This is a genomic window from uncultured Microbacterium sp., from assembly GCF_963521645.1.
GTDB lineage: Bacteria > Actinomycetota > Actinomycetes > Actinomycetales > Microbacteriaceae > Microbacterium.
Window position 1 is genome coordinate 1 of sequence record NZ_CAUQVQ010000001.1, and the last position, 55,431, is coordinate 55,431.

The following is a 55,431-nucleotide window of genomic DNA, read 5'->3' on the forward strand; positions in this document are numbered from 1 at the left end:
CCCCGCCCGAGACGATGACCGCTCCCCCCGTCGCCAGATCGCCGGCGAGATCCGCGGCGACGGACTCGCCGTAGGCACTCGCGGCACGCGCCCCGACGATGGCGACGCGTGGATCGCGGACGAGCAGCGAGGGATCGCCGCGCACCCAGAGGACCACCGGGGCGTGAGCGCCGAGATCGTTCAGTGCTCGGGGCCATTCGGGGTCTCCGGGAACCACGAGGCGCGCCGACACGTCGCGCGCATCGGTGGCCGCGCGCCTCACCCGGTGCGGATCCGCACGCGGGGTCCAGCGTGCGATGCCCTCCGCGACAGGAGCGCTCAAGGTGCCGGGAGCCACGAGCGCCCCGTCGTCTCCGAAGGCGACGCGCAGAGCCTCGACCGCGCCCAGCTGTTGGATCAGCGTGCCGGCCACGCCGTCGCCGGGCTCGGCCAGCACAGACCAGGCGATCCGGGCGAGCGTCTCATCCGTAGCTCCGCCGCCGTGCACATCGTCGACGGCAGCGCGGAGCGCGGGGTCTGAGATAACGTCACGGATCACGAGACGATCCCTCTCTTGAGGACGAGTGCGCCACCGATCTCGTCGCGGCCCGGCCGGTCGACTCCCGCCAGGTCGGCCAGGGTCCAGGCGACTCGGAGCACACGATCGTATCCGCGGAGCGTGAGCACGCCGCGCTCCAGAGCACGGTCGAGTGGAGAGCGTGCGGCGGAATCGATGCGGAGGTCGATCTGCCGGAGACGGGACCCGGGTATCTCCGCGTTCCGCCGCCACGGCGTGCCCCGCCACCTGGCGACCGCACGGTCGCGCGCGCGGCAGACCCGATCCCGGGCGACGGCGGAGGAGATCGATCCCTGTGCGTTGGTCATCGCCTGGACCGTGCCCACTCGCGCCAGCTGCAACTCGATGTCGACCCGGTCGCGGAGCGGACCCGACAGCCGCGTCGAGTAGCGACGGATCGCCAGAGACGGGCAGACGCACTCGGATCCTCGTACGCCGTAGTTGCCGCAGGGACACGGATTCATCGCCAGGACGAGCTGGAAACGCGCAGGATAGCTGGCTGTGAAACCCGCACGGCTGACTTCGATGGACCCCGCCTCGAGCGGCTGACGCAGCGAATCGAGCGCGACGCGGGAGAACTCGGCGGCTTCGTCGAGGAACAGCACGCCGCGGTGCGCTCGGACGATCGCGCCGGGCCGCGCCGCGCGGGACCCGCCCCCGACGAGTGCGGCGACCGACGCGCTGTGGTGCGGGGCCTGGATCGGCGGGACGAAGTCGAGGCTGCGCACGGACTCGCCGGTGAGCGAGCGGATCGATGCGACCTCGAGCGCCTCATCGTCGGTGAGCCTCGGGAGGATTCCGGGGAGCCTTCTCGCCAACATCGTCTTCCCCGCGCCCGGAGGGCCGCTGAGAAGCATGTGGTGGCCGCCGGCCGCCGCCACGATCAACGCCTCGACTGCCGCATCCTGACCGACGACATCCGAGAGATCGAGAGGATCCGACTCGTCTGTGAGCGCGACGGGCAGATCGACCGGGTCGCGATCCGTCACTTCGATGTCGGCGCCATGCCACGCAGCCACGTGGCCGAGGGTGTTCGCGGCGCGGACATCGATCCCCGGCACGAGCCTCGCCTCGGCCTCGTTCGCATACGGCACGATCACGGCGTCGAAGCCCGCGCGGGCGGCGGCGAAGACCGCGGGAAGCACCCCGGGCACGGGCCTGAGGCGCCCGTCGAGACCGAGCTCGCCCAGATGCACGGTGCGAGCGATCGAGCGCGTCTGAAGCGCGCCGCCCGATGCCAACGCCGCGACTGCGATGCTCAGATCGAATGCAGAGCCCTGCTTCGGCAGACTCGCCGGTGAGAGGTTCACCGTCAGACGGCGGCGTGGGAGCGGAAGCCCGACGTTCGCGCACGCGTTGTGGACGCGTTGAACGGCCTCTCCCAGCGACTTGTCGGGCAGACCGATGATCTTGAACTCCGGAGTCTGATTCGAGAGGTCTGCCTCGACCTCGACCATGTGCCCCACGACGCCCGTGAGCGCCACTGCCCAGGTCCGCGCCGTCGTCACGAGAGATCCCTCAGGTGCTCGAGCGCGCCCGTGGCCGGGTCGGCGCCCACGATGCCGATCGCCTCGAGAGCGATGTCGAGGCCGAGTGCCTCGTCCGGATGCGCCGCGGCCCACGCGTGCGCGAGCCGCCAGAGCCGCCGGCGCTTCCGATGATCCACTGCTTCGAACGGGTGACCGAACGCATCCGTTCGGCGCGTCTTCACCTCGACGATGGCCAGTCGCGTGCCGATCCGAGCGACGACGTCGACCTCGCCCTGGTCGCAACGCCAGTTCCTGTCGAGGACGCGATAGCCGATCGCGTTCAGATATCGGACCGCACGTTCTTCACCGGCTCTGCCGAGGTCGTCTTTCGCTGCCATGCGGACAGACTGCCCGCACGGCGGTCCGGGTGCGTGGCCCTCAGCCCGCCGACAGCGGACGTCGTGGATATCCGCCGCATCGCCTCAGCGTGTGCAGAGCGGGTCACTCGCCGTCGAGCGAGAGCTCCTGAGGAATCTCGAACTCGCGCCGCTGGAGCTCCTCCACGTTCACATCCTTGAACGTCAGCACGCGCACGGCCTTCACGAATCGGTCGGCACGATAGATGTCCCAGACCCACACGTCGGTCATCGAGATCTCGAAGTAGAAGTCGTGCTCGGTGTCACGCCGGACCACATTGACCTCGTTGGCGAGGTAGAACCGCCTCTCGGTCTCGACGACGTACTGGAACTGTGCGACGACATCCCGGTACTCGCGGAACAGTGCGAGCTCGAGCTCGCGGTCGTAGTCGTCGAAGGCTTCCTCATCCATGATCACTCCATCCTAGAGTCGGCGACCCGACCGAGCCGCATGCGATCTCAGAACAGCGTCGGTGCGTCCGTGATCGCCCAGGAGGAACGGTGATGCGGCGAGAGCCCGAGCTCACGGATCGCCAGGCGATGCTCGGCGCTCGCGTACCCCTTGTTCCGGTGCCACTGGTACTCAGGGTGGTCGACGTGGATTCCGACCATGTGCGTATCCCTCGCCACCTTGGCGATGACCGACGCCGCGGACACGGAGGCGCAATCTCGGTCGGCCTTGATCACCGGGCGTACCTGAAGAGGGCTCGGGTGCACCGCTGAGACGTAGTCGTGGTTGCCGTCGAGAAGCACGATCGTGTTCGTAAGCACGACCCCCTGGTCGGCGATGCTCTGCACCGCCCGAGACGCGGCGAGCCCGAGAGCGCGCATGATCCCCAGCTCATCGACTTCGGACGAACTGGCCCAGCCGACGCCGGAGGCGCGCACCCAGGCTGCGGCTCGGAGCGCCACGTCAGGCCGACGCTGCTCGGGGACGAGCTTGGAATCACGGAGTCCATCCGGCACGCGCCGACGGGCGCCCGAGGCATCCATCATGGCCGCCCCCACCGCGACCGGACCTGCGAGTGCGCCTCGGCCGACCTCGTCGAGGGAGACCACGTACTCGTACTCCTTGAGCATTCTCCGCTCGAGGGACAGCGTCGGCGCAACGGGTGTCATTCCGCGTCCGGTACCCCGTTGAAGCTGTCATGATGCCCGTCGATCGTTCCGAGACGATCGAGCGGCCAGGTGGTGAGGAACGCCCTGCCGACCACGTTGTCGAGCGGAACGAAACCTCCGCTCGGCAGCTCCTGGTGTGCGCGCGAGTCTCGCGAACGATCCCGATTGTCCCCGAGCAGCCACAGTGAGCCGTCGGGAACCGTGACGTCGAACGCCTCGTTCGATGCAGCCGTGTCACCGTCCGGAAGATTGAGGTACTCCAGCTCGTCGATCGGAGCATCGTTGATCGTGATCTGTCCCAGCGCGTTGCAGCAGACCACGTGATCGCCCGGCAGTCCGATGACGCGCTTGACGAGGTGGTCCTGCGAGTCCGTCGCCGAGATACCGATCACGTTGAGGACCCAGTCCACCGCCTCCACCAGCGGCGGTTGAGCAGGAGTCTGCGGCACCCCGTCCAGCCAGCCGCCGGGATCCTTGAAGACGACGACGTCTCCTCGTTCGTACGAGGTCCAGCGAGGTGTCAGCTCATCGACGAGGATCCGATCCTTGACCATGAGGGTGCGTTCCATGGACGCGGAGGGGATGTAGAACGAGCGCACGACGAACGTCTTCACCAGGAACGACACGACCGCCGCGATCACGATGATCACGAGCACGTCGCGCAGGAAGATCAGGAGACCACGGGGCCGTCTCGTCCGAGGCCTGGACGCAGCCGCTGAGTCACTCGTCATCTGGAATCCTTCACAGTCTCGTACCGCTCTGAGACGGCAGTACCAAGGTTCGCACACCTCGCTGAAAACACAGCACCCCGGGACATCGTGTCCCGGGGTGCTGTGGAGAACGCGAACGTCAGTTGTCGCGCTTCTCCTTGATCTTCGCCTTCTTGCCGCGCAGCTGGCGGAGGTAGTACAGCTTGGCGCGACGCACGTCACCGCGCGTGACGACCTCGATGTGGTCGATCACCGGGGAGTGCACCGGGAAGGTACGCTCGACGCCGACCTGGAAGCTGATCTTGCGAACGGTGAACGTCTCGCGCACGCCGTCGCCCTGGCGGCCGATGACGACGCCCTTGAAGACCTGGATACGCGAGCGGGTGCCCTCGGTGATGTTGACGTGCACGTTGACCGTGTCACCGGGGTGGAAGACGGGGATGTCCGAGCGCAGCGATGCTGCGTCGACGGCGTCGAGGATCTGCATGATCATCTCTCTCTGCACTCGCCTCAGGACGGTTGCATGATGTTGGAAGGAACAAGAACGGGTTCGTGTCGAACGGCGCCGAAGCGTCCGCGGGCTCCCCTGAGGCAGAGCCGGTCACGGCACAATCATCCATTCTGCCACGGGAGCACTCCGTGACCAAAACGCGCCGGCCGTCAGTCGCGGGAGTCGGTCTCCCGCACGACGATGACCTCGGGTGCGCTGTCGGGACGAGCGGACGAGCCGACCGTCCCCACTCCCTCTGTCATCGACCAGGACACCGTCTGACGGAAGCCGGCGCCGTTCGCCTTGGCCTCGGTCCACAGCTGCCAGAACTGGAGCCAGAACATCCCGATCCCGACGACCACCGCGGCCGCGAGGAGCCAGCCGAATGCGCCGTCGATGAAGAATCCCACCGCGATGGTCAGACCGTGCCAGAGCGTGAAACCCGCGACGTCCCACCAGGACACCGCGCGTTCGGCACGCACCGATGGTCGCGACCGCGTGAGCAGGGTCAGCACCAGCTGTCCGATGAACACCGAGGGCACGGCGATGAACAGCACCCAGAGGATCGCCCACCCGCCCTGGAACACGCCCCACCCGATGAACAGCCACAGCGGCAGCAGGAAGGCCGCCGGAATCAGCCAGCGGAAGAATGCCTGACGAAGCCACATGTCAAAATCGTACGACCATCCACCGGCTCCTGTCCCGCTGTTCGCTGTGAGCGCGTGGACCCGCGCTATCGGCATATCGGGGAGAATGGATGAGACGAGAGGACACCCGATGATCGAACTGCGCACCCCTGCCGAGATCGACGAGATGCGCGCCGCAGGTCGATTCGTGGCCGAGACGCTGGCCACCCTGCGGGATGAGACGAAGGTCGGAACGAACCTGCTGTCCATCGACCGCCGTGCACACGACATGATTCGAAAGGCGGGTGCCGAATCCTGCTACATCGACTACCACCCGTCGTTCGGCGCGAGCCCCTTCGGCAAGGTCATCTGCACGTCGATCAACGACGCAGTGCTGCATGGTCTCCCCCACGACTACGAGCTGCGGGACGGCGACCTCGTGTCGCTCGATTTCGCCGTGTCGGTCGACGGCTGGGTCGCCGACTCCGCCGTGTCCTTCGTGGTCGGCACGCCCCGCGAGGAAGATCTGCGCATCATCGACACGACCGAGCGCGCTCTCGAGGCCGCGATCGGAGCAGCCGTCGTCGGCAACAGGATCGGCGACATCTCTGCCGCGATCGCAGCCGTGTCGCACGGCGAGGGCTACTCGATAAACACGGATTTCGGCGGGCACGGCGTCGGTCGCATCATGCACGGAGACCCTCACGTGCCGAACGACGGTCGGCCGGGCAGAGGCTTCCCGCTGCGCGAAGGACTCGTCTTCGCGCTCGAGCCGTGGTTGCTCGAGACGACGGACGAGCTCATCACCGATCCGGACGGCTGGACCCTCCGCAGTGTCGACGGCTCGCGGGGCGCTCACTCCGAGCACACGGTCGCGGTGACAGCCGACGGGCCGATCATCCTGACGGACAGGTCCTTCCTCGGGGTCCGCTGACCTCGGGCGTCCTCATCGTCGGCATGGACGGTGAGGACGCGACCTCTTCTCTCAGGACTCGTCCCCGGACAGGAGGTCGGGACGACGGCTGCGCGTGCGCTCGATCTGCTGCTCACGACGCCACGTCGCGATCGCCCCGTGATTGCCGCTGAGCAGCACGTCGGGGACGCCGCGCTCGCGCCACACCGACGGTTTCGTGTACGACGGGTATTCGAGCAGGCCGTCCTCGTGCGATTCCTCGACGAGGCTCTCGGGGTTTCCGACCACGCCCGGGATGAGTCGCCCGATGGCCTCGATCATCGCCATGGTCGCGACCTCACCGCCGTTGAGCACGTAATCGCCGAGGCTGATGAGTCGCACCTCGCCGACGGATGACGCATACTCGAAGACCCGCTCGTCGATGCCCTCATATCGGCCGCATCCGAAGATGAGATGCTCGCGCGTGCTCAGCTCCCGAGCCGTCGCCTGAGTGAAGACCTCACCGGCAGGCGAAGGGAAGATGATCGTCGAGGGCGGCGCCGGAGGCCGCGATGCGAGCTCGTCGAGAGCGAGGCCCCACGGTTCCGGCTTCATGACCATGCCCGCGCCGCCGCCGTAGGGCGTGTCATCGACGGTCCGGTGCCGGTCGAAGGTCCATTCCCGGAGGTCGCGGACGGACAGATCCAGGATGCCGGCGCTCTGCGCCTTTCCGAGCAGGGAGAGCGCGAGCCCGTCGAAGTACGACGGGAAGATGGAGAGGACGTCGATGCGCACGGTGGCCTGACGGACGGTCACTCGGAGTCGTCGGAGCCCGACGACTCGGCGTCGGCATCCTCCGGCGTGTCGGGAAGCTCTTCGAAGAGTCCCGGAGGCGGCGTCACGACGACGCGCCCGGCAGACACGTCCACAGTCGGCACGATCGCCTTGACGAACGGCACGAGGATCTCTCTGTCGCCCGAGCGGACGATGAGGAGATCCTGCGCGGGGAAGTGCTCGACGCGCGCGACCTTGCCGACGACGAGGCCATCACGCACGACGTCGAGACCGACGAGCTGATGATCGAACCATGCGTCGTCCTCGACCTCGTCGGAATCCTGGTCGATCCAGAGGATCGCGCGAACGAGCGTCTCCGCGGCGTCGCGGTCGTCGACGTCCTGAAGGAAGACGACGGGGTTGCCGTTCATCACGCGGTACTCGCGCACGACCACGGTCTTGCCATGCCACGGAGATGCCTCGGGCACCTGCAACGTGAACTCGGCTCCCGGTGTGAACCGACGTTCCGGGTTGTCGGTGTACAGCTCCAGCTTGAGGGCGCCCTTGAGGCCGTGGGCCTTGACGAGGCGCCCCACACGCAACTGGTTCTTGCCCTGATTGCGATCCTTGGACACCACGTCAGTCATCCGCGACATCGACGCGGACGCGACGCCCGTCCGCGAGAGCGGAGATGAGCGTACGCAGAGCTTTCGCGGTGCGGCCGCCGCGCCCGATCACGCGTCCACGATCATCGGGGTGCACGCGCACCTCGAGGAGATCGCCTCGCGGCGAGGTGGACGAGTCGACACGCACATCATCCGGGTGATCGACGATCCCCTTGACGATGTGTTCGAGCGCGGCGGCGAGCACGACGGATTACTCTGCGTCGGCGGCGGGAGCCTCAGCGGCCTCCGCGTCGGCAGCGGCGGGAGCCTCCTCAGCGGGAGTCTCCACCTTCTTCTCCGCCTTGGGCTTGACGACCGACTTCTTGGCGGCGTCGATCTCGAACGGAGCCTTGGGCTCTGCGACCTTGAGGGTCGACTTCGCGTCCTTGTCGCCCTTGAACTTGCCCCAGTCGCCCGTGATCTTGAGGAGGGCGGTGACCTGCTCGGTCGGCTGTGCGCCGACGGAGAGCCAGTACTGAGCACGCTCGGAGTCGACCTCGATGAACGAGGGCTCCTCGGTGGGGTGGTACTTGCCGATCTCCTCGATCACTCGACCATCGCGCTTGGTGCGCGAGTCGGCGACGACGATGCGGTAGTACGGCGCGCGGATCTTGCCCAGGCGCTTGAGACGAATCTTGACAGCCACGATTCTCCTGAATTGTGTGGAAGGAAACGAACCGGTCGCCTGGAGAGTGGGGTGCACACCCGGCGGAAGCTCAAATGAGGAGGAAGAGTGCTGGATAGAGGGTCGAGCACGTCGTCCGACCTTCTATTCTGCCAGATGCGCACGCCTGGCGCGAAACCGAGAGACACGGCGGTTGCGAGCCGGTGCGGGCTGCGTGTCAGACTGTGCTCGTGAAGCTCGATTTCGCGCCGTCCGCGCGGTCCACCGTCGGCCTGGAGTGGGAGATCATGCTCGCGGATCCCGCGAGTGGCGATCTCGTCGGTCGCGCGCCCGAGCTGCTGGCGGCCCTGGAGGCCGAGAGCGCAGACGAACGGCACACCGTGACGGGCGAGCTGCTGACCAACACGATCGAGGTCACGAGCGGCATCGGCGATTCGGTGGCGCACGCAGTCGACGACATCGCCAACGCCATCTCGGCGGTGCGGCTGGCCACCGACCCCGCGGGCATCGAGCTGCTCTCCGCGGGCAGCCACCCCTTCGCCCAGTGGTACGACCAGCAGGTCACCGACAAGACCCGGTACCACACGCTCATCGAGCGCACGCAGTGGTGGGGTCGCAACATGATGATCTGGGGCATCCATGTGCACATCGGCGTGGAGGACCAGCGGAAGGTCATCCCGATCATCAACGCGCTGGCCGCCTATCTCCCCCATCTGCAGGCACTGGCTGCGTCCAGCCCCTTCTGGGCGGGCGAGCGCACGGGATACGCCTCGAACCGAGCACTCGTGTTCCAGCAGCTGCCGACCGCTGGGCTGCCCTGGCCGCTCACCGACTGGTCGCAGTACGAGGCCTACCTCGACGACATGGTGCGGACCGGGGTCATGGCCGACGCCACCGAGGTCCGCTGGGACATCCGACCCGCCCCCAGATGGGGGACGATCGAGGTGCGCGCGTGCGACGGCCTGTCGACGCTGCCGGAGCTCGCAGCGATGGCAGCGCTGGTGCAGGTGCTGGTGGAGCACCTCTCGCGCCAGCTCGACGAGGGTCGCGATCTCGCGACCATGCCCGCCTGGTTCCACCGCGAGAACAAGTGGCGCGCGGCCCGGTACGGCCTCGATGCCCGCGTGATCGTGGACGCCGCGGGAACCCAGCGCCACGTGCGCGACCACCTGGCCGAGATCATCGAAGAGCTCGCCCCGGTCGCGGTCGAACTCGGATGCGTCCGCGAATTCGGGAGCATCGGATCGATCCTGAGCGACGGCGCCAGCTACGAGCGGCAGCTGACGATCGCCAACGCCACGGGAGGAGACCTGGGAGCAGTCGTGCAGCACCTGATACGCGAGTTCCGCTCCGGTCCCGAGGCGTCGACCGACGGACCGTGAGGTCAGTCGTCGACCAGCATCCGCGCCAGCCCCTCGTCGAGCACGACGTCTGTGACGAGGTCTGCGGCGATCGCTGCTCGGAGACTCACGAGCTTGGGAGCCCCTGACACGACGCACACACGGCGAGGCACGCGGCGCAGCCTGTCGAGACCCGGACCGGTCGCTCGCGCGTTCACCCGGATGTCGCGCCACGAGCCGTCGGCACGGAAGAACACGGTCGCGACATCGCCGATCGCGTGGTCCTCGCGCAGGCTCCGGTAGTCGTCCCTGCTCAGGTATCCCCCGACGTACACCCGGCTCGGGACCTCGGCCGCCGGAGATCCGAGACTGAAGATCGCGATGTCCATCTTCGACTGGAGGTCGAGGACTCGCCGCGTGCTCCTCTCGCGCCACATCGCCTCGCGGGTCGCGGGGTCGTCGAAGAACGCGGGAACCGGGAACTGCTGCACCTGCGCTCCGAACGCACTCCCGAACCGCTGAAGTATGTCGCTCGAATACTCGACACCGCTCGTCTGCGTGTTGCCGGCGCCGTTCAGCTGGACGAACGTCGTGTTGTGAGTCTCCTTCTGGGTGAGTCCCTGACTCACCGCGCTGATCGTCGATCCCCACGCGACACCGACGATCATGTTGGAGTCGACGAACTGCGACAGCAACCTTCCCGCTGTCAGCGCCACCCTTTCGAGCCGCTCGACCTCGCTCACGATCTCCGGAATCGGCACGACGTGCGCCACGACCCTGTGGCGGTCGCGGATGCGCTGCTCCAGCATGCCCAGTCTCTCGAGCGGGGAGTTGATCCGGATGTCGACGAGGCCGCTCTCCCGCGCGTAGCTGAGAAGCCTGGACACCGATGACCGCGAGGTGTGCAGTTCCTTCGCGATCACCTCCATGGTCTTGTCCTGCATGTAGTAGAGCTGAGCGGCGGTGAGCGCGGCGATCAGCTTTGCATCCCGGGATTCTGCGGCTGGCTGTGCCATGTCTGCCTCCTGGACATAGATCCTTGCACATATGTGCAGCTGGCTTGCGCACAGCGGGCGCGCGGGTCGAAGCTGGGAGGACGCAGAGAGAAGGGTCGAAGATGATCGAGTCGACACACTCATCACCCGAACGCGCGGAGGTCCGCGCCGTACGTGAATCCGGACGCACGAGCGTCGTCATCATCGGAGCGGGGATCAACGGGATCTCCACGTTCCGTGACCTGGCGCTCCAGGGCGTGGATGTACTCCTCGTCGAGCGCGGCGATTTCGCATCCGGAGCATCAGCGGCGTCGAGCCACATGATCCACGGCGGCATCCGCTACCTCGAGAACGGCGAGTTCCGCCTGGTCCGAGAGTCGGTCGAGGAGCGCAACGGGCTCCTCAAGATCGCGCCGCACTACGTGAAGCCGCTGCAGACGACGATTCCGATCTACTCCACGTTCTCCGGCATCCTCTCCGCCCCCCTGCGCTTCCTCACGCACAAGAGCGGCAAGCCGCAGGAGCGCGGCGCGTTCCTCATCAAGGTCGGCCTGACGATCTACGACACGTTCTCCCGCGATGGCGGCACGGTCCCCCGTCACCGTTTCCTCGGGCGAAAGCGCTCACTCGCGGAGCTCCCCTCGCTCGACCCGAACATCAAGTACACCGCGACGTACTACGACGCATCGATGCACGACCCGGAGCGTCTCGCGCTGGACGTGCTGCAGGACGGACGAGCGGCACACCCCGGCGCCGTAGCCCTCAACTACGTCGAGGCGATCGCCCGCGACGGAGAGAAGGTCGTGCTCCGCGACCGCGAGAGCGGCACCGAGTTCACGGTCGCCGCGGACGTCGTGGTGAACGCATCCGGTCCCTGGACCGACCTCACGAACGACGCACTCGGCACGGACACGAAGTTCATGGGTGGAACCAAGGGTTCGCACATCGTGCTGGACCACCCCGAACTCCTCGAGGCCACCCGCGGTCGGGAGATCTTCTTCGAGCACTCCGACGGTCGCATCGTCCTGATCTACCCGCTGAAGGGTCGCGTGCTCGTCGGAACGACGGACATCGATGCCGATCCGCGCGAGGTCCCTGTGTGCACGGACGAGGAGATCGACTACTTCTTCGACCTCATCCACCACGTGTTCCCGACCATCGACGTGACGCGCGAGCAGATCGTCTTCAACTTCTCGGGAATCCGCCCGCTGCCGCGCCACGAGGACACCGCTCCCGGGTTCGTGTCGCGCGACTACCGCATCGAGGTCGATGACAAGGGCGCAGCCCCCCTCGTCAGCCTCGTCGGCGGCAAGTGGACCACGTTCCGCGCGCTCGGCGAGTCGCTCTCGAATGTCGTACTGGGTCTCCTCGGCCGCACCCGCACCGTCTCGACGGTCGGACGCGCGATCGGCGGCGGCCGGGAGTTCCCGCGCACCGAGAAGGCCCGTCGGATCTGGATCCAGGAGAACCTTCCGGGAGCCGGCGATCGGGCGGAGCGCCTGCTGGCGCGCTACGGCACGCGCGCGGCTCAGGTCTGGCAGTACGTGGAGCAGGGCGACGACTCGCCGCTCGCCGGCGGCGACCTCTCGACGAGGGAGCTGGCCTGGATGGTGGAGAACGAGATGATCGCTCGCCTGCAGGACGTCGTGCTGCGCCGCACCAGCATCGCCTTCATCGGGCATGCGGATGCCGATGTGCTCGACGAGGTTGCAGACGCGCTCGCTCCGCTGCTCGACTGGGATCGCTCGCGCCGCGATACTGAAGTCGATCAGACGCGTGAGCTGCTGAACGAAAGGCATGGACTCCACATCTCGTCCCGCGCACGCGGCTGACGAGATATCCGAACACCGCCCTCCACGCGGTGTAACTCCCAACAAGTGCCAGGGCTATGGGGCCCTGGCACTCAAGAAAGGTCAATGAAGACATGACTGAAGTGAATCTCGGTCTCTACTTCCTCTCGGAGTTCGTCGGCACAGCGATGCTGATCCTCCTCGGATGTGGAGTGGTCGCGAACGTCGCGCTCGCGAAGAACAAGGGCTTCGGCGGCGGCTTCCTGATGGTCAACTGGGGATGGGGCCTCGCGGTCTTCGTGGGTGTGCTCGCCTCGGCATACTCGGGCGCGATCCTGAACCCTGCCGTGGGAATCGGTCTCCTCGTCGCCGACAAAATCGACTTCTCACAGTTCGCGGTCGCCACCGGCGCTGAGCTGCTCGGTGCGATCGTCGGTGCGATCCTCACCTGGCTCGCCTACAAGCAGCACTTCGACGAGGAGCCCGACCCGGCCAACAAGCTGGGCGTCTTCTCGACCGGTCCTGCGATCCGCTCGTACGGCTGGAACCTCGTGACCGAGGTCATCGGCACCTTCGTCCTCGTGTTCGCCGTCTTCGCCTTCGCGGACTACGGCGACATCGAGATCGGCGTCCCCGGAGGCCTCGGACCCCTCAGCGCCCTGCCTGTCGCGCTCGTCGTCGTCGCGATCGGTGCCTCCCTCGGTGGACCGACCGGCTACGCGATCAACCCTGCGCGTGACCTCGGCCCCCGCATCGCCCACGCCATCCTGCCGATCAAGGGCAAGGGTTCGAGCGACTGGTCGTACTCGTGGGTGCCGGTCGTCGGTCCCCTCGTCGGTGGTGTCCTCGCCGCCGTGGCCGCGCCCGCCCTCCTCGGCCTCGCTTGACCCCCGCCCCTACTTCAAAGGAGAACACAATGGCCGACTACATCATCGCCATCGATCAGGGAACCACCTCCAGCCGCGCGATCATCTTCGACAAGAAGGGGAACATCGTCGCGACCGGTCAGAAGGAGCACGAGCAGATCCTCCCCAAGGCGGGCTGGGTCGAACACGACCCCGCCGAGATCTGGCGCAACGTGCAGGAGGTCATCGGCCTCGCACTCAGCCGCGCCGACCTCACGCGCCACGACATCGCCGCGGTCGGCATCACGAACCAGCGTGAGACGGCCGTCGTCTGGGACAAGACGACCGGAAAGGCCGTCTACAACGCGATCGTCTGGCAGGACACGCGCACGCAGGAGATCGTCGACCGCCTCGCAGCCGACGGCGGTGTCGAGCGGTTCAAGCCGATCGTCGGCCTCCCCCTCGCCACCTACTTCTCAGGGACGAAGATCGCCTGGATCCTCGAGAACGTCGAGGGTGCCCGCGAGAAGGCCGAGGCGGGCGACCTCGTCTTCGGCACGACCGACAGCTGGGTGCTGTGGAACCTCACGGGCGGGGTCGACGGCGGTGTCCACGTGACGGACGTCACCAACGCCTCCCGCACGATGTTCATGGATCTCGAGACGCTCGAGTGGCGTGACGACATCCTCGAGGCGTTCGGCGTGCCGCGCTCGATGATGCCCGAGATCCGCTCCTCCTCCGAGGTGTACGGCGCGGCAGAGGACTCGTCGCTGCTGCGCGAGACGCCGATCGCCGGCATCCTGGGCGATCAGCAGGCGGCGACTTTCGGTCAGGCGGCCTTCAACACGGGCGAGAGCAAGAACACCTACGGCACCGGCTGCTTCCTGATCTTCAACACGGGCGAGGAGATCGTCCACTCGAAGAACGGACTGCTGACCACGGTCGGGTACAAGCTGGGCGACGGACCGACGCACTATGCGCTCGAGGGCTCGATCGCGGTCACGGGATCTCTGATCCAGTGGCTGCGCGACCAGCTCGGCATCATCGGCTCGGCTCCCGAGGTGGAGAAGCTCGCCGAGCAGGTCGAGGACAACGGCGGCGTGTACATCGTCCCCGCGTTCTCCGGTCTGTTCGCGCCGTACTGGCGCCCGGACGCCCGCGGAGCGATCGTCGGTCTCACCCGCTACGCGAACAAGAACCACATCGCTCGCGCTGCGCTCGAGGCCGTGGCCTTCCAGACCCGAGACGTGCTCGACGCGGTCAACGCCGATGCCGGTGTCGACCTCACCGAGCTGAAGGTCGATGGGGGCATGGTCGCGAACGACGCGCTCATGCAGTTCCAGGCCGACGTGCTCGGCGTGCCGGTGGTGCGCCCCGTGGTCGCCGAGACCACCGCGCTCGGTGCCGCGTACGCCGCCGGTCTGGCCGTCGGATTCTGGAACGGTCTGGACGACCTCTCCGCCAACTGGCAGGAGGACCGTCGCTGGGAGCCGTCGATGGAGGACGCCGAGCGCGACCGCCAGCTGCGGCTGTGGCGCAAGGCCGTCACCAAGTCCATGGACTGGGTCGACGAAGACGTGAAGTGATCTCAGAGTTCTGAGGAAGCGGGCCCGGAGGATTCCTCCGGGCCCGCTTCGCCGTTCGGGCGTGCGGTGGAGTCCGGAAGGATCCTCAGGAAGGCCATGGCCACCGCCCGCGGTGCCTTGGCATCCCAGGCCGCGTGCTCGACCCGTACGGGGCCGCGTGTGATCTCGGCAGTGCTCAGGTGCGAGCGAGCCGCTCCGACCACACCGGGCGCCGAGAGCGTGACCGCGAGCCCGGCGGCGACGAGTCCCAGCAGCAGTTCGACCGAATCCGCTTCGAAGGCGACATCGCGCCGGATGCCGGAGGCGGCGAACGCGGCGTCGCTCTGAGCGCGCCCTGACGTGCCGGCGGGGAAATCCGCGAACACTTCATCGGCGAGGTCTTCGAGCACGAGGGCGGCACGCTCCGCGAGGCGATGGGTCGATGGCAGGACGGCCACGAGCGGCTCGCGTGCGAGCTCGCGGGAGGCGACGCCGTCGGGAACGATCCCCTCACGCAGTCCGAGCAGCGCGACGTCGAGCTCGCCGCGGCGGACTGCGGCGACCAGAGCGTCGCTGTTGCCGACGGTGAGCTCCACGCGGGCCTCCGCGTGCTCTCGTCGGAACAGGGATATCGCGCGCGGGACCGACACCGCCGTGACGGTGGGAATCACGCCGAGACGCAGCGTGCCGACCACACGTCCCGCTGCCTCGGCCGCCGATTCGCGCGCGAGGTCTGCGGCGGCGACGGCTGTCTTGGCGTGGTGCAGGAACGCCTCCCCCGCGTCGGTCGTGCGTACGCTCCGACTCGACCGCACGAACAGTCGTTGTCCGAGTTCGCGCTCCAGCGCGGCGATCTGATGGCTCAGGGCGGACTGGGTCACGAAGCAGTTCTCGGCCGCGCGAGTGAAGCTCGAGGTCGACGCCACTTCGACCACGTACCGCATCTGCTGGAGGTCCATTCATCCATGATCCCTCTTCATGTAAAGCGTGACAAGCATGCGTTGGACTCATGACTGATGAGCCCTCAGGCTGAAATCATGAACCGCCTGACGCTGCTCCTGCTCACATCGCTTGCCCCCCTCTCATGGGGCACGACGTACCTCGTCACGACGGAGCTTCTTCCTGCCGACCACCCGCTGTTGGCCGGACTGCTGCGGTCCCTTCCCGCAGGGCTGCTCGCTCTCGCACTGAGCCGAACGCTCCCGCCGCGCGGTTGGCGGCTCAAGACACTCATGCTCGGCGTCCTCAACATCGGCGCATTCTTCCCCTTGCTCTTCCTCGCCGCGGAACGCCTTCCCGGCGGCGTGGCGGCGGCCGTCGCAGGCGTGCAGCCTCTGATCATCCTGGGTCTGGGTGCGCTCGTCCTCCGGGACACCATCCGTCCGCTGACGGCCGCGGCGGCCGCGGTCGGGGCCGTCGGAGTCGCATTCGTGGTCCTCGGTCCGGCGGCACGGCTCGACGCGATCGGAGTCGCCGCAGCGGTCGGCGGAGTCACGGCGACGGCGCTCGGCATGACACTCACCAAACGCTGGGGACGGCCGGTCGCGGCAGGGCCGATCGCCTATGCGGGGTGGCAGCTCACTGCGGGAGGACTGTTCCTTCTTCCGCTCACCCTCACGGTCGAAGGCCTCCCCCCGACACTGGACGGCGGTGCGGTGCTCGGTTACCTCTGGTTGGGCACGGTCGGCGGGCTCATCGCCTACACGCTCTGGTTCCGTGGCATACACGCGCTCCCCGTGATCGCTCCGGGGCTGCTCGCGCTGCTCTCCCCTGTCGTGGCGACGCTGCTGGGAACCCTGTTCGCAGCAGAGACGTTCACACCGATGCAGGGTCTCGGTCTCGCTCTCGTGCTGAGCGCACTGATCGGCGGACAGCTCGCGGCACTCCGCACGCCCCTCGTCAGGCCCGCGTACACCACGGGGTCTGTGCGCGCGGCGACGCGGCAGTGAGCGTGCTCAGCCCTTGCCGAAGAGCTTCTGGATCTCGGCGAGATCGGCCTCACTCGGGGCCTTCGCCCCACCGAGGCCGAAACCCGAACCGGTGGGTGTCGATGCCGAAGCGAGTCCGGCGTTCTCTGCCGCGCGCTTCGCCGGGTTCCCGGATCGCGACCCGCCGGAGGACTTGCCCTTCTTCCCTCGCTTCGACGACGCTCCCGGCTTGCCCATACCGGGCATGGATCCCATTCCGGGGATGTTCGGGGTGCCGCCGCGGGCGACGGTCTTCATCATCTTGGCGGCCTGATCGAAGCGCTGCACCAGCTGATTGACGTCGGTCACGGTCATTCCCGAACCGCGTGCGATGCGAAGGCGACGCGAACCGTTGAGGATCTTCGGATTGCGCCGCTCGCCCGGAGTCATCGACCGGATGATGGCCTCTGTGCGGTCGATCTCGCGCTCGTCGAAGTCCTCGAGCTGCTGCTTCATCTGCCCCATGCCGGGGAGCATCCCCAGCATCTTCTTCATCGACCCCATCTTCTTCATCTGCTGAAGCTGGTCGAGGAAGTCCTCGAGCGTGAACTGCTCGGTCGCGAGCTTCTCGGCCATCTTGACGGCCTCTTCCTCGTCGAAGGCCTGCTGGGCCTGCTCGATGAGGGTGAGGATGTCGCCGAGGTCGAGGATGCGGCTCGCCATGCGGTCGGGATGGAAGGGCTCGAGGTCTTCGAGACGCTCTCCGGTCGAGGCGAAGATGATGGGACGACCGGTCACGGAGGCGACGGACAGCGCGGCCCCACCACGGGCGTCGCCGTCGAGCTTCGAGAGCACGACACCGGTGAAGTCGACACCCTCCTGGAAGGCACGCGCGGTGTTGACCGCATCCTGACCGATCATGGCGTCGATGACGAAGAGGACCTCGTCGGGGTCGGTCGCCTTGCGGATGTCGGACGCCTGCTTCATGAGCTCGGCGTCCACACCCAGCCGACCTGCGGTGTCGATGATGACGACGTCGTGCTGCTGACGCCGCGCATAGTCGACACCGTCACGGGAGACCTTGACCGGGTCCCCGACGCCGTTGCCCGGCTCGGGCGCGTAGACCGTCGCGCCGGCCTGCTCGGCCACGACCTGGAGCTGGTTCACCGCGTTGGGGCGCTGGAGGTCGGCAGCGACGAGGAGAGGAGTGTGCCCCTCGCCCTCGAGCTGCTTCGCGAGCTTGCCCGCGAAGGTGGTCTTCCCCGAGCCCTGGAGGCCGGCGAGCATGATGACCGTGGGAGCCGTCTTGGCGAACTGCAGTCGACGCTGCTCGCCGCCGAGGATCTGGACGAGCTCCTCGTTGACGATCTGCACGACCTGCTGCGCCGGGTTCAGCGCCTTGTTGACCTCGTCGCCGAGGGCGCGCTCACGCACCTTCGCCGTGAACTCCTTGACAACGGAGAGCGCGACGTCGGCGTCGAGCAGGGCGCGACGGATCTCGCGCACCGTGCCGTCGACGTCGGCCGCAGTGAGCTTTCCCTTCGTGCGCAGATTGCGGAAGGTCTCAGTGAGTCGATCGGAGAGCGTGCCAAAGGTTGCCATGGTGAATCCGAGTTTACGCGAATCCGGCCCGGTTCTCCGCGAGCACGGAGGGCGTCAGTCGTGCGATGCACCCCAGGGCAGCCGATCGACGGCGCTGACGGCGTCGCGGAACCGGTCTCCCACCGACCCACGCCCCGCTCCGCCCTCGGCCCACGCGCGCACAGCGGCGAGCACGGCGGCCGCCCAGGTCGCCGCGACGATGTCCGCGGTCAGAGCCGCGACGCCCGATCGGCGGGCCAGATCCGCCAGCGCCGCCGCCAACCGAGCCTGACGGAGTGCGGCATCCTGCTCCAACTCGTCGTCGAGCCCCATGGCCGAGGAATTGGTCATCGCGAGCGCCAGACTGTCGGGCGCGAAGTCCTCGACGAGCGCGGACAGGATGCGTCTGACCACGACGCCGTCGCGGTCCTCGGGCACGGTCACGAGATCCTCGACCGCTCGGGCGATGCGGTCGTCGAGACCGGACCACAGCACGTCGCTCTTGGAGGAGAAGTAGTTGAAGAAGCTCGAGCGGCTCACTCCGGCGCGCTGCGTGATGTCCGCGACGGAGGTGGCGTCGTACCCGCGCTCGAGGAAGAGCTCGCAGGCCGCCTCCGCGAGCGTTTCGCGGGAGGACGCCTTGGGACGCCCCGCCCGACTCGTGCTGCTCATGCTCACACGCTACCGCGCGTCGCTCCCGCGCGCCCCACGGCGATGCGAGGAGTATTCTTAGACACAATCCATCAATTGAACGAGAGCGACCTCGCATGCTCGACATCATCACCCCCGGACTCGCGCCGTCGTACGTCCCGTACGCACAGGCCTGGGACCTGCAACGTCACATCCACACGGACGTGGTGGACGGCACGCGTCCCGACACGCTCATACTGCTCGAGCACGAAGCCGTCTACACCGCCGGCAAACGCACGGAGCCGCAGGAGAGACCGCAGGACGGCACTCCGGTGATCGACGTCGACCGAGGCGGCAAGATCACCTGGCACGGACCGGGACAGCTCGTGGGCTACCCGATCGTGCGCCTGCCCGAGCCGATGGACGTCGTCGCGCATGTGCGCAGACTCGAGCGGATCCTCATCGATGTCCTCCGTCCGCTGGGGGTCGACGGCTATCAGGTCGACGGCCGCAGCGGCGTTTGGGTCCGCCGCCCCCTCTCCGAAGACAAGGTCGCTGCGATCGGGGTGCGCGTGCAGCGCGGCGTGACCATGCACGGTTTCGCGATCAACTGCGACAACACCCTCGCGGGGTTCCGCGGCATCATCCCCTGCGGAATCACCGACGCCGGCGTGACGACCGTGAGCGAGGTCGTCGGAGCCGACGTCTCCCCCGCCGACATCGTCGACGCGATGTCCGCCGCCTTCCTCGCCGAATACTCGTCCGCCGACCACGCAGGAGTCCCCGCATGACCGCCGCACCCGAAGGACGCAAGCTCCTCCGCCTCGAGATCCGCAACGCCGAGACCCCGATCGAGCGCAAGCCCGAGTGGGTCAAGACCAAGGCGAAGATGGGGCCCGAGTACACCGCTCTCCATTCGCTCGTGAAGAGCGAGGATCTGCACACGGTGTGCCAGGAAGCCGGGTGCCCCAACATCTTCGAGTGCTGGGAGGACAGGGAGGCGACGTTCCTGATCGGCGGATCGCAATGCACGCGGCGCTGCGACTTCTGCCAGATCGACACCGGCAAGCCGGATGCCTACGACACCGACGAGCCCCGGCGCGTCGCCGAGAGCGTGGCTCGGATGAATCTGCGGTACGCCACGGTGACGAGCGTCGCACGCGACGACCTCCCCGACACGGGGGCATGGCTGAACGCCGAGACCGTGCGGAAGATCCACGAGCTCAATCCGAACACGGGCGTGGAGCTGCTCGCGAACGAGCACAACGCCGATCCCGCGTTCCTGGGCCAGATCTTCGATGCACGCCCTGAGGTGTTCGCGCACAACGTCGAGACGGTGCCTCGCATCTTCAAGCGCATCCGGCCCGCCTTCCGCTACGAGCGCTCACTCGACGTGATCACGCAGGGCCGGAACGCCGGTCTGATCACCAAGTCCAACCTGATCCTGGGAATGGGCGAGGAGCCGGAGGAGGTCGTGCAGGCACTGAACGACCTCCATGACGCCGGGTGCGACATCATCACGATCACCCAGTACCTGCGTCCTTCTCCGCGCCACCTTCCGGTGTCGCGGTGGGTGAAGCCTGCGGAGTTCGTGGAGTTCAAAGCGGAAGCCGAGCGCATCGGGTTCCTCGGTGTGCTCGCCGGCCCCCTGGTGCGCTCGTCGTACCGCGCCGGTCGCCTGTGGGCCCAGTCCATGGTGTCCAAGGGACGGACCATCCCGCCGCACCTCGCGCACATCGCGGAGAGTGCGGATCTCGGGTTCGCTCAGGCGGTGTGAGCGCCCGGCAGGAGAGAGCGAACCCGCGTCAGTCGGCACTCATGACCGACTGCACAGTGCCGTCGGATCCGAGGTTCACGAGCAGCACGTCGTCTGTCGTACCTTCGTCGAGCGCATACTCCAGCACGGCGAAGGGCTCCGAGCCGCCGTGCTCGTCCGCCAGGATCGTCATGCTCATGAGCCTGAGCGAGCGGATGATGTCGACTGCGGCGTCTCCGCTGACGTCGACCAGGACGTCAGCGAGCTCATCGCCGTAGACCTCCTGCTGCTGCAGGATGTATTCGGTCACCTCGCTCGTGCGGTCGTCGACTTCCGAGAGCATCCCCCGTCTGGCCGTCCCGTCCACGTTCTCCAGACCGGCGATCAGCGAGGCGGCGATGTCGAGCGCGTCCGTGGACACGTCGTCCTGGTCCGGGGCGGTGAGATCCACGGTGACACTCTGGTCACCGAGCTCGACGGTCTCAGACCAGAAGATCGAGCCGTCGGGCCCCGAGGACAGGAGTCCGAAGTAGTCGTGTTCGATCGCCATAACGCTATGAAACCAGCCTCGTGCTCGTGACGGTAGTCCTGTGTCAGCCGACCATCGACCGGACGAAGACATGGGGGGTGAATCCGGTGAGATCGTCGATGCCCTCGCCCTGCCCCAGGAGCTTCACGGGGATTCCGGTGCGTTCTTGGACCGCGAGCACGAATCCGCCCTTGGCCGATCCGTCCAGCTTCGTGAGCACGAGACCGGTGACTCCGGCGTGCTGCAGGAACGCCTCCGCCTGCATCACGCCGTTCTGACCGGTCGTGGCGTCGAGCACGAGCAGCACCTCGCTGATCGGAGCCTGCTTCTCGATGACTCGGCGGATCTTGGAGAGCTCGTCCATGAGCCCGCCTTTCGTGTGCAGGCGTCCCGCGGTGTCGATGATCGCGATCTCGATCCCCTCGCGCTGCGCGTATTCGACGGTCTGATACGCCACGGACGCCGGATCCTGGCCCTCCTGCTGGGGGCGGACGATCGCCGCTCCCCCACGCTGCGCCCACGTGGCGAGCTGGTCGACTGCCGCCGCGCGGAACGTGTCGGCAGCTCCGACGACCACGCTGCGCTGGTATCCGCGGAGGAACTTGGTGAACTTGCCGATCGTCGTGGTCTTGCCCACGCCGTTGACGCCGACGACCAGCACCACCGCCGGACGCTCGGTGAGCTTGAGAGTGGTGTCGAACCTGGCGAAATGCTCCTCGAGCGTCTCGCGGAGCATCCGCTGCAGGTCCTGAGGATCTGTCGTGCGATAGCGCTCGACCTTGTCCCTCAGCTCGTCGACGACTCGCTCGCTGATCTCGGGGCCGAAGTCTGCCGTGATGAGCGCGGTCTCGAGGTCCTCCCACGTCGTCTCGTCGATCGTGGGCTTGACGAACATCCCGCGCAGCGCACGGGTGAGGGACCAGGACTTCTCCGCCATGCCTCCAGCCTACGGGTCGCTTCCTGAGATCCCTTGCGGACACGGGTGCAGCGGGCGTCAGCTGGCGGCAGCTTCTCTGGTTCCGACCCGCTGTCCCACGACCGCGGAGACACCGTCCTGGCGCATCGACACGCCGTACAGCGCGTCTGCGATCTCCATCGTGCGCTTCTGATGCGTGATGACCAAGAGCTGCGAGCTCTCGCGGAGCTGCTCGAAGACCGTGAGCAGACGCCCGAGATTGGCGTCGTCGAGTGCCGCCTCGACCTCGTCGAGGATGTAGAAGGGGCTGGGACGAGCCTTGAAGATCGCGACGAGAAGCGCGACGGCGGCGAGCGAACGCTCTCCTCCGGACAGGAGCGACAGCCGTTCGATCTTCTTGCCGACCGGACGCACCGAGACCTCGATGCCGGTCGTGAGCATGTTCTCCGGATCGGTGAGCGAGATGCTCCCCGACCCGCCGGGGAACAGCACCGGGAACACCTCGCCGAAGGCGACCCGCGTGTCTTCGAAGGCGCTGGCGAAGATGGTCTGCATCCGCTCGTCGAGATCCGCGATGATCGTCAGCAGATCCTGGCGCGTCTGAGTGAGGTCGGCCAGCTGCTCCGTGAGGAAGGCGTGACGCTGCTCGAGCGCGGCGAACTCCTCTAGCGCCAGCGGATTCACCCTGCCCAGCTGAGCGAGCTTGCGCTCCGCCTCGGCGAGGCGCCGCTGCTGGATCCGCCTGTCGAACGGGATGGCGGTGTCGTCAGGCTGCTCGTCGTCGTGCCCGGTTCCCGGATCGCGCGGAACCAGCTGATCGGGACCATATTCCGCAACGAGAATATCTTCGTCGAGCGCCAACTCGGATCCCACTCGCTCGAGCAGACTGTGCAGGTGGAGCTTCTTCTCGTGGATCTGAAGCTCGAGTCCATGCACGCTCTCCGTGAGCCCGGCGAGCCTGTCACGCAGCGAGGCCTCCTGCGCGCGCAGTGCAGTGAGCTCCTGATTCTGGGCCGAGCGGGCGGCTTCGGCTTCCGCCAGCGCCACTCTCGCCTCGGTGACGGAGCGGTCGATCGAGTCGAGGACGCGCGGAAGCTCGTCCGCGACGGCTCGGGCCGCCTCGCGCTGAGCGCGCCGCACGACGGCGCGCCGCGCAGCCTGTGCCGCCGCGTCACGTTCGTGCTCTCGCTGGCGCTCCAGACTCACGACCCGCGCCTGTGCCGCACGCACCCTCTCGCGCAGGGTCTCGATCTCGAGTCGCGCGCGGATCTCGTCCTCTCGGGCCGCTTCGAGTGCGTCCAGAAGGCCGTCTCGTGCGGAAGCGTCGAGCACGGGCCTCGGCGACGACACCGCGACCTGGAGCTCCTCCTGGGCTCTCGCCGCATTCTCCTCGGCATCCACGACCGCCGCCTGAGCCTGCGCGAGACCGGATTCGAGCCGCTCGCACTCGGCGACCGCCGATTCGTGCGTGACGGTGATGCGGTTCACGCGCTCGGCGCGGCTCGCGAGCGCGGCGTCGTGCTCTCGGAGCGCCCGGAGCGCGTCCTTCGCGTGTCGACGAGTCGTCTCCACGAGCTCGTTCGCCTCATCGCGCGCCTCCCGCAGGGAGTCCACGATCACCTGCACCTCGGCGAGCCGCTCATCCGCCGCATCCCGCTCGGCGGCGAGCTCGATCCGTGAGCGGTCCCCGCCCGAACCTGTGCGCAGCGTCTGGGCGGTGACCACATCTCCGGATGTGGTCACGACTGTCGTCGTGACGTCGCCGGCCGTGTCGAGGGTCGTGCGCGCTGCTCGCGCCGCATCGAGACTGTCCGCGATCACGACATGCGACAGGATGCCGAGGACTCCGTCCGGCGCGGTGACCGTGTCGACGGCCGCGGTGACGCCGTCGATCTTCGATGCGTCCACCGTCCCGCGCGCTCCGTCGGCGATGACGAAGTCCACCACTCCGCGACCGCTTTCGGCGGACTCCGCGGCAAGAGCGAAGGCGTCGGAGAAGCGCTCGACGAGCACACCCTCCGCCAGTGGCCCGAGCACCGCGGCGATCGCTGCCTCGAAGCCCGCCCGCACCTGCACCGCATCGCCGACCAGGCCGCGGATGCCGTCGCCTCCGGTCTCCACGATCTCCGCCGCGCCTCCGGAGATCGCGAGGGCACTGCCCAGAGCAGCAGACTTCGCCAGGAGCGAGTCCACCTCCCGTTCGGCGGCGTGCAGGCGATCTCGGAGCGTGTCGCGCTCGGATTCGGCCGCCGTCGCCGCGCGCTGCGCGGCCTCGTACGCGGCGGAGTACTCGGCTGCTGTACCCTCGGGCGCCTCCCCGTCCTCCATGGCTTCCAGTGCGTCCGCCGCATCACGGCGTCGACTGTTCGCGGCCTCGAGCGCGTTCTCCTGTCGCAGCACGGCGCCTCGCACGGCGGCGAGGGCGGACGCCGCCGCATCGGCAGCGCCGCGCAGCGTCGTGAGGTGCATGTCGTACTCCGACACCAGCGCACTCTGCTCGGCGATGTCGACGTCAAGTGTGTCGAGCTCGGCGCGTGCGTGCACGACGGCGCGGCTCGCGATCGCCGCAGCGTCCTGTGCATCACCGAGTCCTGCGGAGACCTCCGTGATCTCGTCCTTCGCTGCGTCGATCGCGCTCTGAGTCACGGTCACCGCGGTGACCGCGGCATCGTCGTCCTCCGAACCGAGGAGGGCGAGACGCTGGTTCGCCAGCGTGTACAGTCCCCGCATCCGCTCCTGCACCTGCTCGAGTCCGAAGGCGACTCCACGGGCCTGGTCCACCGCGATCGAGTTCTGATCGCGCTCCAACCGTGCGATGTCGGCCCGCACGGCCTCGGCCTGATCGCTGAGCACGAGCCGTTCGGTGTGCCGTTCCTGCTCGGTGCGAGTGTGATCGGCCAGAGCTGTTCGCAGAGCCACCACGTCATCGGCGAAGATGCGAGCCTTCGCATCGCGCACGACGGCGGCGATGGTCTGCGCCTCCCGTGCGATCTCGGCCTGCCGGCCCAGAGGCTTCAACTGGCGACGGATCTCTCCGGCGAGATCGCTCAGCCGGGTGAGGTTGGTCTCCATCGCGTCGAGCTTGCGAAGGGTCTTCTCCTTCCGTCGACGGTGCTTGAGGATCCCTGCCGCCTCTTCGATGAAGCCGCGACGATCCTCGGGAGAGGCCTGCAGCACGGTGTCCAGACGCCCCTGGCCCACGATCACGTGCATCTCCCGGCCCAGCCCCGAGTCGCTCAGCAGCTCCTGCACATCCAGCAGGCGGCAGTTCTCGCCGTTGATCGCATACTCGCTGGAGCCGCTGCGGAAGAGAGTCCGGCTGATCGTGACCTCGGCGTAATCGATGGGCAGCGCACCGTCGCTGTTGTCGATCGTCAACTGCACCTCAGCCCGGCCGAGAGGCCCCCGCGTCGAGGTGCCCGCGAAGATCACGTCTTCCATCTTGCCGCCGCGCAGGGTCTTCGCTCCCTGTTCGCCCATCACCCAGGCGAGCGCGTCGACCACGTTGGACTTGCCCGATCCGTTCGGACCGACGATGCACGTCACACCCGGTTCGAAGACGAAGCTGGTCGGCTGCGCGAAGGACTTGAACCCCTTGAGGGTCAGGCTCTTCAGATGCATGCGCGCGCCGCGCTTCCGGGGTGAATCACGCCCATACGCTACCGGAACGACGTCTCAGAATCGGGATACCGCGCAGGTTCGCAGCGAACCGGCACGCGGCGCGACACGCCGATGCGCGCGGGCGATGCTTGACGGACACGCCCGGGATTCGCTACCGTAACCTCCGGATCGCCGCACGAAAGGAGGTTACCGATGATCACTCAGCTCACTGCTCAGGCCACTGGCCTCGCCGCGCCATTCGCGCCGCGCCTCGCGCACTCGGTAACCACCGGCGTCCGTCGAAGCGCTCTCTCGTAGGAACGCGCCCGAGAACTCTGCTCACGACCGGCCACCGGTCTGCGACCTCTGACGGGTTCTCTCGCCGGGAATTCCTCGCGCTCCCCCTCTGATCCTCTCTGGATCACGCCTGTCCGTCGACCCCGGCGGCCGCCGTCCGGCGCCCCGGGACTCCGCCACCGGCGACGCTTCCGCGTCCGCCCTCGCGGCACCGTACGACAGCGCTCCCCGCCTCACCACCATTCATCTCGAAGGACACATCGTGAACACCACGCTGCACCACAGCACCACCCACCCTCCGGATACCGAGGACCGGCAGGTCCTCCACATCCCCGCCCCCGACGAGCTGCGGCGCCTCGCGCTGACAGATCGCATCTCGCTCAGAATCGGCCTCTGGCTGCTTCAGAGAGCACGACGTCCGCGTCGTACCTACAGGGCCGACACCCTCGAAGCGGATGCCCTGCACCTCTACGGGCGGAACCGCTCGCCGCTCGAGGCGCGAGACCTGCTCACCTACGACGTGCAGCGTCAGCTGCGCTGATACGGAGATCGCCATGAGCATTCCGCTCACTGCAGATGCGTCGCTGCATCCGCTCGTGCTGCCGGCACGGGCGGATGCGGCCGACGCCGGCGAGTTCCGCGAACTCGCCCACGTCCGCAACACCGTCTATCGGGAGATCACGGGGCGCACGGAGCAGGATCTGAGCCCTGAGGCGCTGCTCCCCGTGCTGCGCTCACGCGCGGAGCGCACCACGGCGGTCTGGGCTGTGCGGGTCGCCGGCGAGATCGTCGGTCGCACGGTCATCGACATCCCCCACGAGGAGGGGTCGCGCGTGGCGATCGCCTCGATCGAGATACACCCGCGTGTGTGGGGGCGAGGCATCGGGACCGCGATCCTTCCGCACGTCGAATCGTTCGCCCGGCTGCACGGCCGTTCGGTCATCCAGAACTGGATCGAGCAGCCGGCGAGCGACGGACCGAGGCTGCAGGCGAGAACGGGGTTCGGAAGCGTGCCCGATGATCACGTCGCACGATTCCTCGTCCGACACGGGTTCGGCCTCGAGCAGGTCTACCGCGTCAGTCGCCTGCAGGTCTCCCCCGCAACCCTCGAGCGCGTCACAGCGCTGCGCGCCGCGGCCCTCGAACACTCGAGGCACTACCGGGTGCTCAGCTGGACGCTGCCGACACCGTCGGAGCATCTCGATGGCTACGCGTGGGCGAAGTCGCGAATATCGACGGATGCGCCGTCCGCGGATCTCGACAGCGACGAGGAGGCGTGGGATGCACAGCGAGTCATCGCCTCGGAGGAGCGGATCCAGGAGATGGGGCAGACGATGCAGGTCACGGCTGCCCAGCACATCGCCACCGGCGAGCTCGCGGCCTTCACCGAACTCGGCATCGGAGCGGACCCGGCCGGAATCACACATCAGCACGACACGCTGGTGCTCGAGGAGCACCGAGGGCACCGGTTGGGGCAGCTCGTGAAATGCGAGGCGCTTCTGTCCTGGACCGAGGCGATGCCCGCATCGCATGAGGTCATCACCTACAACGCGGAGGAGAACAGGCCGATGCTGTCGATCAACGAGGCCATGGGCTTCACCGCCATCGCCCATGAGGGCGCCTGGAAGAAGGTTCTGTCATGACGACGTTCGCACCGACGATCACTCCCCTCTCCGTCCCGGCCTCGCTCGACGACGACGACGCCTCGGACTTCCGCGCGTACGGCGAGCTGAACCGGCTCATCTGCGACGAGGCCGTCGGGTTGCCCGACATCGCGCCGAGCACGGCACAGCTCCTGGCCTCGTGGCAGGACCCGACGGACACGCTGTCCCTCGGGTTCGTGGCGCGGGATGGCGAGGAGATCGTGGGCATGGTTACCATCGCCTACCCGCAGGAGGAGGACGCCCACGCGGCGGAGATCGACCTGATGGTGCCGACACGGCACTGGGGCCGCGGCGTCGAGGAGTCCCTGCTCGCCCTCGCCGAGTCGGAGACGCGCGCGTACGGTCGCTCGCTCATGCAGACCTGGACGCTGCATCGCCCGATCGAGACCGAGCACATGATCACCCCGAGGACGGGGTGGGGCCGCGTTCCCGTGACGCCGCTGTCAGAAGCGCTCGTCGATCACGGTTACGAGTTCGAGCAGGTGGAGCGCAACAGCGAGTTCGATCTACGCGCGGATCCGGCGCCGGTTCGTGCGCTGCTGCAGGAGGCGAGGACCGCAGCCGGTCCCGACTATCGAGTCATGCAGTGGATGGCACCGATTCCGGCGAACCGTCGTGACGGCTATGCCGCGATCCTGGCCCGGCTGTCGACCGACGCGCCGAGTGGCGAGATGGATTTCGTGGCGGAGGTCTGGGACGCCGATCGAGTCGTGCGACGCGAACACCGCCTCACGAGCGCCGGACAAGCGCTCTCGATCGTCGTGGTGGAGCACATTCCGAGCGGCGCCATCGTCGCATACAACGAGCTGCTCATCGCCGCCGACCGTACGAGCATCACTCACCAGCTCGGCACGCTCGTCGCGCGTGAGCACCGTGGGCACCGTCTCGGAGCTCTCGTCAAGTGCACGAACCTTCTGCACTGGCGAGAACTGATGCCCCAGTCCCCCGCTGTCTCGACGTTCAACGCGGAGGAGAATCGGCCGATGCTGAGCATCAACGAAGCCGTGGGCTTCGTGCCGGTGTCATACGCCGGTGCATGGCAGAAGCGCCTCTGAGAGATCATCCGATCGGTGTAGCGAGCCGATGCCGGATCATACGTCCGAGCGATGCGCAGGTCGGTGCGCCGCAGCGAGGCTGGGAGCATGAACGCACCCGTGCTCGAAGCCCGATCCGTCACCAAGTCCTATGGAACCACCCGCGCACTCGCCGCGGTCGGCCTGACCGTCGAGCGCGGCGAGTCCGTGGCGATCATGGGCGCCTCCGGATCGGGGAAGACCACGCTGCTGCACGTGCTGGCCGGCATCGTCCGCCCGGATTCAGGCAGCGTGAGCTTCCAGCCCTCCTCGGGAGAGCCCGTCGACGTCACGGGGCTCGCGGAGGGTCCACGATCCCGACTCCGTCGCGAACGGTTCGGATTCGTCTTCCAGCAGGGGCTCCTCATCCCCGAGCTGACCGCGGTGGAGAACGTCGCGCTCGCCGCGATGATCAACGGTGTGGCTCGCGCAGACGCCGTCGCTCGCGCAGCATCGTGGATGGCCGCGCTCGCGCTCTCGGGTCTCGAGGAGCGTCGGATAGGCGAGTTGTCCGGCGGCCAGGCTCAGCGGGTCGCGATCGCGCGCGCGCAGGTCACGGGTGCAGAACTCGTCTTCGCGGATGAGCCGACGGGGGCTCTCGACTCCCGCACCTCGCGCGAGGTGATGGACGCCCTGCTCTGGTCGACGACCGGCCAGGGACGCACTCTGCTCGTCGTCACCCATGACCCCGACGTGGCGTCGCGCTGCTCTCGAATCGTGGCCGTCCGTGACGGTCGGATCGACATGACAGAGATCAGCGCATGAACCCGCAGACCCTCGCGCTCCTTCTTCGCCCGGTGAAGGGTCGGAATGAGGTGCTGGCGCTGCCCGCCGCCGCCTTCGCGATCGTCACCGCTCTCGTGCTGACCGTGGTCGGAGGGGCCCAGGCGTTCTGGTCCTGGTCGGACCCCGAAGCCCCCGTGTATCAGGCATTGGCCGCCATCGCTCTCGTGCTGCTGGTCGTTCCTCTGGTGAATCTGGGCGGGGCCGCGGCGCGCCTCTCCGCGCGCCGGCGGGATGAGGTCCTCTCCACCCTGCGCCTTCTGGGTGTCACCCCTGCCGGCGTCGGCATCGCCACGGTCGCCGAGTCCGTGCTGGTCGCGGCCGCCGGCGCGATCGTCGGCGTGGTCGTCCATCTCATGGTCTCCCCTCTGATCGGGATGATCCCTTTCCGTGGCGCGCCGCTGGGTCTCGACTCCGTGTTGCTCTCGCCGTCGAGCGGCGCCGGCGTCGTGATGGTGATCCTCCTGATCTCCGCTCTCAGCGCAGCGCTCGGCCTCCGCACCGTGATCATCTCTCCGCTCGGCGTGCGCCTCCGCACCGCAACCCCACCCGTGCGATGGATACGCGCGCTGGTCGGGATCGTCGCGCTCGCGTGCCTCTTCGCGGTCGTCGCGATCTTCCCCTCGGTCGCCAGCGCCACGCTCACCGTCATCGTCCTCGCCTCCTCGTTCGGGATCGCCCTCGCGGTGCTCAACGTGGTGGGGCCCTGGGTCCTCAAGTTCCAGGCATCACGTCGCCTGCGCCGCGCCGACGGACCCGCCCGACTCCTCGCCGCTCGATCCGTGCTCGACTCGCCGAAGGCCGCGTGGCGCCAGGTCAGCGGCGTCGCGATGACGAGCTTCATCGCGGTCTTCGCGGGGACCGGTGTGTCTCTGCTCACCGTGATGTCCGAGGGCGGCGGGAACGACGCCGATCAGCTCCTGGCCACCGACATCCGCACCGGGCTCATCATCACGCTCATCGCATCCTTCCTGATGGTCGCCGCGTCGGTCGGGGTGAATCAGGCGGCCGCAGTGCTCGACAGGAGCGACCTGCACACCAGTCTCCACCGCCTGGGAACACCGTTCGAGACCGTGGACAGGGCGCGTCGCGACGCGATCATGTCGCCTCTGCTGACAGTCGTCATCGGATCGGCGGTCTGCGCAGGGATCCTGGTGTTCCCGCTCCTCGGCCTCGCGACGATCGTGGCCCCTGCATCGCTTCTCACGATCGGCCTCGTGCTGGCGAGCGGCATCGCCGTGGTCTGGGCGGGCGCACGGACCACGAGCCCCCTGCTCGCCCGCTCGTTCCGAGACGCGGGAGCTCGAGTCAGCGGCGCCTCTGGCATTGCGGGCAGTAATGACTCGAGCGATTCATGAACGCCTCGCGACGGATCAGAGTGCCACAGCGTGGGCACGGCTGACCCCCTCGCCCGTAGGCGTTGAGAGAGTGCGCGAAGTAGCCGGCCTGCCCGTTCACATTCACGTACTGCGCGTCGAAGCTCGTGCCGCCCTCGGCCAGGGCTTTCGCGAGGACCGATCTGATCTCGGCGAGGAGTCTCATGACCGCACGCGGCGACAGCGCACTCGCGGGCGTCTCGGGGTGGATCCGCGCGGCCCAGAGTGACTCGTCGGCATAGATGTTGCCCACGCCGCTGATGACCTGCTGGTCGAGCAGCACCCGCTTGACGGCGCTGCCGCGTCGGCGCAGCGCCTGTGCGAACGCGGCGTCGTCGAAGAACGGATCCATCGGGTCCCGCGCGATATGAACGACCTGCGTCGGGATCCACGACGGCCCGTCCGCCACGAGGCGGTCGACGGCGAGCGAACCGAACGTCCTCTGGTCTGCGAAGACGACGGCGAGCTCGCCGTGCTGGGGATGCTCGATGTGGAGACGGATCCGCTCGTGGCGCTCCGCCTCGGCATCCGGTCGACGCAGCAGCATCTGACCGCTCATCCCGAGGTGGGCGATGAGAGCGGAGTCCCCGTCGTCGAGGGGCAGCCAGAGGAACTTGCCACGCCTCATCGCATCGACGAACACGCGGCCTTCGAGGCGGGCGACGAAATCCGCGACTCCCGCGGCGTGCCGAGTCAGGGCGCGGTCGTCGAACACGCTGACGGCCGTGATGACCGAACCGCTCGTCGCCGGGGCGAGTCCGGCCCGAACGACCTCCACCTCGGGGAGCTCAGGCACGTTCGTCGAGGTGGCGCCACGCGCTGAGCGCGGCGGCCATCTCCGCGGTCTTCTTGCTGCTGCCCTTGCCCGTCATGGCGAGGTCGCCGACGACCACAGTCGCCGTGAACCGGCGGTCATGGTCCGGGCCGCTCGCCTCGATCGAGTACTGCGGCGGGGTGGAGCCCATCCTGGCAGCCAGCTCCTGCAGACTCGTCTTCGGGTCCATCGCGGCCCCGTAGCGCTCGGGGTCTGCGAGCAACGGCTCCGTCAGACGGAGCACCAGTTCGGTCGCGGCCTCGGGGCCCGCCGAGAGGTAGGTGGCTCCGATCACCGCCTCCATCGTGTCGGCGAGGATCGAGTCCTTGTCGCGACCGCCGGTCTGCTCCTCGCCTCGACCGAGACGGAGGTGCCGCCCGAGACCGATGCCTCGAGCGACCTCTGCCAGTGCGACAGTGGAGACCACGCTCGCACGACGCTTCGCCAGCGACCCCTCATCGAGCTCGGGGAGAGTCGTGAACAGCATGACGGTGACCGCCTGCCCGAGCACGGAGTCTCCGAGGAACTCGAGTCGCTCGTTGTGCGGGATTCCCCCGTGCTCGTAGGCGTAGGAGCGATGCGTGAGTGCCAACTCGAGAAGCTCCGCGTCGATCTCGACGCGGAGCTTATCTTCCAGAGGTCTCGACGATCCGCCGACCTCGGTCACACCCGTGTTGTCGCGACTCAGACGTCGGCGACCATGCGGCCCGTGTACTCGAGGAACAGCTCGGTGCCCTGCGAGTCCGTGACGACCTTGGCCTGGTGCGGACGGCTGTAGACGACCTTGCCGTTCTCGATGGTCTTGACGAGCGCGGGGGCTTCGGCCTTCCACTGCGCGCGGCGCGAGCGGGTGTTCGAACGGGAGACCTTGCGCTTCGGGGGGTTACCAGCCATGACTAGCTCTCTTCTTTCTCGGCGGCGCGGCTCTCTGCCTTGCCGTCTTGGTCTGTGATCTGCTGGAGCGCACTCCACCGAGGATCGATGGGAGCGGCCTGCTCCGTTCCGGTGCTCTCGGTCAGCCGTTCGCCTGTAACCGGGTCGAGCCCGAGGCAATCCGGCTGACACACCGGCTGAAATGGAAGCGCCAATACGGCCGCATCCCTGACAAGAGTTTCAAGATCCACGTGGTCGTCTTGAACCTCGAAGTCAGTTTCTTCCTCACCAGGATACGCGAAAAGCTCCTGGAACTCGACTTCGACGGGCCGAGCGATGTCTATGAGGCATCTTCCGCATACACCGGAGTACACGGCGTCGACGTTTCCCGACACGAGAATGCCCTCGTGCACGGACTCGAGCCGCACATCGAGGTCGAGCTCGGAACCGGCCTCATACGAGACGATCCCCTCGCCCCACGCCTCGGGCAGCGTCACCGTGAAGTCGTGTTCGCGCATCTCTCCCGGTTTGCGGACGATGTCGCGGACAGGGAGGACGAAGGGGCCATTGAGTCGGGAACGCACCTGGCAATGGTATCGGCTCTCCCACCTCCGGGGCTGGTTCCCCGCTGAGCGCCGCCGTCGGGCGGGCGCTCAGATGCCGCGAGATCCCGTGTCGAGGAACGCTGCCACCGCGCGCGGCACGAACGGCGCGATATCGCCGCCCAGACCCGCGACCTGGCGCACCAGGGAGCTCGACACGAGCGCATGCGCAGGGTCGGGCAAGAGGAAGACCGTCTCGATGTCCGCGAGGTGACGGTTCACGATGGCCATCGGCGATTCGTACGCGACATCGATCTGCGACCGGATGCCCTTGACCAGGACTCCCGCGCCGACGTCGCGCGCGTAATCGACCAGTAGCCCCACGCTCCACGACCCGACCACGACGTTGCCGTCCATGCCCTCTTCGGCGATCGACTGTTCGAGCAGCGACATGCGCTGCGAGATCGGCAGCATCGCCTCTTTGCCGGGATTGTGCACGACCAGCACGTGAAGCTCGTCGTACAGCCTGGCCGCGCGACGGATCACATCGAGGTGACCCAGGGTCGGCGGATCGAACGAACCCGGGACGACGGCGATCCGACTGCTCATGCGAACAGCCTAAAGCACACGCGCGGCAGCTCAGTTCTTGGCCAGCGCGGCGCGGTCCTCGTCACTGACCCGTCGCGCGATCGCAGACCTCAGGCCCTCGTTGGCCTCGAGATCAGGGTCCTCGTCCAGAATGTGCTCCGCGAGCTCACGTGCGCGGACGATCAGCCTCGAGTCCTTGACCACCCGGAGCAGCTTGAGCGACGATCGCACTCCCGCCTGCGCGGCACCGAGCACATCGCCCTCTCCGCGCAGCTCGAGGTCGACCTCCGCGAGTGCGAATCCGTCGAGAGTGGAGGCGACCGCGTCGACTCGCTCGCGAGCGATCGAGCCCTCTTCCGCCTCGGTCACCAGCAGACAGAGCCCCGGCACGCCACCTCGACCGACCCGCCCGCGCAGCTGGTGCAGCTGCGACACACCGAACCTGTCGGCGTCGAGGACGATCATGGTCGACGCGTTCGGAACGTCGACGCCGACCTCGATCACCGTCGTGGCCAGCAGCAGATCGATCTCGCCGCGCGCGAACGCCTGCATGACCGCGTCCTTCTCCTCCGAGGGCATCTTCCCGTGCAGGACCGCGCGTCGCAGCCCGCCCAGAGTCGGATGCGTCGCGAGAGCCTCGTCGAGCTGCACGACCCCCCATCGCGGACCCGACGCTCCGTCCGTCGAGCCCGCGTCCGACGGCGGCACCGGCTGCTCGCCCGCCTCCGCGGTCTTCTTGGTCGTGTCGATCGCCGCGCAGACCGAGAAGACCTGTCGCCCCTGAGCGATCTCCTCTGCCGCGCGCTCCCAGACTCGGTTGAACCAGCCCGGATGCTCGGCGAGCGGCGCGACGAACGTCTCTATCCCCGCTCGCCCCTTCGGCATGGTGCGGATCACGGAGGTGTCGAGATCGCCGAACACCGTCATCGCCACGGTTCGCGGGATCGGTGTCGCGGTCAGCACCAGCGCGTGCGGACTCGAGCCCTTGGCGCGCAGCGCCTCGCGCTGCTCCACGCCGAAACGGTGCTGTTCATCGACGACCACGAGGCCCAGATCGGCGAACGTGGTCTTCTCCCCCAGGAGCGCATGCGTGCCCACCACGATGAGCGCCTGCCCCGAAGCCACGCGGAGCGCGGCCTTCCGACGGTCGGCCGCGGGCATCTGTCCCGTCAGGAGGGTCGGCATCACCAGAGGCGCGAGCTGGGGTCCGAGCATCTTCGTGATCGAGCGGAGGTGCTGACCCGCGAGGACCTCCGTCGGGGCGATCAACGCGGACTGCCCGCCCGACTCCGCCACCTGCAGCATCGCACGCAGCGCCACCAGGGTCTTGCCGGAGCCGACCTCACCCTGGACCAGGCGATTCATCGGCCATGACCCGATCAGGTCGGTCGCGACCTGCTCTCCGACCGTCTGCTGATCGGGGGTCAGCGTGTACGGCAGCGTGGCGTCGAATCGCTCGAGGAGTCCGCCGGGCTTCGCGGGGCGGACCGTCGCCGTGAGCGACCGCACAGCGGCACGCTGCTGGAGCAGCGCCGTCTGCAGGGTCAGCGCCTCGTGCATGCGGAGAGTCCGCACCGCGGGGTCGATGTCGTTGCGCGTCTTCGGGCGATGTATCTGCTCGAGAGCCTCCCGCGCCGTGAGGAGTTCTTCCCGTGCACGCACCTCGGCCGCGAGCGGCTCCGGCACGTCCTCGACGGCGTCCAGCACGCGCGCGACGAACTTCGCGATCTGCCAGGTCTGCAGACTCGCGGTCGCGGGATAGATCGGGATCAGCACCGCGGCCCGGGCATCCGCCCGTCGCCGGGCTGCATCCTCGTCGTCGAACAACTCGTACTCGGGATGCGCGAACTGCGTGACGCCGTTGAACTCGCCCACCTTGCCGGAGAAGACCCCCCGCCGCCCGACTGCGAGGTCCTCGGAGCGCCACTTCGCGGCCCCCAGGTTCTTCGCGAAGAACGTCAGCGACATCTTCCCGATGCCGTCGCCGATCACCACGTCGACCATCGCTCCGCGTCTGTTCCTCATCGCGCGCGCGCTGGATGACAGGACCTCGGCGACGATCGTGACCGTCTCGCCGAGCGGCAGCTCGCGAATCGGGGTGAGTTCGCCGGGATCGGCGTAGCGCCGCGGATAGTGCGAGAGCAGATCGCCGACCGATTTCATCCCGAACGCCCGATCGAGGGTCTTCGCCGGGGTCGCTCCGAGCGCCTCCTCCAGGGACGATTCGAGCGTGAGCGCCATGCTCCGAGTCTAGAAGGCGGCGCCGACAACCGAGGTGCCGTCACTGTCGTATCGTGAACGGGTGACGAGGATCATCGCCGGCACGGCACGAGGAGCCCGCTTGGGCGTCCCCCCTGCGGGAACCAGACCCACGAGCGACAGGGTCAGGGAGTCGCTCTTCGGCGCCCTCGATTCCGTCGACGCCTTCGACGGCGCGCGGGTGCTCGACCTCTACGCAGGATCCGGGGCGCTGGGTCTCGAATCGCTGAGCCGCGGCGCGGCCTCGGCCGACCTCGTCGAGCAGGGGCGGGCCGCCGCCGGCGTGGCGCGCCGCAATGCGGAGATCGTCGCGAAGGCGGGTGGGCTGCCCACCGCGCGGGTGCATGAGAGCCCCGTGCGGGTGTTCCTCCAGCGCGCCGCGGGCACCTACGACCTGGTGTTCTCCGACCCGCCGTACGACCTCTCGGACGAGGCCATGACCGCCGACCTCATGGCGCTCGCGCGCCTGCTGTCGCCGCACGCGCTCGTGATCATCGAACGTGCACGGAGATCGACGCCGCCCGAGCTCTCGGCGGCCGGGCTCGACCTCGTGCGGGAGAAGTCCTACGGCGACACGACCCTGTGGTGGGCCGAACCCGCGGCGACTCAGCCCGACGCGGAGTCCCAGTCGCGGTAGGGGTCCCACCCCGTGACGTCGACCGCGGCTCCGTCGACCAGGAGGCTCTCCTCGCCCTGTGCCACCACCGAGCCGATGACGCGGAACCCCGGCGGCAGGAGCGCGGCGGGGAAGGTCGCGAGCAGCGCATGATCCTCTCCCCCGGCCAGAGCACGCTCCGGGTGAGGTCCCAGAGATGCGGCGTCGAGCGAGAGAGTCACCCCGGATGCCGCCGCCAGGCGGCGGGCATCGAGCGCGAGACCGTCGGAGATGTCCATCATCGCGGTCGCGCCGCTCACCGCCGCCACCGCGCCGAGCCCGATCGGAGGTGAGGGACGCAGTTGTGCGGTCACCGCCGCGCTCTCGCCCGAGCCGAGTCGGCGGACGTCGACGGGAACAGGCACATCGTCTTCACGGAATCGCCCGAAGAGCACAGCGAGTCCGTGGGCGGCATGACCCAGCTCCCCTGCCACCGCGACGACGTCGCCGACGTTCGCTCCAGCCCGCGTGACAGGGGGTCGCCCCTCGAGGTCGCCCAGGGCGGTCACCGCGACCGTGAGCACATCTGACACCGTGAGATCGCCCCCGACCACGGCGCAGCCGGGAGCCAGGGCCCGGCAGGCCTCGCGCAGGCCGTCAGCCAGATCTGCGACGAACGACAGGCGCAGGTCGCGAGGCACGGCCAGGGCGACGAGCAGGGCCGTCGGACGAGCACCCATCGCGGCCACGTCGGCGAGGTTCACCGCCGCGGACTTCCACCCGAGGTCGAACCCGCTCGACCACGCGAGGCGGAAGTCCGGCCCGTGCACGAGAGTGTCGGTCGTCGCGACCACGCTGCCCGACGGCGCGGCGATGACGGCGGCATCGTCCCCCGGGCCCAGCAGCGTGTGCGATCCGGAAGCGGTCCGGGCGAGGATCGCGCTCAGGATCTGGCCCTCGGAGAGGTCTCCCAGGCGCGGGTCGTCATCGTCGGGTCGGGAAGGCATGCTGTCAAAGGTAGCCTGGATGCATGCCCCGATCCCGCCGTCTCGCTCTCCTCGCCGGCGCAGCGGCACTCGCCTCGGTGCTCGCCGGATGCTCGACCACGATCCACCTCGAGCCCGCCGCGAACGCGAACGATCCCGCGTGCGCCGAGGTGTCGGTGCTCCTTCCCGATGCCGTCGGCGAGCTGGACCGTGTGTGGACCGACGCGCAGGCGACGGGAGCCTGGGGAGACCCGACCGTCGTCCTCCGTTGCGGCGTCGAGCCGCCCGCACCCTCCACCGACGTGTGCACGACGATCGGCGGCGTCGACTGGCTCGTGCTCGACCAGGAGGAGGAGCGGCAGCGGCTCGTGACCTACGGTCGTGATCCCGCGATCGAGGTCATCATCCGTCGCGGAGAGTCGATCGACTTCCGCACCGTGGTCGAGAGTCTCTCGACCAGCATCCAGTCCGGCCTCGAGCCCTCCACCGCGCGATGCACCGACCGCATCCCGGCAGCCGAGGGCGAGGACGCCGGCTGACAGCCGTGAGCAGGGTCAGCGACGCAGACCGGCCTCGATCAGCTCCGAGATCAGATCGCCGTAGCTGAGGCCGGAAGCGACCCAGCACTTCGGGAACATCGAGATCGGCGTGAATCCGGGCATCGTGTTCAGCTCGTTCACGACCAGCTCGCCGGTCGGTGTGAGGAACATGTCCACGCGGGCCAGCCCCCGGCCGTCCACAGCCTCGAACGCTCGGATCGCGGCATCCTGGATCGCGGTGATCTCCGACTCGTCGAGCTCGGCGGGGCACACCACATCGACGCCGTCGCCACCCAGGTACTTGCCTTCGAAGTCGTAGAAACCGCGCGAGGTCAGCACGATCTCTCCCGGCAGCGACGCGCGCACGCCCTCGGCTCCTTCGAGCACCGCGACCTCGATCTCCCGGCCGACGATCCCCGTCTCGATCAGGACCTTGTCGTCCTCGGCGAAGGCGATCGCGAGGGCGGCATCGAGCTCGCTCGGGCTCTCGACCTTCGAGACCCCGACGCTCGACCCGGCGCGGGCCGGCTTCACGAAGAGCGGAAGCTCGAGTTCTGCTGCGGCGGCGCGGACCGACTCGGCATCCTGCTGCCAGTGGCGCGCCCGTACCGTGATGCCCGCTGCGACCGAGATGCCGGCCGCACGCAGGGCGATCTTCATGAAGTGCTTGTCCATGCACAGCGCGGAGTCGAGCACGCCGCCGCCGGCATACGGCACCTCGAGGGTGTCGAAATACCCCTGGATGGTGCCGTCCTCGCCGTGCGGGCCGTGCAGGATCGGCAGAACGATGTCGATCTCGCCGAGGCCGTCCGTCGTACCGTCCGGGCGCACCACACGCAGGGTGCGGTCTCCCCCGGGCTCCGGCCACAGCACGCGCGTGCCGTTGTCGGCGACCTCAGGCAGGTGCGCCGCATCCAGCGGGAACTTGGCGGGGTCGTCGTCCTCGAGGACGAATGCCCCCTCCCGCGTGATCCCGACCGGGATCACGTCGTAGCGGTCGCGATCAATCGCGCCCAGGACTCCGCCCGCCGTGGCGGAACTGATCGAATGCTCGCTGGAGCGCCCTCCGAAGAGCACCACCACCGTCTGCTTGTCCATGGTTGGTCCTCTCACCCTGCGGGGTGTCGTCGTCCGTCGTCAGGTGGGGTGCGATGTCGCGCGGGTTCATCCTGCCGTCGAGCACCATCTTCACCTGCTCGACGATGGGCATGTGCACTTCGGACTCTCGGGCCAGTTGCAGCACGGGCGCGACGGACGCGAGTCCTTCGGCCGTCTGCTCCATCTGCTTCACGACGTCCTGGAAGCTGTATCCCTGGCCGAGCAGGCGCCCGGCCGTGTTGTTGCGGCTCAGCGGAGACTGGCAGGTCGCGATGAGGTCTCCCAGCCCCGCGAGTCCCTGCAGCGTCTCGGGATGAGCTCCGTTGGCGACCGCGAAGTCGGTCATCTCGACGAGTCCTCGCGTGATGATCGACGCCTTGGTGTTCTCGCCGTAACCGACGCCGTCGACGATGCCGATCGCGACGGCGATGAGGTTCTTCAGCACGCCCCCGAACTCCGTGCCGATCACATCGGTGTTCACGAAGGTGCGGAAGTAGCTGTTGCGCGCCGCCCGCGCGACCTCCTCCGCCGTCTCCCTGCTGCGCGAGGAGATCACGGCGGCGGTCGGCTGCTCACGGGCGATCTCGAGCGCCAGGTTGGGGCCGGAGGCGACGGCGATGCGATCGGGGTCGCATCGCAGCTCCTGCTCGATCACCTGGCTCATCCGCAGCCCGGTCGTGCGCTCCACGCCCTTCATGAGGCTGACGATCTTCGCGTCGTTGTCGGAGAGCAGCGGCCGGAGAGCCTTGAGGTTCTCGCGCAGCGACTGACTAGGAACCGACAGGTAGACCTGGTCGACATCGCGCAGCGCCGTCGACAGCTCATGCGTCGCCGACATCGTGCGCGGAAGGTTGATACCGGGGAGGTACCGCGAGTTGCGCTTCGCCTCGTCGATCTCGTGTGCGAGCTCGGCTCGGCGAGCCCACATCGTGACATGGGCTCCGCCGTCGGCGAGGATCTTCCCGAACGTCGTGCCCCAGCTCCCCGCGCCGATGACCGCGACGCGCGGCCCGGCGGGAGCGTTGCGCTTAGGAGTCAAGTCGACCCGTCTCCTTCTGTCCGTGCGCGGAGGGATTCCAGCGTTCCGCGGGAGCCTTCTCGCCGCGCAGATCCTCCAGCAGAGCGGTGATCGCGTTCATCAGACGGTCGGTGGCTTCGTTCAGAGCCGCCGCCTCGCCCGCGCGTCCTCGCAGGTCGGAGATGTCGACGGGGTCGCCGATCACGACGTCCACCGGCTTGCGCAGCGGCCAGAGGCTCAGCCCCTTCTGGTACCGCCCCATGATCTCCTGCGTCCCCCAGTGCGCCATGGGGATCAGCGGGATCCCGTCCGCGAGGGCGAGCCGGACGGCTCCGGACTTCCCGCGCATCGGCCACATGTCCGGATCTCGAGTGAGCGTCCCTTCCGGATACACGATCACACCACGCCCGTGCTCGACGAGCTCGGCGGACTGCTTGAGCGTCTGCTTCGCCGCCGACGCGGACGAGGATCGCGCGACCGGGATCATCCCTGTGCGGCGCAGGATCCCCCCGAGTACGGGGACGGAGAACAGGCTCTCCTTCGCCATGAACCGGGGTGCCCGACCGATCCGCCACACCGCGAGCGCGACCACGAGAGGATCGAACTCGGAGTAGTGGTTGGGCGCGAGCACGAAGGCACCTTCACGCGGAAGCTGCTCCCCACCCGTGATGCGGAGCTTCGCGAGCAGTGAGATCAGCGGTACGGCGACCGCCGCGACCGGCCAGAATGCGCTCGGTCGCGTGACCTCCGTCGACCGGGAACCCATCGACGTCACCGGATGACGTCGAAGTCGGCGCCGAGTGCGTCGAGCTTGGCGAGGAACTTCTCGTATCCGCGGCTGAGGATGTCGACGCCCGAGACCTTCGACTCGCCTTCAGCCGTCAGTGCGGCGATCACGTGGCTGTAGCCACCGCGGAGGTCGGGCACCACGATGTCGGCGCCGTGCAACGGCGTCGGTCCCGTGATCACGGCCGCCTGCTCGAGGTCGCGACGCGGCACCCGTCGGGGTCCGTCCTGCAGCCCCCTCGGGTGCACGACGATGTCGGCGCCCATCTTGACCAGCGCCTCGGTGAAGCCCATGCGGTTCTCGTACACCGTCTCGTGCACGACGGAGCGGCCGTTCGCCTGAGTGAGAGCCACCACGAGCGGCTGCTGCCAGTCGGTCATGAAGCCCGGGTGCACATCGGTCTCGACGATGACCGGCTTGAGCTCGCCCTCGCGCCGGAAGAGGATCCCGTCCTCCTGGATGTCGAACCATCCGCCGGCCTTGCGGAAGACGTTGAGGAACGTGAGCATCTCCTGCTGCTTGGCACCGCCGACGAAGATCTCTCCGTCCGTGGCCAGCGCCGCGGAGGCCCATGACGCGGCCTCGTTGCGATCGAAGATCGACCGGTGGTCGTATCCGCGGAGCTTCTCGACGCCCTCGATCAGGATCACCCGGTTCGGCTCGTAGGAGATGATCGCGCCCATCTTCTGGAGCACCGCGATCAGATCCATGATCTCGGGTTCGATGGCCGCGTTGCGAAGCTCGGTCGTCCCCTCCGCCCGCACTGCGGTCAGCAGCACCTGCTCGGTGGCCCCGACGCTCGGGTACGGCAGGTGGATCTTCGCGCCGTGCAGGCGCGCTTCTCCGGTGGAGAGGCGGATGCCGCTCGGCAGCTTCTCGACGATCGCGCCGAACTTGCGGAGCGCGTCGAGGTGGAAGTCGATCGGTCGGTCCCCGATACGGCAACCGCCGAGATCAGGGATGAACGCCTGCCCGAGACGATGCAGGAGCGGGCCGCAGAACAGGATCGGGATGCGAGAGGCACCCGCGTGGGCGTCGATCTCCTCGAAGTGCGCCGATTCGACGCCCGCGGGGTCGAACACCAGCGCGCCAGGCTCGTCGCCCGGGTTCACCTGCACACCGTGCACTTCGAGCAGCGAGCGCACGACGGCGACATCGCTGAGATCGGGGACGTCGCGCAGCGTGCTCGCCGTCTCACCCAGGAGGGTGGCGACCATCGCCTTCGTCGCGAGGTTCTTCGCGCCCTTGACGTCGACGCGTCCGCGAAGCGGACGCCCTCCGCGAATGGCGAGGACGTCTCCGGTGAGAGCGGGTGCTCCGTCGGGGAGAGCGTCGCGCACGGGTGTCGTCATTCGGGCCTCACTTCGTTCAGGGGAATCGGGGCGGGTCGCCCCTTCGGCTCCCCCGCCCCGCCGTTCACTGAACGGGAAGGGTGCGGGGCCGCCACGACTCGCGACGGGCCTCGAACTGAGCGATCTTGTCTTCGTTGCGCAGTGTGAGCCCGATGTCATCGAGCCCTTCGAGGAGCCGCCATCTAGTGTAATCGTCGATACCGAGGTCAGCCTGGATGTCGCCGATCGACGCGATCCTCGCCTCGAGGTCGACGGTGATCCGAGTCCCGGGATTCCGCTCGATCTCGGCCCAGAAGCGCTCCAGATCCTCTTCCGAGATCGTTGCGGCGAGCAGGCCCTGCTTACCCGAGTTCCCGCGGAAGATGTCCGCGAAGCGCGGGCTGAGGACGACGCGGAAGCCGAAGTCCCGCAGCGCCCACACGGCGTGCTCGCGGCTCGATCCGGTGCCGAAATCGGGGCCGGTGACCAGCACCGAGGCACCCTGGAACGCCGGCTGGTTGAGCACGAAATCGGGATCCTGTCGCCATTCGGAGAAGAGAGCATCCTCGAAGCCGGTCTTCGTGACCCGCTTGAGGAACACGGCGGGGATGATCTGGTCCGTGTCGACGTTCGAGCGCTTCAGCGGCGCTGCGATACCGGTGTGCGTGGTGAACTTCTCCATCAGAGGGCTCCGTCCGTGATCGACCCCGCGGTGACGGGTTCTTCGTTCGACAGGTCGCTCGGGCTCGACAGCGTGCCACGGATCGCCGTGGCGGCCGCGACGAGAGGCGACACGAGGTGCGTGCGTCCCCCCTTCCCCTGTCGTCCCTCGAAGTTGCGGTTCGAGGTCGACGCGCAGCGTTCGCCGGGGGCGAGCTGATCGGGGTTCATGCCGAGACACATCGAGCACCCGGCGAATCGCCACTCGGCACCGAAGTCCTTGATCACCTGGTCGAGGCCCTCCGCCTCCGCCTCGAGACGCACTCGAGCCGATCCAGGCACGACCATGACGCGCACGCCGTCGGCCTTCTTCTTGCCCTTCACGATCGATGCGAAAGCGCGCAGGTCTTCGATGCGACTGTTGGTGCACGAGCCCATGAACACCGCGTCGACCGGCACCTCCTTGAGCGGGGTGCCCGGCGTCAGATCCATGTACTCGAGCGCGCGCTCGGCCGCTGCACGCTCATTGGCGTCGGCGATCTCGGCCGGGTCGGGCACCGCAGCCGACAGTGAGCTGCCCTGTCCGGGATTCGTGCCCCACGTCACGAAGGGTTCGAGCTCATCGGCGTCGATGAAGACCTCGGCGTCGAACGTCGCGCCCTCGTCGGTGGGGAGCGTCCGCCAGTAGGCGACCGCGTCGTCCCAGTCCTGCCCCTTCGGCGCGTGCGGGCGACCCTTCAGATACTCGAACGTCGTCTCGTCGGGAGCGACCATGCCCGCGCGGGCGCCGGCCTCGATCGACATGTTGCAGATCGTCATCCGACCCTCCATCGACAGCGCACGGATCGCGCTCCCGCGGAACTCCAGCACGTATCCCTGACCGCCACCCGTGGTGATCTTCGCGATCACCGCGAGGATGATGTCCTTCGCGGTGACTCCGGGACGCAGTGTGCCCTCGACGTTGATCGCCATCGTCTTGAACGGCTTCAGCGGCAGGGTCTGGGTCGCCATGACGTGCTCGACCTCGCTCGTGCCGATGCCGAACGCCATGGCGCCGAAGGCACCGTGGGTCGAGGTGTGCGAGTCGCCGCATACCACCGTGATGCCGGGCATCGTGAGCCCCAACTGCGGCCCCACGACGTGCACGATGCCCTGTTCGGCGTCGCCGAGCGAGTGCAGCCGGACGCCGAACTCTGCCGCATTGCGGCGAAGGGTCTCGATCTGCGTGCGGCTCGTGAGGTCGGCGATCGGCTTGTCGATGTCCCACGTGGGGGTGTTGTGGTCTTCCGTGGCGATCGTCAGGTCGAGTCGGCGCAGCGGGCGCCCCTCCGACCGGAGGCCGTCGAATGCCTGCGGACTCGTGACCTCGTGCACGAGATGCAGGTCGATGTAGATGAGATCCGGCTCACCGTTCTCGCCCTTGACGACGAGGTGGTCGTCCCAGACCTTCTCGGCGAGGGTCCGGGGACGTGCGGGAGCGGTGTCTGCTGCGGGGGTGTTCATTGCGTCTCTCCTGAAGCTGGCGGTACGGCCCACGATGGACTCCGCGACGAGGAGGGGCTCAGAACGAGGTCTCGTCGCGGCCGCTAAGAAGGAGCACGATCCGCATGACGTCAGATTACCACCGCTTCTGTGCACCGAGTCGCCGCGTGACACGCTACTGTCACCCGCACGTTCGAGAGGCACCCGCATGACCGACGACTCCACCGGCTTCGCCACGAGAGCGGTCCATGCCGCCCGGAATCAGGGACCAGCGTCGTCGAGGGCGACGCCCATCTACCTCACGGCCGGATTCGAGTTCGACGACTTCGATCACGCCGCCGAGCACTTCGGCACCGGTTCGGGCTTCGGATACACCCGTACCGGAAACCCGACGGTGCACGCCGTCGAGCGGCAGCTCGCAGCGCTCGAGTCGGCTGCCGACGCGGTGCTCGTGGCGAGCGGCCAGGCAGCGGTCGTCACCGCTCTGCTGACTGTCGCCGGCGCAGGGGACCACATCGTCTCCTCGACGCACATCTACGAGGGGACCCGCGGACTCCTGCTCGACAATCTCGCGCGCCTGGGCATCGAGACGACGTTCATCGACGACATCGCCGACCCGCAGGCGTGGCGCGAGGCGATCCGCCCCACCACGCGCGCGCTGTTCGGAGAATCGATCGCGAATGCCCGCAACGACATCCTCGACATCGCTGCGGTGAGCGCGGTCGCCGATGAGTTCGCCGTCCCGCTGATCGTCGACAACACGCTCGCGACGCCCTTCCTGCTCCGTCCGCTCGAGCACGGAGCCGCGATGGTCGTGCACTCCGCCTCGAAGTTCCTCGCGGGCCACGGTTCCGTGCTCGGCGGCGTGATCCTCGACGACGGTCGCTTCGACGCCGAGGCAGCGGGCCACAACGCCCCGCATCTCGTGCTCCCGGGTCGCGGAGGGCTTGCGAGCGTGGCGTCCCGCCACGGAGGCAGCGCGCGCATCGCCTACGCCCGCGAATCGGTCGCTCCTCGTTTCGGTGCATCCCCCTCCCCTCTCAATGCCTTCCTGATCGGGCAGGGCGCCGAGACGCTGGGCCTGCGGGTCGAGCGCCAGTCCCGCAACGCGCTCGAGATCGCTCGCTGGCTCGCCGCGCAGGACGCGGTAGAGAGCGTCGACTATGTCGGCCTCGAGACGCATCCCGATCACCGCCTCGCCGAGAAGTACCTCGCCGGCGGGTATGGATCGATCTTCACCTTCACCCTCCGTGGAGGGGTCGAGGCTGCTCGCGACTTCGTCGAGAGCGTCGAGGTCTTCACGCACATGACCCACATCGGCGACGTGCGCTCGCTGGTGCTGCACCCCGCGACCACGAGCCATGCGCAGCGCACCCCCGAGCAGCGGGACGCCCTCGGAGTGCACCCGGGGACGCTCCGGCTGTCGGTCGGCGTCGAAGACGTCGCCGATCTCATCGCCGACCTCGCCAGGGTGCTCGAGCCGGCGCGAGAGGCCGTCGCGTGACCCGGCCTCAGCACTTCGGCTGGTTCCTCGCCCGTGGTTTCGGGCCCCAGGGGTGGGGCTTTCCCTCACTGGAGTGGGACTACGACTGGACCCGACCCGAGGTGTACCAGGAGGCGGCCCGCGTTCTCGAGCAGGCGGGTTTCGATCTCGTCATCATCGAGGATGCGCCGTCGCTCGGTTCCGCGGACACGATCGACCTGCGTGTTCGCCATGCCTTCGGCGGGCCCAAGCACGATCCGCTGCTGCTCGCGCCGTACATCTTCCAGGCGACCCGGCACCTCGGTGTCGTGCCGACCGTGAACCCTGCGGCGTATCTGCCCTACACCGCGGCGCGGCAGTTCTCGACGCTCCAGCACCTGAGCGGTCACCGCCTCGGCCTGAACGTGGTGACGGACACCGGCAGCGCCCGGCACTTCTCTGCAGCGGAGCAGCTCGGACACGACGCGGCCTACGACCGGGCGGAGGAATGGCTCACGGGCATCCGCTCGCTCTGGCGCAGCTGGGGCGACGGCGCGCTCGTGCGCGATCGGGAGACCGGCGTGTTCGCGGACGGGTCGAAGCTGCGCACCGTGAGACACCGAGGCGAGCACTTCGCGTTCGACGGCCCCCTGAACGCGGTGCCGTTCATCGACGGAGAGCCGACGATCGTGTCGCCGGGCGGATCGGGTCGCGGTCTCGGTTTCGCCGGCGCGCACTCCGATGTGCAGCTCGCGCTCGCGCCGCTGCACGAGGCATCCGTGCGCGCGTATCGCACGAGGATCCATGACGCCGCGATAGCGGCGGGACGTTCGCCCTCAGACATCAGGATCCTGTTCGCGATCCAGCCGGTGATCACGTCATCGGCCGAAGAGGCCGACCGCATCGTGGCCGCGTCCGCTCACCCGGATGACGAGGCGCTCCTCCAGATCGCCCGCAAGCAGTCCAGCGATCTCGAGACCGATCTGACGGCACTCGACCTCGACCGCCCGCTCGACGCATCCGTCTTCGGTGAGCACGTGTCGCGTGGCAGCATCCAGCGTCTGATCGGCGACCGTGGAGAGGATGCTCCCCTGCGGGCCCATCTCTCGGCCCTCGCCCGCGCCGGACGCATCTCGGATCGCTCGGGTTTCGTCGGCACGGCCGAGGAGTTCGCCGACATGATCGAGGAGCTCGGCGAGTGGGGCAACGACGGCGTGCTGCTGTGGGGAGATTTCCACCCGGTCACTCTGCACCGCACGCTCGACGAACTCGTCCCGGTGCTGCGCCGCCGCGGCATCCTGCGTCGGGAGTACGTCGACGGAGGGCTGCAGGCGAACCTGCGGGCGTTCTGACGCGCCCGCTGCGCCGCGTCACCAGCCCATGGTGCCGGGCGATCCCTTGAACGGCCCGACCACGCGCGACGTGACCCAGCCGCCGTAGAACCCGCCAGGCTGCGCGGTGGCCACCTCGTCCCCGACCGTGCACTCGTCCATGGGGCCCGCATAGACGGCGACCCGATCGGCGAGCGCCTCGTACCCTCGCGAGGGATTCGGATAGTTCCACGCGGCTCCCGCGGCCACCAGGCCCCCGCCTCGCACGTCGAGATAGCGCGCCGCTCCCTTGAACTCGCAGAACGACGACCCCGTCGTGTCGGACAGCGCACCGTCGACGAAGTCCGACATGGGCAGGTAGTACACGGGAGGGTGGCTCGTCTCGAGCACACGCATCGCACTCCGGGTGTCTGCGATCAGCTCGCCTCCCAGGCGGATCGTGACACGATCGGCCACGCGTTCGACCCTCGGCGGGCGCGGGTAGTCCCACACGGACTCCTGGCCGACGGAGGGGACGATGCGTGACGGTCTGCGCATCTTCTCACTGTACGTCTCGCGGTGTTGACTGGGACCATGTCCGAGATTCCGATGTTCCCCCTCGGATCGGTGCTGTTCCCGCACACACCGCTCCCGTTGAGAGTGTTCGAGCCGCGCTACCTCACGATGATCGGTCGTCTCCTCGACGACGAGGATCCCGATTTCGGAGTGGTGCTCATCGAGCGCGGGCACGAAGTCGGCGGAGGCGATCTGCGCAGCCGCGTGGGCACCAAGGCCCGGCTCGTGAGCGTCACGGCCGCCGCCGACGCGCTGCAGATCGTCGCGGTGGGCACATCGCGCTTCACCGTCGAACGCTGGACACAGGAGAATCCCCATCCGGCGGCTGACGTCGCCGTGACGCCGGAGCTGACCTGGAACGACGCGCTGAGTCCGCTGCGCACCGAAGCCGAAGCGATCGTGCGGCGCGTGCTCGCACGATCGGATTCGCAGTGGGACGCGGATGTCGAGCTCTCGAGCGATCCGCTCGCCGCGTCCTGGCAGCTCGCCGCGATCGCGCCTCTGGGCGAATACGACCGGTACACGCTCCTGCAGTCGACGACGACCGGTGGGCTGCTGCGTCAGATCATCGACATGACGCTCGACGTCGAGCTGTTGCGCTCGTCTCTGTGAACCGCCGTCCCGCTAGTCGTGGACGATCGCCTTCTTCGCTGCCGACTTCTCGCGCGACGCCGCGATCAGGCTCGCCACCGTCGCCACGGTCATCGACACGATGATGACCCCGAGCGAGACGAGGTTGTCGATCTCGGGCACCCAGTCGACGTGCTGTCCGCCGTTGATGAACGGCAGTTCATTCTCATGGAGCGCGTGCAGGATCAGCTTGACGCCGATGAACCCGAGGATCACCGCGATGCCGTAATGCAGATAGCGCAGTCGGTCGAGCAGGTCGCCCAGCAGGAAGTAGAGCTGACGCAGACCCATGAGCGCGAAGATGTTGGCGGAGAAGACCAGGAACCCGTTCGTCGTGATCTCGAAGATCGCGGGGATCGAGTCGATCGCGAAGATCAGGTCGGTCACGCCGATCGTGATGAACACGATGATCATCGGCGTCCACATGCGCTTGCCGTCGACGGTCGTCCGCAGCTTCGAGCCGTCGTACGTCTCGCTGATGTCGATGCGGCGCCTCAGCAGGCGGACGATGAAGTTCTCGGCCTTCATGTCGTCTTCATGCTCGCCCTCGGGCATCGCCTGCTTGATCGCGGTGTAGATCAGGAAGGCGCCGAAGATGTAGAAGATCGGTGAGAAGTGCTCGATCACCGTCACACCGACGAGGATGAACGCGCCTCGCAGCACGAGCGCGATGATGATGCCGACCATCAGCACCTGCTGCTGCAGGCGTCGGGGCACCGCGAACTGCGCCATGATCAGCACGAACACGAACAGGTTGTCGATCGAGAGGCTGTATTCCAGCGCCCATCCCGTGATGAAGTCGCCGGCGTTGCGCCATCCTGCCACGTTCCCGAGGAGCACGGCGAAGAGCAGCGCGAGCCCGACATAGAAGGCCACCCAGAGAGTGGACTCCTTGGTCGACGGGATGTGCGGACGGAGACGGACGAGCAGGAGGTCGGCGACCAGGATGATCGAGAGGACGATCATCGAGGTGATCTCGAACCAGACAGGAATGTCCAAGGGTGCTCTGCACCTTTCGGGAGGGGTCGGATAACCGGAGGGTCGGAAAATGCCGAAAGTCTCTCCCACGCATGGAATGCGTCGCACGACCGGAGCAGCGGTGACGGTGCTCGTGATGACGGCGAGTGCGCTTGCGGGATACTCCCTCTCGCGTCCTCGATCTTAGCCGAGCCGAGGCGTCATGGCGGCGTCGTCTCTACGATGGCGGATGCGATCTGAGACGATGGGGCATCATCCGACACTTCCCAGGTGAGAGATACCGAACGGAAACGGGATGCCGGCGCAGACGAGTGATCAGAGACGGGTGGCACAGGCCGCGAACGGCGACGAGCGCGCCTTCCGCGAGTTGTACCGCGAGCATGTGCGTCCGGTCTACTGGATCGCGCACGGACTGCTCGGCTCCGCCGCCGATGCCGAGGACGTGACACAGGAGACGTTCGTCACGGCCTGGCGGAAGCTGCCGGGGCTCGAGCTGCAGGGCGAGTCACTCCTCCCCTGGCTCGCGACGATCTGTCGTTTCCAGGCCGCGAACCGCCTGCGGCAGCGCAGGCGTGACCGGTCGCACACGACCGACGAGCCCGATGACGCCATACCTTCGACGATCGACGTGGAGGAGCAGGTGATCACCGCTGCACTGGCGGCACGGATCACGGCCGAGATCGGCACCCTGAATGCCCTCGACCGCGAGATATTCCGCCTGTGCGCCACGGAAGGGTATGCGTACCAGGCTGCGGCCGAAGAACTCGGCGTGAGCCATGCCATCGTCCGGAACCGTCTCTCCCGAGTCCGCACCCGACTGCGCGGTGCTGTGAAGGAAGCGAGCGGCGCATGAACGACATAACTCCCCCGAGGGACAAAGCCCCCATGGGCGACCGATCTCCCGCGAACGACGGCACGCGCCGGAACGACGGGTCGACTGACGACACCCGAGGCCGGAGCGCCCAGGACGCCGCACCCGACCTGCCCGTGCTGCAGGATTCCGCGGTGGCGCGCATCGAAGCGGCCGTGCTCCACGAGATCTCCGCCGAAGGGCGTGGCAGACCGAAGCCCGCACCCCGCGCGCGAGCGCGCCGTCGGTGGCTGACCGGGGCCGGCATCGCCGCCGCCTTCGTCGTCGGGATCCTCGTCGCTCCTCCCATCGTCAGCGCCGTGAGTGGCGGGGCGATGAGCACGGCGGGCAGCGCCGACACGCCCACCGGCATCGCCGTCGAGGATTCACGCGGTGGCGCCGTCGAGCAGAGCGAGCCCGGAGGCCTCGCCGACACCGCAGAGTCGTCCGCGCTCGCACCCGGCGCCGTCGACAGCGCCGACCGCGAGATCGTCTCGACGGCCGCTGCGACTCTCGAGGTGAAGGACATCGCGGCGGCAGCCACGTCGATCACCGCCCTCGCGGAGTCGTACGGGGGCTATGTGGAGAGCACCGAGATCGGCATGAGCGCCGTAGACGACGGCGTGTCCGATCCGGCACCTGCCGATACGGGCCACGGATGGATCGGCATCCGAGTGCCGTCCGCCGATCTCACGGCCGTGATGGCGGCGCTCGCGGACTCCGGAGACGTGCTCTCCTCGTCGGTGTCGCGACAGGACGTGACCTCGACGGCTGTCGATCTTCGCGCTCGCGTCGACGCGCTGAAGGCCTCCGTGCAGCGTCTGACCGAGCTCATGTCCCAGACCGGCACCGTCGCCGAGCTGATCGAAGCCGAGGTCGCACTCACCGACCGCCAGGCGCAGCTGGAGGCCTCCCAACAGCAGCTCGCCGCGCTCGACGATCAGGTCGCGATGTCGAGTCTCCAGGTGCAGCTGACCCGTTCTGATCCCCCCGCCGCCGCCCCCGCCGGATTCGCCGACGGCCTCGTCGCGGGGTGGAACGGGCTGGTGGCGTCGCTCAACGCCCTGATCGTCGCACTCGGATTCCTGCTCCCGTGGATCGCCGTCGGCACCGTGTTCGTGCTCGTGCTCGTGCTGGTGCGACGCGCACGGCGGGCGCGTCGCGCACGGCGCTCCCCCGGTACATCCGCCGCTGAGAGCTGATCGACCGCGTCGACGAGGCTATCCGCCTCACGAGCCTGGGAAAACACGAAAGCCCCCCGGACAACCGGAGGGCTTTCGTCGTTGTGTGACCCCAGCGGGATTCGAACCCGCGTTACCGCCGTGAGAGGGCGGCGTACTAGGCCGCTATACGATGGGGCCGTCTTGCAGAACTTCCGTTCCGCGACAACTGTTCAAGTATGCCATGGCGATTCTGCGCGCGCAAAATCGAGCGGCGCCGCTCCCGAGTCCCGGGCGTGGCGCGCCACGACACGACGATGCCAGACGCGGAGGGCAGGCGTTGACTCGTCTCATGCGCGGCACGACATTCGAACATGCCGCCCTCCGCATCGAGCAGGGCTCCGACGTCCTCCTCATCGATCCCGGCTCCTTCACCACTCCACCGCAGGATCTCAGCGGTCTGGTCGCCGTCGTACTGACCCACGAGCACCCCGACCACTGGACTCCGGAGCACCTCGACCGCATCCTGAGCGCGGCACCGGGGACCCCTGTGTACGCGCCGTCGGGAGTCGCCCGCGCCGCAACCGGCTACGACATCACGGTCGTGGCACCCGGCGATACCGTGGAGGTCGGACGCTTCTCCCTCCGATTCTTCGGCGGCTCTCATGAGGTCATCCACTCGTCGATTCCGACCATCGAGAATGTCGGGGTGCTGGTGAACGAGATCCTGTACTACCCGGGTGACTCCTACGCGGTGCCGGAAGGGGTCGAGGTCGACATCCTCGCCGCCCCGCTCGGCGCCCCCTGGCTGAAGATCGGCGAAGCCATGGACTACGTACTCGCGGTGCGTCCGCGTCGCGCCTTCGGCACGCACGACATGACGCTCTCGGTGGCGGGCAAGACCATGCATCGTCAGCGTCTGCAGTGGGCGACCGAACAGAACGGCGGCGAGTTCCTCGTGTTGGAGCCCGGCGAGTCCATCGACGCCTGATGGCCGACTCACCCGTCGCGGAGATCACTCTCGACGAGTCCGAGGTCCGGGCTCTCCTGCGCACGTCTGCACCGCGCCTCGGCGAGCTGTCGCTGCGCCTGGTCGCGGCAGGCTGGGACAATGCGGTGTGGCGGATCGGCGAGGACTTCGCGCTCCGGCTTCCCCGTCGCGAAGCCGCGGTGGCGCTCGTCGAACACGAACAGCGCGCGCTGGCCGACGTCGGTCCCCGACTCGCCGCCGTCGGCGTGCGCGCTCCGGTGCCGGTGCTGACGGGACGCCCCTCGGACCGTTTCCCGTGGCCGTGGTCGATCGTCCCGTGGATCGAGGGAGAGCACGCACTCGGCATCGAGCGCGACGAGAACGCCGGATGGGCGCAGACTCTCGCCGTCGTCCTCGCGGCTCTGCACCGCACGGCACCCGACGACGCCCCGGTCAACCCGGTCCGCGGAGTCCCGTTGAGGGATCGGCACCACATCATGACGGAGAGGCTCCGCGCGGCCTCCGTGCCTCCCGTCCTCGCGCAGGCATGGCACGACGGGCTCGACGCCGATCCGGCACGCGAGCGTGTGTGGATCCACGGCGACCTGCATCCGGGCAACATCATCGTCCGCGACGGGGTCCTCTTCGGCCTGATCGACTTCGGGGACGTCACCGCCGGAGACCCCGCGTACGATCTCGCCGCCGCATGGTTGCTGTTCGACGGCGCGGGTCATGCGATGTTTCGTCGTGCCACGCGTTCTCGCTACGACGAGGCCACCTGGGTGCGCGCCCGCGCGTGGGCGGCGTACCTCGCCGTCGTCTTCCTGACCCAGATGGACGACCGACCGGACTTTCGCGGGCTCGGATCGAGCACCGCTCTCGCGCTCGCTGAACGCTGAACGCCGACTACTGCGCGCCCCGCACCCGCAGGTCGCGAGCGAGGTGGTCCCGCTGCTCGATCACGATGCGTCGCAACGCCGCCGGTGCGGACTCGTTGGCCGCGAGCCAGGCGTCCACGGCATCGAGCGTGCTCGACGCGGGGAACAGCCCCACCACGAGCCGCTGAGCGATTTCGATGCTCCGCGAGCGCCAGGTCTCGACGATGCGCGCGAAGTACTCGTCGTCGAACCCGGCGATGAGATCGCGTCGACCGCCCGCGCGGATTCCGGCGATCTCGGCATCCAGGTGGTCGTTGCTGAGTCCGTGGTCATTCCACGCGGCATCCCATGCGGCCGCGCGCACGTCGATCTCCGGCCTCGATGCGAGCGCCCGTCGAGCCGCCGTGCGGCCGCTTCCGGTGTCATCGCGCCGCTGTTCCTCGGCGATCTCCGAGGCGCCCGCGTGCCCGGTGGCCACCAGCGACGTCAGCAGCTGCCACCGGAGGTCGGGGTCGACGACCAGGCCCTCGGGCACGTCGGATGCCAGCAGACCGCGGATCTCCCGATGGCGGCTGTCGTCGAACGCTGCGGCGCTCGCGACCGCGCGTGCCCACGAGAGCTGCGCGTCGCTTCCGGCATCCGCCTCCTGCAGTGCCGACCAGGCGGCGTCCATCCAGCTCCGCTGTTCGTCGTCACGACGATCATCGGCGACGTAGTGTCGAATCGCGAAAGCCGCATTGGCGAGAACGCCGACCAACAGCCCGACGTTCGACTCACGTGGCGCGTGAGAGCGCACGATCGAGGTGTACCGGCGGGCGGGCAGCTCGCCGTCACGGGTGGCGTTCCACAGCGCGGACCAGACGACGGCACGGGCGAGCGGATCCTCGATCGACGACAGAGACTCCTCGACAGTGCCGAGAGATTCCTCATCGAGACGCACCTTCGCGTAGGTGAGGTCGTCATCGTTGAGCAGCACCAGATCGGCGTCCGCCAGCTCCACGCGAGTTCGCTCCTCCGCGATGTCGAGGGCGATCTGCTCCCTGCGCACGACCCGTCCGTCGACGCGCTCGTAGAGTCCGATCCGGAGCCGGTGCGGCCGCGCGACGCTCTGTACCAGCGTCGTGTCGGCGCCGTCGCGCTCGAGCCACAGCGTCGAGACCCCGGTGGTCTGCAACCACGCCCGCGACCATTCGGTCATGTCGCGTCCCGACACCGTGCTCAGCTCGACGAGGAAGTCCTCCAGGGTCGTGTTGCCGAAGGCGTTGGCGGCGAAGTAGCGACGAGCACCCTCGAAGAACGCATCGTCGCCGACGAAGGCGACGAGTTGCTTGAGCACCGCGGCGCCCTTCGCGTAGGTGATGCCGTCGAAGTTCAGCTTCGCCGCTTCGAGATCCATGATGTCCGCGACGATCGGATGCGTCGTGGGCAGCTGGTCCTGCTGGTACGCCCACGCCTTGCGGCTCGCGGCGAACTTCACCCAGGCGTCGTGGAATCGCGTCGCCACCGCCGAAGCGTGGGCACCCATGTAGTCGGCGAACGACTCCTTGAGCCAGAGATCGTCCCACCACTTCATGGTCACGAGATCGCCGAACCACATGTGGGCCATCTCGTGCAGGATCGTGTTCGCACGGGCTGCACGCTGCGCATCGGTCGCCGCTCCCCGCGGCAGGTAGGCCTCGGTGAATGTGACGAGTCCCGGATTCTCCATGGCTCCGAGGTTGTACTCGGGGACGAAGATCTGGTCGTACTTGCCCCACGGGTAGGGATACGCGAACGCGTCCGTGAAGAACTCGAGACCCTGACGCGTGATCTCGAGGATCTCATCGGCGTCGAGGTACTGAGCGAGCGACGTGCGGGCGAAGACACCGAGTGCGATCGTCTGGCCGTCGCGCTCCCACTCTCCGTCGACCCGCGCATACGGACCCGCCGCGACCGATGTGATGTAGCTCGAGATCGGAAGGGTGGGAGCGAACTCCACCCTCTGCACGCCGACACCGAGGTCGACCTTCGCCGCCGCTTGATTCGACAGGACCTGCCACCCCGCCGGAGCATCGAC

At 68.0% G+C, this 55,431-nt stretch carries 57 protein-coding genes and 1 tRNA gene (1 of these 58 only partly in view); 22 read left to right on the plus strand and 36 right to left on the minus strand.

Features of this window, described 5'->3' with window-relative positions:
- From RWO82_RS00005 to RWO82_RS00040, 8 genes are all read right to left on the minus strand, one after another.
- Positions 1–538: DNA-processing protein DprA (locus RWO82_RS00005; protein ID WP_314421986.1), on the minus strand; the 538-nt coding region annotated here is incomplete at its 3' end.
- Positions 535–2,064 carry a YifB family Mg chelatase-like AAA ATPase gene (locus RWO82_RS00010; protein ID WP_314421987.1) on the minus strand — a complete coding sequence of 510 codons (1,530 nt, stop codon included), beginning with the start codon at positions 2,062–2,064 and terminating at the stop codon, positions 535–537. The genes RWO82_RS00010 and RWO82_RS00005, both read right to left, overlap by 4 nt.
- Entirely contained in the window at positions 2,061–2,423 is a 363-nt protein-coding gene (locus RWO82_RS00015; protein WP_314421989.1) for a YraN family protein, read from the minus strand. The genes RWO82_RS00010 and RWO82_RS00015 overlap by 4 nt, the downstream gene beginning before the upstream one ends.
- A gap of 103 nt (positions 2,424–2,526) precedes the next feature.
- On the minus strand, positions 2,527–2,853 hold the full coding sequence (locus tag RWO82_RS00020; RefSeq protein WP_201469650.1) for a DUF2469 family protein: 327 nt from the start codon (positions 2,851–2,853) through the stop codon (positions 2,527–2,529).
- A gap of 47 nt (positions 2,854–2,900) precedes the next feature.
- Positions 2,901–3,560, minus strand: coding sequence for a ribonuclease HII (locus RWO82_RS00025; RefSeq protein WP_314421990.1), 660 nt, complete (start codon positions 3,558–3,560; stop codon positions 2,901–2,903).
- On the minus strand, positions 3,557–4,291 hold the full coding sequence (gene lepB, locus RWO82_RS00030; protein WP_314421991.1) for a signal peptidase I: 735 nt from the start codon (positions 4,289–4,291) through the stop codon (positions 3,557–3,559). Before lepB ends, RWO82_RS00025 begins: the two co-directional genes overlap by 4 nt.
- Before the next feature lie 118 nt (positions 4,292–4,409).
- Positions 4,410–4,757, minus strand: coding sequence for a 50S ribosomal protein L19 (gene rplS, locus RWO82_RS00035; protein ID WP_194764096.1), 348 nt, complete (start codon positions 4,755–4,757; stop codon positions 4,410–4,412).
- 173 nt (positions 4,758–4,930) lie between these two features.
- Entirely contained in the window at positions 4,931–5,428 is a 498-nt protein-coding gene (locus RWO82_RS00040) for an MFS transporter permease (RefSeq protein ID WP_314421992.1), read from the minus strand.
- 109 nt (positions 5,429–5,537) lie between these two features.
- Between RWO82_RS00040 and map the strand changes: the two genes are divergently transcribed.
- A complete protein-coding gene (gene map / locus RWO82_RS00045) occupies positions 5,538–6,320 on the plus strand; it encodes a type I methionyl aminopeptidase (RefSeq protein ID WP_314421994.1) in 783 nt (260 codons plus the stop codon).
- 51 nt (positions 6,321–6,371) lie between these two features.
- On the opposite strand, the gene trmD is transcribed toward map, so the two are convergent.
- Genes trmD through rpsP form a run of 4 tightly spaced genes read right to left on the minus strand, consistent with a single transcriptional unit; the run spans position 6,372 to position 8,363 of the window.
- The gene (trmD, locus tag RWO82_RS00050; RefSeq protein WP_314422239.1) at positions 6,372–7,073 is read right to left on the minus strand and encodes a tRNA (guanosine(37)-N1)-methyltransferase TrmD; all 702 of its coding nucleotides are present in this window, start codon (positions 7,071–7,073) and stop codon (positions 6,372–6,374) included.
- Positions 7,074–7,090: 17 nt separating this feature from the next.
- A complete protein-coding gene (gene rimM, locus RWO82_RS00055; protein WP_314421995.1) occupies positions 7,091–7,699 on the minus strand; it encodes a ribosome maturation factor RimM in 609 nt (202 codons plus the stop codon).
- Positions 7,692–7,922: an RNA-binding protein gene (locus tag RWO82_RS00060; protein WP_314421996.1), complete on the minus strand. Its 231-nt coding sequence runs from the start codon at positions 7,920–7,922 to the stop codon at positions 7,692–7,694. The genes rimM and RWO82_RS00060 overlap by 8 nt, the downstream gene beginning before the upstream one ends.
- A gap of 6 nt (positions 7,923–7,928) precedes the next feature.
- Entirely contained in the window at positions 7,929–8,363 is a 435-nt protein-coding gene (gene rpsP / locus RWO82_RS00065; protein ID WP_314421997.1) for a 30S ribosomal protein S16, read from the minus strand.
- Positions 8,364–8,572: 209 nt separating this feature from the next.
- Here rpsP and RWO82_RS00070 point away from each other — a divergent pair, with 209 nt between their 5' ends.
- Positions 8,573–9,724 (plus strand): glutamate--cysteine ligase, encoded by a 1,152-nt coding sequence (locus RWO82_RS00070; RefSeq protein WP_314421998.1) that lies wholly within the window; start codon positions 8,573–8,575, stop codon positions 9,722–9,724.
- Between the two features lie 2 nt (positions 9,725–9,726).
- On the opposite strand, the gene RWO82_RS00075 is transcribed toward RWO82_RS00070, so the two are convergent.
- A complete protein-coding gene (locus RWO82_RS00075; protein WP_314421999.1) occupies positions 9,727–10,698 on the minus strand; it encodes a sugar-binding domain-containing protein in 972 nt (323 codons plus the stop codon).
- Between the two features lie 101 nt (positions 10,699–10,799).
- Here RWO82_RS00075 and RWO82_RS00080 point away from each other — a divergent pair, with 101 nt between their 5' ends.
- The 3 genes from RWO82_RS00080 to glpK all read left to right on the plus strand — a co-directional run bounded on the left by RWO82_RS00080 (position 10,800) and on the right by glpK (position 14,898).
- Positions 10,800–12,509, plus strand: coding sequence for a glycerol-3-phosphate dehydrogenase/oxidase (locus RWO82_RS00080; RefSeq protein ID WP_314422000.1), 1,710 nt, complete (start codon positions 10,800–10,802; stop codon positions 12,507–12,509).
- 92 nt (positions 12,510–12,601) lie between these two features.
- Positions 12,602–13,354 carry an MIP/aquaporin family protein gene (locus tag RWO82_RS00085; RefSeq protein ID WP_314422001.1) on the plus strand — a complete coding sequence of 251 codons (753 nt, stop codon included), beginning with the start codon at positions 12,602–12,604 and terminating at the stop codon, positions 13,352–13,354.
- Positions 13,355–13,383: 29 nt separating this feature from the next.
- The gene (glpK, locus tag RWO82_RS00090; protein ID WP_314422002.1) at positions 13,384–14,898 is read left to right on the plus strand and encodes a glycerol kinase GlpK; all 1,515 of its coding nucleotides are present in this window, start codon (positions 13,384–13,386) and stop codon (positions 14,896–14,898) included.
- A 2-nt stretch (positions 14,899–14,900) separates the two neighbouring features.
- On the opposite strand, the gene RWO82_RS00095 is transcribed toward glpK, so the two are convergent.
- On the minus strand, positions 14,901–15,836 hold the full coding sequence (locus RWO82_RS00095) for a LysR substrate-binding domain-containing protein (RefSeq protein WP_314422003.1): 936 nt from the start codon (positions 15,834–15,836) through the stop codon (positions 14,901–14,903).
- A gap of 78 nt (positions 15,837–15,914) precedes the next feature.
- On the opposite strand from RWO82_RS00095, the gene RWO82_RS00100 reads away from it, so the two are divergent.
- Positions 15,915–16,826, plus strand: coding sequence for an EamA family transporter (locus RWO82_RS00100; protein WP_314422004.1), 912 nt, complete (start codon positions 15,915–15,917; stop codon positions 16,824–16,826).
- A gap of 6 nt (positions 16,827–16,832) precedes the next feature.
- On the opposite strand, the gene ffh is transcribed toward RWO82_RS00100, so the two are convergent.
- The gene (gene ffh / locus RWO82_RS00105; protein WP_314422005.1) at positions 16,833–18,386 is read right to left on the minus strand and encodes a signal recognition particle protein; all 1,554 of its coding nucleotides are present in this window, start codon (positions 18,384–18,386) and stop codon (positions 16,833–16,835) included.
- Between the two features lie 54 nt (positions 18,387–18,440).
- On the minus strand, positions 18,441–19,037 hold the full coding sequence (locus RWO82_RS00110) for a TetR/AcrR family transcriptional regulator (protein ID WP_314422006.1): 597 nt from the start codon (positions 19,035–19,037) through the stop codon (positions 18,441–18,443).
- Positions 19,038–19,132: 95 nt separating this feature from the next.
- Between RWO82_RS00110 and lipB the strand changes: the two genes are divergently transcribed.
- Positions 19,133–19,786: a lipoyl(octanoyl) transferase LipB gene (lipB, locus tag RWO82_RS00115; protein WP_314422008.1), complete on the plus strand. Its 654-nt coding sequence runs from the start codon at positions 19,133–19,135 to the stop codon at positions 19,784–19,786.
- Complete coding sequence (lipA, locus tag RWO82_RS00120; RefSeq protein ID WP_314422010.1) at positions 19,783–20,772, plus strand: lipoyl synthase; 990 nt, start codon at positions 19,783–19,785, stop codon at positions 20,770–20,772. The genes lipB and lipA overlap by 4 nt, the downstream gene beginning before the upstream one ends.
- Before the next feature lie 28 nt (positions 20,773–20,800).
- On the opposite strand, the gene RWO82_RS00125 is transcribed toward lipA, so the two are convergent.
- Genes RWO82_RS00125 through smc form a run of 3 tightly spaced genes read right to left on the minus strand, consistent with a single transcriptional unit; the run spans position 20,801 to position 25,817 of the window.
- Positions 20,801–21,301 carry a DUF2004 domain-containing protein gene (locus RWO82_RS00125; protein WP_314422011.1) on the minus strand — a complete coding sequence of 167 codons (501 nt, stop codon included), beginning with the start codon at positions 21,299–21,301 and terminating at the stop codon, positions 20,801–20,803.
- A 43-nt stretch (positions 21,302–21,344) separates the two neighbouring features.
- Positions 21,345–22,217, minus strand: a complete 873-nt coding sequence (ftsY, locus tag RWO82_RS00130) for a signal recognition particle-docking protein FtsY (RefSeq protein ID WP_314422012.1) — start codon at positions 22,215–22,217, stop codon at positions 21,345–21,347.
- Between the two features lie 57 nt (positions 22,218–22,274).
- The gene (gene smc, locus RWO82_RS00135) at positions 22,275–25,817 is read right to left on the minus strand and encodes a chromosome segregation protein SMC (protein WP_314422013.1); all 3,543 of its coding nucleotides are present in this window, start codon (positions 25,815–25,817) and stop codon (positions 22,275–22,277) included.
- A gap of 538 nt (positions 25,818–26,355) precedes the next feature.
- On the opposite strand from smc, the gene RWO82_RS00140 reads away from it, so the two are divergent.
- The 5 genes from RWO82_RS00140 (at position 26,356) to RWO82_RS00160 (ending at position 30,971) form a co-directional block, all read left to right on the plus strand.
- Positions 26,356–26,634 carry a hypothetical protein gene (locus tag RWO82_RS00140; protein ID WP_314422014.1) on the plus strand — a complete coding sequence of 93 codons (279 nt, stop codon included), beginning with the start codon at positions 26,356–26,358 and terminating at the stop codon, positions 26,632–26,634.
- A gap of 13 nt (positions 26,635–26,647) precedes the next feature.
- Positions 26,648–27,736, plus strand: a complete 1,089-nt coding sequence (locus RWO82_RS00145) for a GNAT family N-acetyltransferase (RefSeq protein ID WP_314422015.1) — start codon at positions 26,648–26,650, stop codon at positions 27,734–27,736.
- Positions 27,733–28,812 carry a GNAT family N-acetyltransferase gene (locus RWO82_RS00150; RefSeq protein ID WP_314422017.1) on the plus strand — a complete coding sequence of 360 codons (1,080 nt, stop codon included), beginning with the start codon at positions 27,733–27,735 and terminating at the stop codon, positions 28,810–28,812. The genes RWO82_RS00145 and RWO82_RS00150 overlap by 4 nt, the downstream gene beginning before the upstream one ends.
- Before the next feature lie 87 nt (positions 28,813–28,899).
- A complete protein-coding gene (locus tag RWO82_RS00155; RefSeq protein ID WP_314422018.1) occupies positions 28,900–29,595 on the plus strand; it encodes an ABC transporter ATP-binding protein in 696 nt (231 codons plus the stop codon).
- The gene (locus RWO82_RS00160) at positions 29,592–30,971 is read left to right on the plus strand and encodes a permease (RefSeq protein WP_314422019.1); all 1,380 of its coding nucleotides are present in this window, start codon (positions 29,592–29,594) and stop codon (positions 30,969–30,971) included. The genes RWO82_RS00155 and RWO82_RS00160 overlap by 4 nt, the downstream gene beginning before the upstream one ends.
- Here the strand turns inward: RWO82_RS00160 and mutM are convergent.
- The 6 genes from mutM to RWO82_RS00190 all read right to left on the minus strand — a co-directional run bounded on the left by mutM (position 30,922) and on the right by RWO82_RS00190 (position 36,047).
- Positions 30,922–31,785, minus strand: a complete 864-nt coding sequence (gene mutM / locus RWO82_RS00165; RefSeq protein WP_314422021.1) for a bifunctional DNA-formamidopyrimidine glycosylase/DNA-(apurinic or apyrimidinic site) lyase — start codon at positions 31,783–31,785, stop codon at positions 30,922–30,924. The two genes, RWO82_RS00160 and mutM, sit on opposite strands and share 50 nt — an antisense overlap.
- Positions 31,778–32,470: a ribonuclease III gene (rnc, locus tag RWO82_RS00170; RefSeq protein WP_314422023.1), complete on the minus strand. Its 693-nt coding sequence runs from the start codon at positions 32,468–32,470 to the stop codon at positions 31,778–31,780. Before rnc ends, mutM begins: the two co-directional genes overlap by 8 nt.
- 17 nt (positions 32,471–32,487) lie before the next feature.
- A complete protein-coding gene (gene rpmF, locus RWO82_RS00175; protein WP_314422024.1) occupies positions 32,488–32,697 on the minus strand; it encodes a 50S ribosomal protein L32 in 210 nt (69 codons plus the stop codon).
- Between the two features lie 2 nt (positions 32,698–32,699).
- On the minus strand, positions 32,700–33,194 hold the full coding sequence (locus RWO82_RS00180) for a DUF177 domain-containing protein (RefSeq protein ID WP_314422241.1): 495 nt from the start codon (positions 33,192–33,194) through the stop codon (positions 32,700–32,702).
- Positions 33,195–33,329: 135 nt separating this feature from the next.
- Positions 33,330–33,827, minus strand: a complete 498-nt coding sequence (gene coaD / locus RWO82_RS00185) for a pantetheine-phosphate adenylyltransferase (protein WP_314422025.1) — start codon at positions 33,825–33,827, stop codon at positions 33,330–33,332.
- A gap of 30 nt (positions 33,828–33,857) precedes the next feature.
- Positions 33,858–36,047 (minus strand): ATP-dependent DNA helicase RecG, encoded by a 2,190-nt coding sequence (locus RWO82_RS00190; RefSeq protein WP_314422026.1) that lies wholly within the window; start codon positions 36,045–36,047, stop codon positions 33,858–33,860.
- A 61-nt stretch (positions 36,048–36,108) separates the two neighbouring features.
- Between RWO82_RS00190 and rsmD the strand changes: the two genes are divergently transcribed.
- Complete coding sequence (gene rsmD / locus RWO82_RS00195; RefSeq protein ID WP_314422027.1) at positions 36,109–36,702, plus strand: 16S rRNA (guanine(966)-N(2))-methyltransferase RsmD; 594 nt, start codon at positions 36,109–36,111, stop codon at positions 36,700–36,702.
- Here rsmD and thiL read toward each other — a convergent pair.
- On the minus strand, positions 36,672–37,667 hold the full coding sequence (gene thiL, locus RWO82_RS00200) for a thiamine-phosphate kinase (protein WP_314422028.1): 996 nt from the start codon (positions 37,665–37,667) through the stop codon (positions 36,672–36,674). The genes rsmD and thiL overlap by 31 nt on opposite strands.
- Positions 37,668–37,690: 23 nt before the next feature.
- Between thiL and RWO82_RS00205 the strand changes: the two genes are divergently transcribed.
- Complete coding sequence (locus RWO82_RS00205) at positions 37,691–38,185, plus strand: DUF3515 family protein (RefSeq protein WP_314422029.1); 495 nt, start codon at positions 37,691–37,693, stop codon at positions 38,183–38,185.
- A 15-nt stretch (positions 38,186–38,200) separates the two neighbouring features.
- Here RWO82_RS00205 and RWO82_RS00210 read toward each other — a convergent pair whose 3' ends face one another.
- The 6 genes from RWO82_RS00210 to leuC form a co-directional block, all read right to left on the minus strand.
- Positions 38,201–39,283, minus strand: coding sequence for a D-alanine--D-alanine ligase family protein (locus RWO82_RS00210; RefSeq protein WP_314422030.1), 1,083 nt, complete (start codon positions 39,281–39,283; stop codon positions 38,201–38,203).
- Positions 39,189–40,322 carry an NAD(P)H-dependent glycerol-3-phosphate dehydrogenase gene (locus RWO82_RS00215; protein ID WP_314422031.1) on the minus strand — a complete coding sequence of 378 codons (1,134 nt, stop codon included), beginning with the start codon at positions 40,320–40,322 and terminating at the stop codon, positions 39,189–39,191. Before RWO82_RS00215 ends, RWO82_RS00210 begins: the two co-directional genes overlap by 95 nt.
- Positions 40,312–41,067, minus strand: coding sequence for a lysophospholipid acyltransferase family protein (locus tag RWO82_RS00220; RefSeq protein ID WP_314422032.1), 756 nt, complete (start codon positions 41,065–41,067; stop codon positions 40,312–40,314). Before RWO82_RS00220 ends, RWO82_RS00215 begins: the two co-directional genes overlap by 11 nt.
- Positions 41,068–41,072: 5 nt before the next feature.
- Positions 41,073–42,440, minus strand: a complete 1,368-nt coding sequence (gene murA, locus RWO82_RS00225) for a UDP-N-acetylglucosamine 1-carboxyvinyltransferase (RefSeq protein ID WP_314422033.1) — start codon at positions 42,438–42,440, stop codon at positions 41,073–41,075.
- Positions 42,441–42,504: 64 nt separating this feature from the next.
- Positions 42,505–43,101: a 3-isopropylmalate dehydratase small subunit gene (leuD, locus tag RWO82_RS00230; protein ID WP_314422034.1), complete on the minus strand. Its 597-nt coding sequence runs from the start codon at positions 43,099–43,101 to the stop codon at positions 42,505–42,507.
- The gene (leuC, locus tag RWO82_RS00235; protein WP_314422035.1) at positions 43,101–44,582 is read right to left on the minus strand and encodes a 3-isopropylmalate dehydratase large subunit; all 1,482 of its coding nucleotides are present in this window, start codon (positions 44,580–44,582) and stop codon (positions 43,101–43,103) included. The genes leuD and leuC overlap by 1 nt, the downstream gene beginning before the upstream one ends.
- Before the next feature lie 187 nt (positions 44,583–44,769).
- Between leuC and RWO82_RS00240 the strand changes: the two genes are divergently transcribed.
- Positions 44,770–46,065 (plus strand): PLP-dependent transferase, encoded by a 1,296-nt coding sequence (locus RWO82_RS00240; RefSeq protein ID WP_314422036.1) that lies wholly within the window; start codon positions 44,770–44,772, stop codon positions 46,063–46,065.
- Complete coding sequence (locus RWO82_RS00245; protein WP_314422037.1) at positions 46,062–47,375, plus strand: LLM class flavin-dependent oxidoreductase; 1,314 nt, start codon at positions 46,062–46,064, stop codon at positions 47,373–47,375. Before RWO82_RS00240 ends, RWO82_RS00245 begins: the two co-directional genes overlap by 4 nt.
- A gap of 18 nt (positions 47,376–47,393) precedes the next feature.
- Here RWO82_RS00245 and RWO82_RS00250 read toward each other — a convergent pair whose 3' ends face one another.
- On the minus strand, positions 47,394–47,891 hold the full coding sequence (locus RWO82_RS00250; protein WP_314422039.1) for a DUF427 domain-containing protein: 498 nt from the start codon (positions 47,889–47,891) through the stop codon (positions 47,394–47,396).
- A 36-nt stretch (positions 47,892–47,927) separates the two neighbouring features.
- On the opposite strand from RWO82_RS00250, the gene RWO82_RS00255 reads away from it, so the two are divergent.
- On the plus strand, positions 47,928–48,521 hold the full coding sequence (locus RWO82_RS00255) for an LON peptidase substrate-binding domain-containing protein (RefSeq protein ID WP_314422040.1): 594 nt from the start codon (positions 47,928–47,930) through the stop codon (positions 48,519–48,521).
- 12 nt (positions 48,522–48,533) lie between these two features.
- Here the strand turns inward: RWO82_RS00255 and RWO82_RS00260 are convergent, their stop codons facing one another.
- A complete protein-coding gene (locus tag RWO82_RS00260) occupies positions 48,534–49,538 on the minus strand; it encodes a TerC/Alx family metal homeostasis membrane protein (protein WP_314422041.1) in 1,005 nt (334 codons plus the stop codon).
- Positions 49,539–49,812: 274 nt separating this feature from the next.
- Between RWO82_RS00260 and RWO82_RS00265 the strand changes: the two genes are divergently transcribed.
- Complete coding sequence (locus RWO82_RS00265) at positions 49,813–50,370, plus strand: sigma-70 family RNA polymerase sigma factor (RefSeq protein WP_314422042.1); 558 nt, start codon at positions 49,813–49,815, stop codon at positions 50,368–50,370.
- Between the two features lie 32 nt (positions 50,371–50,402).
- Positions 50,403–51,569, plus strand: a complete 1,167-nt coding sequence (locus RWO82_RS00270) for a DUF4349 domain-containing protein (RefSeq protein ID WP_314422044.1) — start codon at positions 50,403–50,405, stop codon at positions 51,567–51,569.
- Between the two features lie 86 nt (positions 51,570–51,655).
- On the opposite strand, the gene RWO82_RS00275 is transcribed toward RWO82_RS00270, so the two are convergent.
- Positions 51,656–51,728 (minus strand) — tRNA-Glu (locus RWO82_RS00275).
- A 151-nt stretch (positions 51,729–51,879) separates the two neighbouring features.
- Between RWO82_RS00275 and RWO82_RS00280 the strand changes: the two genes are divergently transcribed.
- Entirely contained in the window at positions 51,880–52,518 is a 639-nt protein-coding gene (locus tag RWO82_RS00280) for an MBL fold metallo-hydrolase (RefSeq protein ID WP_314422046.1), read from the plus strand.
- Positions 52,518–53,396 carry an aminoglycoside phosphotransferase family protein gene (locus RWO82_RS00285; RefSeq protein ID WP_314422048.1) on the plus strand — a complete coding sequence of 293 codons (879 nt, stop codon included), beginning with the start codon at positions 52,518–52,520 and terminating at the stop codon, positions 53,394–53,396. The genes RWO82_RS00280 and RWO82_RS00285 overlap by 1 nt, the downstream gene beginning before the upstream one ends.
- A 7-nt stretch (positions 53,397–53,403) precedes the next feature.
- Here the strand turns inward: RWO82_RS00285 and pepN are convergent, their stop codons facing one another.
- Positions 53,404–55,431 carry the 3' portion of an aminopeptidase N gene (gene pepN, locus RWO82_RS00290; RefSeq protein WP_314422049.1) on the minus strand. Its footprint extends 450 nt past the window's final position, so only the last 2,028 of its 2,478 coding nucleotides appear in the window; its start codon lies off the right edge, out of view — the gene reads right to left on this strand; its stop codon occupies positions 53,404–53,406.

What these genes read in the sequence shown, in the direction of transcription:
- glpK (WP_314422002.1), top strand. Translation starts at nt 13,384, where the DNA reads ATGGCCGACTACATCATCGCCATCGATCAGGGAACCACCTCCAGCCGC.
- RWO82_RS00080 (WP_314422000.1), top strand. Translation starts at nt 10,800, where the DNA reads ATGATCGAGTCGACACACTCATCACCCGAACGCGCGGAGGTCCGCGCC.
- RWO82_RS00190 (WP_314422026.1), bottom strand. Translation starts at nt 36,047, where the DNA reads ATGGCGCTCACGCTCGAATCGTCCCTGGAGGAGGCGCTCGGAGCGACC.
- smc (WP_314422013.1), bottom strand. Translation starts at nt 25,817, where the DNA reads ATGCATCTGAAGAGCCTGACCCTCAAGGGGTTCAAGTCCTTCGCGCAG.
- thiL (WP_314422028.1), bottom strand. Translation starts at nt 37,667, where the DNA reads ATGCCTTCCCGACCCGACGATGACGACCCGCGCCTGGGAGACCTCTCC.
- RWO82_RS00095 (WP_314422003.1), bottom strand. Translation starts at nt 15,836, where the DNA reads ATGGACCTCCAGCAGATGCGGTACGTGGTCGAAGTGGCGTCGACCTCG.
- RWO82_RS00075 (WP_314421999.1), bottom strand. Translation starts at nt 10,698, where the DNA reads ATGGCACAGCCAGCCGCAGAATCCCGGGATGCAAAGCTGATCGCCGCG.
- map (WP_314421994.1), top strand. Translation starts at nt 5,538, where the DNA reads ATGATCGAACTGCGCACCCCTGCCGAGATCGACGAGATGCGCGCCGCA.
- RWO82_RS00155 (WP_314422018.1), top strand. Translation starts at nt 28,900, where the DNA reads ATGAACGCACCCGTGCTCGAAGCCCGATCCGTCACCAAGTCCTATGGA.
- rimM (WP_314421995.1), bottom strand. Translation starts at nt 7,699, where the DNA reads ATGACTGACGTGGTGTCCAAGGATCGCAATCAGGGCAAGAACCAGTTG.
- RWO82_RS00210 (WP_314422030.1), bottom strand. Translation starts at nt 39,283, where the DNA reads ATGGACAAGCAGACGGTGGTGGTGCTCTTCGGAGGGCGCTCCAGCGAG.
- RWO82_RS00220 (WP_314422032.1), bottom strand. Translation starts at nt 41,067, where the DNA reads ATGGGTTCCCGGTCGACGGAGGTCACGCGACCGAGCGCATTCTGGCCG.
- murA (WP_314422033.1), bottom strand. Translation starts at nt 42,440, where the DNA reads ATGACGACACCCGTGCGCGACGCTCTCCCCGACGGAGCACCCGCTCTC.
- RWO82_RS00015 (WP_314421989.1), bottom strand. Translation starts at nt 2,423, where the DNA reads ATGGCAGCGAAAGACGACCTCGGCAGAGCCGGTGAAGAACGTGCGGTC.
- RWO82_RS00125 (WP_314422011.1), bottom strand. Translation starts at nt 21,301, where the DNA reads ATGGCGATCGAACACGACTACTTCGGACTCCTGTCCTCGGGGCCCGAC.
- RWO82_RS00020 (WP_201469650.1), bottom strand. Translation starts at nt 2,853, where the DNA reads ATGGATGAGGAAGCCTTCGACGACTACGACCGCGAGCTCGAGCTCGCA.
- lipB (WP_314422008.1), top strand. Translation starts at nt 19,133, where the DNA reads ATGCTCGACATCATCACCCCCGGACTCGCGCCGTCGTACGTCCCGTAC.
- RWO82_RS00280 (WP_314422046.1), top strand. Translation starts at nt 51,880, where the DNA reads ATGCGCGGCACGACATTCGAACATGCCGCCCTCCGCATCGAGCAGGGC.
- RWO82_RS00180 (WP_314422241.1), bottom strand. Translation starts at nt 33,194, where the DNA reads ATGCGCGAACACGACTTCACGGTGACGCTGCCCGAGGCGTGGGGCGAG.
- leuC (WP_314422035.1), bottom strand. Translation starts at nt 44,582, where the DNA reads ATGAACACCCCCGCAGCAGACACCGCTCCCGCACGTCCCCGGACCCTC.
- RWO82_RS00145 (WP_314422015.1), top strand. Translation starts at nt 26,648, where the DNA reads ATGAGCATTCCGCTCACTGCAGATGCGTCGCTGCATCCGCTCGTGCTG.
- RWO82_RS00085 (WP_314422001.1), top strand. Translation starts at nt 12,602, where the DNA reads ATGACTGAAGTGAATCTCGGTCTCTACTTCCTCTCGGAGTTCGTCGGC.
- RWO82_RS00255 (WP_314422040.1), top strand. Translation starts at nt 47,928, where the DNA reads ATGTCCGAGATTCCGATGTTCCCCCTCGGATCGGTGCTGTTCCCGCAC.
- RWO82_RS00025 (WP_314421990.1), bottom strand. Translation starts at nt 3,560, where the DNA reads ATGACACCCGTTGCGCCGACGCTGTCCCTCGAGCGGAGAATGCTCAAG.
- rplS (WP_194764096.1), bottom strand. Translation starts at nt 4,757, where the DNA reads ATGCAGATCCTCGACGCCGTCGACGCAGCATCGCTGCGCTCGGACATC.
- RWO82_RS00270 (WP_314422044.1), top strand. Translation starts at nt 50,403, where the DNA reads ATGGGCGACCGATCTCCCGCGAACGACGGCACGCGCCGGAACGACGGG.
- RWO82_RS00265 (WP_314422042.1), top strand. Translation starts at nt 49,813, where the DNA reads ATGCCGGCGCAGACGAGTGATCAGAGACGGGTGGCACAGGCCGCGAAC.
- RWO82_RS00150 (WP_314422017.1), top strand. Translation starts at nt 27,733, where the DNA reads ATGACGACGTTCGCACCGACGATCACTCCCCTCTCCGTCCCGGCCTCG.
- RWO82_RS00285 (WP_314422048.1), top strand. Translation starts at nt 52,518, where the DNA reads ATGGCCGACTCACCCGTCGCGGAGATCACTCTCGACGAGTCCGAGGTC.
- RWO82_RS00110 (WP_314422006.1), bottom strand. Translation starts at nt 19,037, where the DNA reads ATGAGCAGCACGAGTCGGGCGGGGCGTCCCAAGGCGTCCTCCCGCGAA.
- lepB (WP_314421991.1), bottom strand. Translation starts at nt 4,291, where the DNA reads ATGACGAGTGACTCAGCGGCTGCGTCCAGGCCTCGGACGAGACGGCCC.
- rpmF (WP_314422024.1), bottom strand. Translation starts at nt 32,697, where the DNA reads ATGGCTGGTAACCCCCCGAAGCGCAAGGTCTCCCGTTCGAACACCCGC.
- RWO82_RS00240 (WP_314422036.1), top strand. Translation starts at nt 44,770, where the DNA reads ATGACCGACGACTCCACCGGCTTCGCCACGAGAGCGGTCCATGCCGCC.
- leuD (WP_314422034.1), bottom strand. Translation starts at nt 43,101, where the DNA reads ATGGAGAAGTTCACCACGCACACCGGTATCGCAGCGCCGCTGAAGCGC.
- RWO82_RS00250 (WP_314422039.1), bottom strand. Translation starts at nt 47,891, where the DNA reads ATGCGCAGACCGTCACGCATCGTCCCCTCCGTCGGCCAGGAGTCCGTG.
- RWO82_RS00160 (WP_314422019.1), top strand. Translation starts at nt 29,592, where the DNA reads ATGAACCCGCAGACCCTCGCGCTCCTTCTTCGCCCGGTGAAGGGTCGG.
- lipA (WP_314422010.1), top strand. Translation starts at nt 19,783, where the DNA reads ATGACCGCCGCACCCGAAGGACGCAAGCTCCTCCGCCTCGAGATCCGC.
- ftsY (WP_314422012.1), bottom strand. Translation starts at nt 22,217, where the DNA reads ATGGCGGAGAAGTCCTGGTCCCTCACCCGTGCGCTGCGCGGGATGTTC.
- RWO82_RS00100 (WP_314422004.1), top strand. Translation starts at nt 15,915, where the DNA reads ATGAACCGCCTGACGCTGCTCCTGCTCACATCGCTTGCCCCCCTCTCA.
- coaD (WP_314422025.1), bottom strand. Translation starts at nt 33,827, where the DNA reads ATGAGCAGTCGGATCGCCGTCGTCCCGGGTTCGTTCGATCCGCCGACC.
- RWO82_RS00040 (WP_314421992.1), bottom strand. Translation starts at nt 5,428, where the DNA reads ATGTGGCTTCGTCAGGCATTCTTCCGCTGGCTGATTCCGGCGGCCTTC.
- RWO82_RS00205 (WP_314422029.1), top strand. Translation starts at nt 37,691, where the DNA reads ATGCCCCGATCCCGCCGTCTCGCTCTCCTCGCCGGCGCAGCGGCACTC.
- ffh (WP_314422005.1), bottom strand. Translation starts at nt 18,386, where the DNA reads ATGGCAACCTTTGGCACGCTCTCCGATCGACTCACTGAGACCTTCCGC.